The organism is Natrialba taiwanensis DSM 12281 (assembly GCF_000337595.1).
In the GTDB taxonomy this organism is placed as follows: domain Archaea; phylum Halobacteriota; class Halobacteria; order Halobacteriales; family Natrialbaceae; genus Natrialba; species Natrialba taiwanensis.
This window is the reverse complement of the sequence record NZ_AOIL01000009.1, coordinates 1-57671: the sequence shown is the minus strand read 5'-3', so window position 1 is coordinate 57671 and position 57671 is coordinate 1. Positions and strand designations below refer to the sequence as shown.

Below are 57671 nucleotides of genomic sequence, written 5' to 3'. Positions count from 1 at the left end.
CCGTCCTCGATGAACTCGGTGAACAGGTCGATGTTCGTCCGGGCGCGCTCTTCAGCGGCGTCGAGCATGCCGACCGAGTACGCCGCCCGGCCGCTGGGGGCGACGTCGTCGGGGATTTCGACGTGGACGCCGGCCGACTCGAGCACGCGCACGGCGGCTTTCCCGGGCCGGGGGTAGCTGTAGTTCGTGTACGTATCGGGAAACAGTACGACCTTTCGATCAGCTTCCTCCGGGCCCACTCGCGGTCCGCGTTTCGCGAACCAGTCCTGCAGGGACTCCCGCCGGAACGTCGGAAGCTCCCGTTCGGGCGCGATGCCGGCGACGTGCTCCATGATGAGGCCGCTCCCGGGGAGCTTCTGCCCGACGTTCGAGAGCGGCGCGAGCGCGCTTCCGAGTCGCGAGAGCGTGTCGATGTTTCCGAACAACCGCTCTCGCAGTCCGACGCCCTCGCGCTCGTAGTAGTGGTACTTGGTTTCGGCCTTGAGCTTCGCCATGTCGACACCGGTCGGGCAGTCGCTCTTGCAGCCCTTACAGCCGACACAGAGGTCGAGCACTTCCTTCTGGAAGCGCTCGGTGTACATCTCTTCCTCGGGGAGCTCGCCGGAGATGGCCGCCCGGAGCATGTTCGCCCGGCCGCGGGTCGTCGCGAGTTCATCTTTCATCCCGCGGTAGGTGGGACACATCACGTCGTCGGTCTGCCGGCAAGTCCCGCAGCCGTTACACAGCTCCACCAGGTGAGCAAACCCGCCTTCATCGGAGAAGTCCAGCTTCGTCCGGGGCTCGATCGAGGTGTAGGTATCCCCGTACCGCAGGGTCTCGCGCATGTCCGTCGGTGCCTCATCGGTGTAGACAACCTTCCCCGGATTCATCCGCCAGTCGGGGTCGAAGACCGATTTGACCTCCTGGAAGGCCGCCCAGAGGTCGTCGCCGTACATTTTTGGGTTGAACGCCGTCCGCGCGAGCCCGTCGCCGTGCTCCCCGGAGAACGCCCCGTCGTGGTCGAGGACCAGATCGGTCACGTCCTCGGTGATCGACTGCATCGTCTCGATCCCCGCCTCGTCTTTCAGAGTAAGGATCGGCCGGATGTGCAGCGTTCCGCTCCCCGCGTGCGCGAAATAGGCCGCGGAGGTGTCGTGGTCCTCGAGGACGGCCATGAACGTCTCGACGTACTCGGCGAGTTCAGCGGGCGGCACCGTCGCGTCCTCGATGAACGGGTACGGCTTCGGGTCGCCCTCGAGGCTCATCAACAGCGGAATGGCCGCCTTGCGGAGCTTCCAGAGGTCCGCCTGGTCGTCCTCGGTGTACGCTTCCATCGCCTCGAAGGCGTCGCCCTCGTCGACGAAGTGGGCGTTCGTCCGCCCGATCGCCGCCTCGAAGTCGTCGTGGAGTTCGAAGTCGTACTCCAGCATCAGCGCCGCCACCGTCTCGTCGGGGATCGGTTCCTCGTAGCGGGAGAACTGTTCGGACTCGCGGGCGAGCCGGAACAGTTCGTCGTCCATCAGCTCCACCGCGCTGGGAGCGAACTCGAGGGCTTCGGGGACCGCTTCGAGCGCGTCGACCAGGTCCTCGAAGCAGTAGAGGACGAGCGCCGTCTCCGCGGGCAGGGTCACGAGGCTGAGTTCGGCTTCGACGACCACTCCGAGGGTCGATTCGGCGCCGACGAGCAGCTTCGTGAGGTTGATGACGTCTTCGCCGGCCTCGTTTTCGTAGAGCACCTTGTTGAGGTTGTAGCCGGAGACGTTGCGCTTGAGCTCCGGATACCGCCGTTCGATCTCGTCGGCGTTCTCTTCGACGAGGGCGCGGACGGTTCGGTAGATTGCGGCCTCGCGGTCGTCTTTCGACGTGATCTCGTCCCACTCCTCGGAATCGAGGACGACCTCGCGGGTTCGAATGAGCGAGCCGTCGGCAAGGACGACCGTCAGCGCCTCGGTGTAGGCGTCGGTGATGCCGTACCGGACCGAGTGCGCACCGGTCGAGTTGTTCCCGATGCCGCCGCCGATCGTCGCCCGGTTCGACGAGGCGGGGTCGGGTGCGAACTTGAGTCCGTACTGCTCGAGGTGCTCGTCGAGGTGATCCTGAACGACGCCCGGTTGGACGCGCGCCCGCTGCCGGTCGATGTCGACCTCGAGGATGTCGTCCATGTAGGTCGTCATGTCGAGCACGACGCACCCCGGTCCCACCGTCTGCCCGCCCAGCGACGACCCCGCCCCGCGTGCAATAACCGGAACGTCGTGGTCGGCTGCAACGCGCATGGCGTTGCGCACGTCTTCGATGTCGCGGGGGAGAACGGCACCCGCGGGTCGGGCCTGATAGATGCTGCCGTCGGTCGCATACAATACCTGTGCGTATTCGTCGAAGCGGACCTCACCCTCGACAACCGAGCGGAGGTCGGCCGCGAGAGCCGCGTACTCGCGGACGTCGTCGTAATCGTTATCGAGTTCATCGCGGAACTCCTTGTAGTTGCGGAGGCCACTGTCGGGCTTTTCAACAGCCATTACGAGTAACTGCGGCATCAATAATGATAAACTCTGTGTCTGTCAAACTCACCCACGAGATGGGACAAGCGGGACAGCGGCGGCTGCGATCACGCGCTCGAGTCGTCACCGACGACGAGAACGCGGAGATCGTTGACGTTCGTGCCGGTCGGTCCGGTGCGGACGATCGAATCGGCGTCCGCCAGGAGTGGCTGCGCGTCGTTGCGCGCCAGCGCGGCACGGCCCTCGTCGCGTGGAATCTCCGGCGGGGCCGCAATCGCGCCGGCGACCTCGGTCGCCCCGTCGATCCCGTCGGTGTCTACGCTCGCGACCACAATATCGTCCACGTCGAGTTCCACCGCCCCGCTCAGAACGAACTCTTGGTTCGGGCCACCGCTTCCGTGGTCGTCCGCGAGTGTAACCGTCGTTTCGCCGCCGGAGATGAGTACTGCGGGCGGGGAAACCGGTTCGCCAGTGACGTGACACTCCTCGGCGATCGCGACGTGCGTGATCGCCGCGTCGCTGGCCTCTCCGCGCACGCGAGCGGAGAGCACGAGGGGCGTGTACCCACGCTCCGAGGCGACCGACCGAGCCGCGTCAATTGCGGTCCGGCCGCTCCCGAGGATGTGCGAGTTGACCGTTTCCAACAGCGGATCCGTCGGTTTGACGGTTTCCGGATGCACTCCGCGCTCGCCCTCCGCCAGGTACGACGTTACCGCCTCGGAGACGGACAGGTCGTACCGAGCCAGCACGTCGAGTGCGTCCGCGTACGTCGTCGGATCGGGCGCGGTCGGGCCGCTCGCGATCACGCCGAGGTCGTCGCCGATGACGTCGCTCATGACCAGAGTCACAACTGTCGCCGGTGACGCGGTACGGGCGAGTTTGCCGCCCTTGATCGCCGAGCAGTGTTTCCGAACGGCGTTGATTTCGTCGATCGAGGCACCACAGCGGAGCAGCGACTCCGTCACCGTCTGCAGGTCCGCGAGCGAGAGCGACTCGACCGGAGCCGGAAGCAGCGCGCTCCCGCCGCCGGTAACGCAGGCGAGGACGAGATCATCGTCACCGGCGCGTTCGGCGGTGTCGAGGACGTGCTCGGCACCGTGGACGCCGCGCTCGCTCGGAATCGGGTGATCGCCGTCCAACTCCGAAACGACCGATGCGCCGGCCGGATCGTCGGTGACGACCACCCCCTCGGTTATCCACGGTCCGATGATCTCCTCTAATGTCCGCGCGAAGTGACCGGCCGCGTTACCACCGCCGACGACGAAAACCCGCTCGTACTGCGCCAGATCGTACTCGGCCGACTCGTCGTCGAACTCGCCATCGATGCGGAGCAGCCCGTCGCCGACCGACACCGTCTCCTCGACGATCGCCTCCGGATGTGCGGCCTCCATTCCGGCGACGAGGCAGTCGAGGGCAAGTGCGTGCGCCGGCGTCCGTTCGAACGCGGTCCGATTCACAATCGTGACCATACGTTGGTATGAATCGGCTCCCTTATAGGTTATCGGGACGAGTTCGATTGAGAGCGCACGTCGGGTCCGCCGCCGGTCCCTGTCGATACACGGTCCGTACCGGCACCCTCGGTAGTATCTTTAGTAGTGAAGTTAGTAAAGAGGAACGCATGTCACCAGAGGGTGACTGCTACATTATTATCTCACCATGATGGGGGAAAATATCGACCACTCGACGATGAAATCGACGAACACACAACGGGACTCCCGCTGGCGAACTCCTCCCGGCGTCCCGCGTGCGTGTCGAGCCATAGACGAACGGGGCGACGTTTACTCCTGCACGAGGTGGAAAACCTCGCCGGTATCATCTCGAACGGGTCGGTCGTACTCGGTCTCGTCACCGTCAGGCGACGCGGTTCTTCAGGATATCGCCCGATTGGTACCGCCGTACGTTCTCCGCTACGAGATCGGCGATATCGAGGTGGTACCGATTCGTCGCGGATCCCTTGTGGGGCGAGATGATAACTTCATCGAGGCCCCAGAGGGGCGAGTCGTCCGGGAGTGGTTCCGTCTCGAACACGTCGAGTCCCGCACCCGCGATCCGGTCGTTCTTGATCGCCGCGATGAGCGACTCCTCGTCGACGACGGGACCGCGAGCGACGTTGATAACGAAGGCGTCGTCTCGCATCGCCGCGAACTCCTCGTCGCTCAGCAATCCCTCGGTCTCCGGCGTGTGCGGGACCGTGAGAACGACGAAGCGAGCGTTCTCGATCGCATCGCGGAGGCGATCCGGGTCGAAGAGTTCGGAGACGCCCGGGACCGGTTCGTCGGAGCGTCGAACCCCGACGATGTCCATCCCGAGGGCGTCACAGCGAGTCGCGATCGCTTCGCCGATGGTCCCGAGGCCGACGACGCAGACGCGTTCGTTCTCGATCGTGAACGGGCGATCGTACGGCGGCTCCCACCAGCTTCGCTCGTTCTGGTGATCGCGGTAGCGGTGGCCTAAGCGAGCGAGCGAGAGCATGAAGGTAAGCGCGAGTTCGCCGACCGTCGAGCCGTGAATGCCGGAGCTGTTCGTGAGCGCCACGCCGGCTGCGTCGTACGCGTCGGTATCGAACTCGTCGTAGCCGGCGCGAATGCAGTGGACCCACCCCGCGTCCAGGAACTCCGGCCGCGGTGCGTACGTCGCTATCGCGTCGGAGGCGTCGTACTCGCGACCGTCGCCGACGAGTTCGGCGGGGATCGATACCTCGTCGAACGCGTCGACGAACGCGTCTTGGGGAATGACGTTTTCGACCGATTCGTGGACGTATAGTTGGTCGAGCTCCGTGCGCTCGGTCATACCTATTGCTCTCCGGGGATCGAATTGAATGTTACGGACGTATGAGGTGAGTCGGCCGTCGTCTCGGAACCAGCGTTAGAGTCGGGTGCGAAGATCCGCGACCACCTGCGCCGTCGTTGCGGACCCGCCCAGATCCGGCGTCCGGGGCGCGTCCGAATCCGCTAGCTGATCGGTGACGGCGCTCCAGACCGCATCTCCGGCCTCGGTTTCGCCGAGGTGGTCGAACAGCATCGCTGCGGAGAGGATCGTCGCAACCGGGTTCGCGACGCCGTCGCCGACGATATCGGGTGCGCTTCCGTGGACCGGCTCGAACATCGACGGGTATTCTCCCGAGACGTTGATGTTGGCTGACGGGGCGAGCCCCATGCTCCCGGTGATAATGGCCCCGATATCGGTCAGGATGTCGCCGAAGAGATTCGACGCGACGACGACGTCGAACGCTTCCGGTCGACGGATGAAGTCCATGCTCGCGGCGTCGACGAGCAGTCGCTCGACCGTCACGTCCGGGTACTCGGCCGAGACGTCCTCGACGATCTGATCCCAGAATACCATGCTGTGGGCCTGCGCGTTCGATTTCGTGATGCTGGTCACTCGTCCCTCGCGCTCGGTCGCGGCCTCGAACGCGGCTCGTACGATCCGCTCGGTCCCGGTTCGCGTGAACACTGCGCTCTGGACGGCGACCTCGTGGCCGTGGCCGGGGTGCTCCTGCCCGCCCATGTCGGCGTATTCCCCTTCGGTGTTCTCGCGGTACACGACGAAATCGATGTCGCCGCCGTCGTATCCCTCGAGCGGGCTCTCGACGCCGTCGAAGAGGATCGCCGGCCGCTTACAGATAGCCTGGTCGAACCCCTTCCGGATCGGAAGGAGCAGATTGTTCAGCGTCACGTGGTCGGGCACGTCGGGGTGGCCGATCGCGCCGAGCATAATTGCGTCGTACCCCGCGAGGTCGTCGAGTCCGCCGTCGGGCATCATCGAACCGCTCTCGAGGTATCGTTCGGAGCCCCAATCGTACCGCACCAGTTCGAGGTCGAACTCGAACCGTTCCGAAACGTCGTCGAAGACCGGTTGTACCGCATCGATGACTTCCGGTCCGATACCGTCCCCCGGGATAGTCGCCACTTCGTGTACCATGAACCGTGGTATCGTCCGGAAAATAATAAGTCTATGGGATGGAATATCGCACCAGGCAGCGGCGTCGATTCGCAGACGAGTCGCGAGTTCGTCGAACGGACCGGCGTCCGGGCGATCATGGTCGTGGATTCGTCGTCCGGAGACACACGGTCGAATCGTTCGATCAGGGAAGCGGGTGACCGTCCCACCATCGGCGTCATCGACGCCGAGCGGCGTTCGCCGTGTTTATTCTCACGAACAAATTCGGCTGATCGAAACGATGGGATAGAGACGACTGAAACGACATGAGATGGCGCTGGTAACCCGCGGTGATAGAACGCTGTCGTACATCTGTTCTCTATATCAGAATGGATTGGGACCACACCGCACGAGACTGCTGAATCACGAGGATGCTCGTGTGCCGCCTATTTACGGGCATACAGATGTAAAACCCGTTCGACGGGTCGGACGAATGATCGTTCTGCTCCGCGAACCATATAAACTGTCCAAGAATCGGACGTTCTCTGCATCAGAATGTTCAGAGACCGAGCTCCCGTTCACGCAGCGAGGGACCGGCTGTGATTCTCGGGGAGTTCGCGAGACGTTCGGGCGTCGTCCGAACTCGGTTCGCAGCAGGCAGTGGGCCGCCGGAAACCGGTCGATCGAGCGGTTGTGCGACGGTGCAGTTGCAACTCGATACGATCCCGGATATTCGGACGTTCTCGTATGCAGAACTCGAGTCGAAGTGGTCGAAACGCAGAAGAGTTGGGTCGTTCCGTCGCTGCCTCGCGTATCATCCGCTCCACCCTGACCGCAGTGACGCCACCGACGATCGTTCCGGAACGAGTTCGTCGCGAGTTCGGCAGCGTTTCAGTTCGGGATCCCGATCGGTTGTGAACCGGGACCAGAACCAGAACCGGATCAGGCGATCGCGTCGGCGAGTTTCGTTACCGGGTGGGCGGGTTTGTCGTCGTACTCGTCGCCGATCTGCGTTCGACAGGAAGCACCCGGCGCGACAACGCTGTCGCCGTCGCCTGCCTCGATCTGGTCGAAGAGCAGTCGACCGATGGCGCGGCTCATCGAGTAGTGTTCGGCCTCGTAGCCGAACGAGCCGGCCATCCCGCAGCAGCTACTGTCGAGCGGATCGACGCCGTATCCCGCCCGCCGTAACACGCCGACGGCGTGGTGGTCCTTGCCGGTCGCCTTCTGGTGGCAGTGGCCGTGATAGGTGAGTTGCTCGCCGATAGCCCGGAACTCGAGAGACTCGTCGAGTCGATGGACGTCGACGTACTCGCAGACGCCGTAGGTGCTCTCGGCGACCACGTCGACGTCGTTCCCGGTCAAGAGGTCCCGATACTCCGACTGGAACATGACGGCGTCGCTCGGCTCGCACACGACGATGTCCCAGCCGTCCCGAACCCTGGGAACGAGCGCGTTCACGTTCCGATCGGCCCGCTTGCGCGCGTCGTCCAGAAATCCCTTCGAGAAGGCCGGACGGCCGCTCGAAGTCACGCCGTCCGGAAGCTCGACGCGAACGCCGGCGGCCTCGAGCACGCGAACGGCTGCCTTCCCGATTTCGGGGTCGTTGTAGGTCGTGTACACGTCCGGGAACAGCAGGACGTTGCGCTCGGCGGCGTCGGGATCGACCCGCGACTCGCGGGATTCGAACCAGTCGACGAACGTCTCGCGGTGGAACGTCGGCAGCGACCGCTCGCGGGCGATCCCGATCGTTTTCTCTAGCACCGTCCGCGCGCCGGGCACCTTGCTCGCGTAGTTCGACAGCGGCGCGGCGGCGCTGCCGAGCGTCGAGAGGGTGGCGATGTTCGCGAACAGCCTGTCCCGCACCGACGCGCCGTGGCGCTCGTGGTACTCGTGTTCGACCTCCGCTTTCAGCTTCGCCATATCGACCTCGCTCGGACAGTCCTTCGAACAGCCCTTACAGCCGACACAAAGATCCATCACCTCGGTGACGAACTCGTCGCTGAACGCCTCTTCCGGCGGGAGGTCCCCGGTCATCGCCTGCCGGAGCATGTTCGCTCGACCCCGCGTGCTCGTAATCTCTTCCCGGGTCGCCCGGTAGGTCGGACACATGACGCCGCCGGTTCCCGCCTGGCTACCCCGACAGCCGCCGCAGCCGTGACAGAGTTCGACCATGCCCTGGAACCCGTTCTCGGTGTCCCAGTTAAGCACCGGATCGAACCCGGCCTCGAACCGGCTGTCCGGGCCGAACCGGAGGTGCTCGGTCATGTCGTGGTCGCCGCAGACCGAGCCCGGATTGAGCAGCCAGTCCGGGTCGAACGCGGTCTTTAAGTCGCGGAAGAGCTGCCAGACGTGCTCGCCGTAGAGTTTCCGATTCCACTGGGTGCGCGCGCGGCCGTCGCCGTGCTCGCCGGAGACGCTCCCGCCGTATTTCACCGCGAGATCGGTCGCGTCGTCCGAGATCGACTCCATCGTCTCGACGCCCTCCGCGGTCTTCGTGTTGACCAGGGGACGGATGTGAATACAGCCCGGACCGGCGTGGGCGTAGAAGCTACCGAACGTGTCGTGATCCTCCATAACCGCCTGGAAGTCGGCGATGTACTCGGAGAGGTGCTCGGGCGGAATCGCGATGTCCTCGATGAACGCGATGTGTTTCTCGTCGCCGGTCCGGGAGAGCAAAATCGGCGTCGACGCCTTCCGCATCTTCCAGAGGCGCTGCTGTCGCTGCTCGTCGTAGGCCGTCAGCGCGTCGAACGCGAGTTCACCCGCTCGGTCGTCGAGCAGCCGCTCGACCGTCTCCCTACGGTCGGCGTCGTCCGCGGCGTAGAACTCGACGAGCAGGAACGAGTTCGTCCCCTCCGGGAGGATATCGACGATGTCGGCGAACTCTTCGGTGTCGCGGGCCAGGTTGAGCAACACGTCGTCCATCACCTCGACGGCCGCCGGATCGTGGTCCAAGATCGCGTCCACGTCGTCCATCGCGTCGAGCAGACTGCGGTAACAGAGCACCGCGACGGACTTCGTGTTGGGGATCGGCTCGAGCGATACCTCGGCCTCGGTGACGATGCCGAGCGTGCCCTCACTCCCGACCAGTAGCCTCGCGAGGTTGACGGTCCCGGTCGCCGCGTCGTCGATCAAACCGTCGAGGTTGTAGCCCGAGACGTTTCGCTTCAGCGTCGGGTAGGCGGCTTCGATCGCCTCGCTTTCGTCGTCGATGAGCCTGATGACCGCGTCGTGGATCCGCTCGAGCAACTCGCCGTCCGGGCCCGCGCTCGCGCGGAGATCGTCGACGGCACTCTCGCCGAAAGTCGTCACCGTTCCGTTGGATAGTACGACTTCCGCCTCCTCGACGTAGGCGTCCGTCTTGCCGTACTTCAGGGAGTGTGCGCCGGTCGTGTTGTTCCCGATCGCCCCGCCGAGCGCGCTGCGGTCGGCAGTCGACGGATCGGGCGCGAACTTCAGCCCGTGGGGCTCGAGCGTCCGGTTGAGCTCCCCGATCGTGACCCCCGGCTGGGCGCGTGCCCGCCCCGAATCGGGGTCCACCCCCGTCACGTCGTTCATGTCGCGCGTGAAATCGAGGACGACCGCCTCGTTGACCGTCTGCCCGGCCAAACTCGTCCCGCCGCCCCGCGGAAGGACCGGAATCCCGCGCTCGGCGCAGTAGCTCATCACCGTCGCCACGTCGTCGGTCCCGGTCGGATAGACGACGCCGATGGGGAGGACCTCGTACGCGCTGGCGTCGGTCGCGTACATCTCCCGCGAGTACTCGTCGAAGCGGACTTCACCGTCGACGCGCGTTTCGAGGGCTGCCGTGAGGTCCGGGCGGTTCGCCGTCTCGGTTCGATAGTTGTACTCCGCACGGCTGTCGATCGCTGGGTCTTCGTCGGCCGGTCGGTCGTTCGTAGCCATGTGTGTTCGGTGTGTGCTGGTGTCGTCTCGGACGCCCGCATCTCGGTAGTGCAAGCGAGAACGGCGTTCGTCTCCCGCACGGGGCTGGCACAAGACGTGAATCCACGCCGTCGGTCGACGACTGATAGCCGCCGGTCGCTCTCCCACCGGACGTCGAACCGAATACGGGGGATGCGACCTCGCGACCGTTTGCAGATCCTACCGCAGCTACCGGTCGGTTGCTACTTGCTTGCACGTTCTGTGCGTGGTACACGTTAGTACAGGGAATGCACATAACTGTTGTGCCGCTTCGCGTCGCGATTCGACGGAACATCGGACTGGATCGGACTGAACCGGACCGAACTCGCGACCGACCCAACGAATAAATAACCCGGCACCGTGTCCCGAACTACGCGCTGCTCGGACGCCGACGGCGTTCCGAGGGTCGAAACGTAACTACACGGATGGCACTCCCCGATTTCGGCCGCCTGGCTGACCAAAAGAACATCCTGGCCGTCCTCTTCTCGGCGACCGTCGGACTGCTTGTTCCCGGTCCCGAACGGTACACGAGCGTGCTCCTGACGCCGCTGGTGATCTTCCTCGTGTACAGTTCCGTTCGCGGGCTCTCCCTCGGCGAGGTGAACCCGTACGCGGTCGGGGTGCCGGCCGCCCTCTCGCTCGGCCTCGGATACGTCTTGCTTCCGTTCGTCGGCGTTGCGCTCGCGAGCTTCGCGCTCTCGAACGCGGCGCTCACGGGGATCGCGATCACGCTCGCGGTCCCCACGACGGCGGGGAGCGCGATCGTCTGGACGCGGTTCTCCCGTGGTGACACACAGCTCGCCGCGATCGTTTCGATCGCGTCGATTCTCCTCGCACCGATCGCGACACCGCTGTTACTTCTGGTCCTCGCCGATCGGAACGGTGCCGTCCCGGTCCGATCGATTCTCACCGACGTCCTGCTCATCGTTGGCGCCGCCGTGGTGCTTACGAGGCTGGTTCCGGACACTGCGCTCTCGGACCGGACGGCGGAGTACGGGTCCGGCGCTGCAATCGCGCTCATCATCTACACAGGCGTCGCCGGTGCCGATCCTGCGACCGTTCCCGTTCGCACTCTCCTCAACCTGGTCGCCGTCTCGATCGCGATTCTCGGGCTCGGATCGGCGATGGCATACGCCGCGGGGCGCTACTGCGACCTTGGCCGGCGGCGAACTCTCCCGATATTCTTCGCTGGCAGTTTCAAGAACCTCGGCATCGCCTTGCTCATCGCCGCGGAGTACGCATCGGGAATCGCCGTCCTCGCGATCATCACCTACTACGTCATCGAACAGTTGACCGGGGCGGTGATCGCGGATTTCGCCGGGAGCCGTCGCCCGGTGGCGCGGCTGCGATCATCCTGACTTCCCGACGGCGGTCCGTTACATGGCGGCGAGAGAGACCGGTCACGATAGACAGCTCGTCGCGTACAGCACGATCTAGCGTAGATGGCGTACACCAGCGCCGAGCTGTTGTGGCAGATCCCGACGAGCACGAGCCACCCCCGGATCGTTCGCACGGGTGGGGACGCGGCCACGCGAAGCGGGACAATACCGATCGGACGGCGACACCGTCGCGCTCGCGCCATCTCGTCGTCCGATTCAGTCGCGCTCCGCTTCGGTCGCGTCGATTACGTCCGCCGCCGTTTCGAGCTGGCGGACCGGATACCGACCGTCCTGCGGCCAACCGATCGCGACGAGTTTGCACGGCTCGTCGAACGGATTGTGCACGGGTGTGCGCCCCCCGGCCCGTCCCGGAAGACGATGAACTCGTCTTCGGTCGTGGTGAAACCCTCCTCTCGCGTTTCGACGCGACACGCACCGGAGACGACGTAAAACAGCTCCTTCTGATTTTCGTGATAGTGGAAGTGATTCTGTGAGAGACGCTCCTCCCGCTCGAGCACGGCCACGTTGAAATTGAACTCGTCGATACCCAGCGCCGGTGACACCTCCCATCGCCGCCCCGGTTTCTCCGGATTCGTCCCGAGGTCGTTCAATGACGTGTGTTCCCAATCGTCTACCATACTACAATGGTAGGTGCCGTTCAGTTAGACCTTGTGATTGATCCGGTCCGGAACCGGGCCATACGCCACGAACGCTTACGAGACGACGGTCGACGTGCGCGGGACGACGGGAAGGCGATGGAAAGAGTTCAGGTCCGGCTGACGACTCGTTCGACGCGTCCCTTCACGAACGGACCGAACAGCACGACGAGAATCGCGATGGTGAGCAGGAACGAGAGCGGCTGGTTCACCGGATCGACGAAGATCGTGTACTCGCCGCCGGAGATCTGTAGCGACCGGAAGAAGTTTTGCTCGGCGATGGGACCGAGAACGATACCGAGGACGAACGCGATGACCGAGTAGTTGTACCGGACCATGTAGAACCCGAGAAGGCCGAGTACGACGACGGCGCCGACGTCCCACCAGTTCTGATTGAGCGTGTAGGCCCCCGCGAACGAGAGGACGATGACCATCGGGATGATGAGGTTCGTATCGATTTCCGTGATCTTGCTCGCGTACGGAATCACCGTCAGGCCGACGACGACGATAAGGATGTTGCTGAGGAACAGCGAGATGAACAGCGCGTACGTGATGTGGAGCTGTTCGCCGAAGAGGACGGGCCCCGGTTGGAGTCCGTGCATCAGGATACCGCCGAGTAGGACGGCCGTCGAGCCGCTGCCCGGAATGCCGAACGACAGGGTCGGAATGAGCGAGCCGCTGACGGTCGGGTTGTTCGCTCCCTCGGGTGCGATGACGCCGCGGGGGTCCCCGTCGCCGAACGATCCGTCTGTGGCCGACGAACGGGCCTCCTCCGCGTACGCGACGAACGTCGACGTCGTCGCGCCCGAGCCGGGGATCATCCCGATTCCCATTCCGATCAGTCCGGACTTGATCGTCGTCACCGGGTACTTGAACACCGTCTTCGCCCCCTCCCGAACGCTGCCCGCGATATCGAGATCGTCTTGAGAAATCTGCTTCTGTGCTGCGAGCTTCATCATCTCGGCGAACGCGAACATCCCGATCAGCGCCGCGACGAAGTCGATCCCGTTGTAGAGTCCGAACTGCCCGAACGTGTATCGCGGACGCGGACTGAGGATCGCGGTGCCGATCGTCGAGATCATGAAACCGAGCGCACCGGCGACGAGCCCCTTGACGATCGATCCCTGCGTGACGATCGTGATGAGGGAGATGCCGAGGACGGCGAGGAGGAAGTACTCCGGCGATCCGAACGCGAGGACGATCTCGATGAGCAGCGGCGACAGGACGACCAGCGCTATCGCCGCGAGGAAGCCGTTCAGCGCCGACGCCGCCGTCGCGATCGCCAGTGCGTTCTTCGCCAGGCCGTTCTGTGCCATCGGATACCCGTCGAGCGTCGTCGCCGCGGCCGACTCCGTGCCCGGAGCGTTGAGCAGGATGGCGGCAATCGAGCCGCCGAACATCGCGCCGCTGTAGATCGCCACTAGAAGGATGATCGCGGCCGTCGTCTCGAGCGGCAGCGTGAGCGGGAGCACGATCGCCATCCCGACCGGCGAACCGATACCCGGTAGCGCTCCCAGGACGATTCCGAGCATCATTCCGACCGCGAGCCATCCAATCGTCGGCCAGCTCAGCGCGATCGACAACCCTTCGAAGAAGGCGCTGACCGCCGCCATTTACACCCCACCCCCGGTGATCGGCTCGACCAGCAGCGGCAGGAACGGACTGAAGTCGAAGATGTGTCCCTGGTCGAACGGGAGGACGAGGTACGTCATGAAGAGGTAGATGACGAACGTTCCCAGGACGGCGAGCAAGACGCTGGTAACGGGGTTGGTACGGAACCAGAGCGTATAGCCGAGGACGTAAATCGGCGTCGCGAAGAGGAAGCCGGCGGCCCACCCGCCCGCGAAGTACAGGATCGTCGTGACCACCATAAACGTCGTCTCGTCCACCTTGTAGCCGTACTCGGCTCCGAGCGTCTCCGCTTCGTACTCCTCGTCGGTCGTCTCCGACTCCTCGAGGTTCGCTTCACTTCCCGGGATATCAGACTCGTCGGTACTCGTAATCGAAATGCTCTCGGCGACGAACGTCCGGAGCGGCCCCGGGAGGTAGTCCCGGAAGAGTAACAACAGCGAGCCGACGAAAACGATCGACGCGGTCAACTGAGGGAACACTCGAGCATCGTCGGGGTAGTTACTCAAAATCGGCTCGACGATGAATAGCGCGCTCACCCCGACCAGAACAACGAGCATTATCTGCTCTGCCGTTACGTTATGTTCGGTGTATTTTGAACTCATAACTATAATATGGCGGTTGAAGTATCACTCCGGACTAGGAGTGTTCATCAACGAGACTGACGATGTCCAGGTCTTCGAACTCCTCGAAGGCGTCGTCGATGGCCGCGGTAGCGGCGTCGGGTCCCTCGAAGAAGATCGGGTTTCCAGTCTCCTCGGACCACTCCTCGTATCGCTCGTCCTGAGTGGCTTCTTCGATTCGATTTGCGAGTTCGTCGATGATGTTCTCGGACGTGTCCGGCGGCGCGTACAGGCCGCGATTGACGCCCGCGACGAAGTCCATGTTCGGGTACCCCTCGTCGGTGACCGACGGGATGTCGGGATACACGTCGGTCCCCTCGCTGAAGAACGTACAGACCGGGTACACTCCGCCGGAATCGACGTTGGGTCGCGTCCCGGCGTCGGTCCCGATCCCACAGGGCACCTCGCCGGAAGTCACCGCCTCCGCGATCGGCCCGGTGCCGGTGTACTGAACGCGATTCTCCCACTGCCAGTCGTACTCGTCGGCGTACTCCGGCTCGTGTTTTGCCAGCAGCGTCATGATGTCCTGCGGGCTTCCCGGCTCCTGAATGCCGATGGAGTCCCACTCACCGGAGTTGTGCTTTTCTTTGACGTCGTCGAACGTCTCGACTTCCCCTTCGTACTCCTCGTTGACGATGAGACACCACGTCGAGCGACCGATGATGCCGAGCCCGTTCAAGTCGCGCTGGTCGAACCCGGGATCCTCGAGCAGTTGCGGTGTTACCTCGAGCGGGACGGCGCTCCCCGAGATGGTGTGCCCGTCGGGCTGGGATCCGTAGAGGTCGCCGAAGCCGTTGAGACCGCCGCCGCCGGGCACGTTGTCGATCTGAATGTCTTGCCCCATGGCGTCGGTGAGCGGTTCGACGATGCCGCGTGCGTACACATCGGTCCCACCGCCCTCGTCGTACGGAACGATGTATCGGACCGTCTCGGACGGCTCCCAATTTTCGTCGGCATCGACACCCGGCCCGTCTTCTGTGAGACATCCTGCTAGCGATACGGCCGTCCCAGCGCCGGCCACTCGAAGGAACCGTCGCCTGGTCGATATGCTTGCTGCTACCACCTGCTGTCGTTGCTTTCTCTCGGACATGCTTATCGAGCCACGAATCCTGGTATATGTTATGTAACGTCGTGTGCCAGGTTCACAATACCATGATCAAAGAGTATAGACATAAAGATTCCCCTTGGTTAGTCACTATCCAGTATTGAATTTTTGTTCGGCGAGCCGTCCGGGCGGGATCGTCCATCGGCCGCTGAAGCCGACCGCTGAACGCCAGTATTCGAACGACGGTCGCGCTCCGGCGTCATCGTCGAACCGGAGATACCCAGCGATTCGACGGCTGCTCGGTCCCAACGTCGCGGTTTCCGCGGGTACTGCGATCGAATCCGGGTAAATTCTTTATGGACGGAGATGGAGAGTGTAGCTATGACTGTCATTGGAGCAGTCGATCGGTCCGATAGAGCGCCGGATATCGTCAGGCAAGCACACGAACTGGGCAAGGCGTTCGACGAGCCGGTCGAAATCGTTCACGTTCTCACCCGCGACGAGTTCGTCTCGCTGGAGCGGACGACCGTGAACGAAACAGGCGAGCCGATTCCGACCGAAGACGTGGTGCAAATCGCGGCGGACATCGCAGCGGAAGCCATCGACCGGGCGAACGTCGACGCGACGCCCGTCGGCCTCATGGGCGATCCCGCGGACGAGATCGGCAGCTACGCCGACGAAGGGGCGAACTATATCGTCGTCGCGGGGCGGAAGCGCTCGCCGGTCGGAAAGGCGCTGTTCGGAAGCGTCGCCCAGTCGGTGCTGCTCAATGCGTCCGTCCCCGTCGTTTCGATCCGTGCCGAGTGACCCGACGAGTCGACTTCCCGACCTCGGGCGCTGACCCTATCGGATCGTCCGTTCGGTAGCGCAGCGTCGATTGTCGCGCTCGTGCTGTGACCGAACGAGCGCCCAGCGGCTCGGTTCGACTGTGTGATTGGTATTGTAACACAAACTTTTTTGTCGTATTTCGCGGTATACAACGTGAGGTATGGTCAGCTATAGCGCCTACGAGAGTATCACTCTCGATATCGAAGACGGTATCGCGACGATCGAGTTTCACCGACCCGAGGTCCACAACGCTCTCAACAACGAGGTCATGCTCGATCTCAAACGCGCGTTCGACGAGATCCAGCTCACCCGCACCATTGACGCCGTCGTAATCACGGGCGAGGGCGACGACGCGTTTTCCGCCGGCGCGGACATCTCGCAGTACGCCGGCCCGGCGGCGGAGCACGATCCGCTGCAGCGGGACCGGCAGGAACTGTTCTACCAGATGTATCAAAAGCCCTACGAGTGTCACGCCCCGGTCATCGCGAAGATAAACGGATACTGCGTCGGCGGCGGGCTGATCCTCGCGATGTACTGCGACATCCGCATCGCGGTCGAGGACGCACAGTTCGGCGTCCCGACCGCCAACATCGGACAGATCCCGACCGGCGGCTCGACGTGGCGAGCCGTCGAACTCGTCGGCGAGGCGAAGGCGAAAGAACTCGTGTACACGGCGGGGATGATCGACGCGGCCGAAGCGGAACGGATCGGGCTGCTCAACCGCGCCGTTCCGAGAGCGGAACTCGACGACACCGTCGCCGAAATCGCCGCCGGAATCCAGAACACCGGCCGAAAGGCAGTGAAGAACTCGAAGCGGGCGCTCAACGACGCCTCCCGCGCCGAAACCCTCGAGGAAGCGCGCGAGCGAGAGGCTGAGCTCTGGTGGGAACAGTTCGCCACCGACGAGCGTCGTGAGCTGGTCGACGAGTTCAACGAGGCGGAGTGACGATGGACGACGGACCACTCGCCGACGTTTCGGTCGTGGAGATGACCGGTCACCGCGCGGGCCCCTTCTGCGGCGCGCTCCTCGCCGACATGGGTGCGGACGTCGTGAAAATCGAACGTCCCGGCGTCGGCGATCCCGCACGATCACAGGGTATCGGCCCCGAGGGTAAGTCGGGTTACTTCATGGCGAACAACCGCAACAAGCGCTCGGTGACGCTCGATCTCAAATCGAGCGCCGGGCGGGAGGCGGCGCTCGAACTCCTCGCCGATGCGGACGTGTTCGTCGAAAACTTCGGGTACGGCGTCACCGACAAGCTCGGCATCGGGTACGACGACGTTCGCGAGCGGAATCCGGACATCGTCTACGCGAGCATCAAGGGGTACGGCGAAACCGGCCCGATGAAGGAGAAACCGGGGCTCGATCTCATCCTCCAGGCCGAAGGCGGACTCATGAGCGTGACCGGTCCCGAGGACGGGGCTCCCGTCAAGGTCGGCCAGGCGATCGGCGATCTCACGACCGGGATGTTCGCGGCGCTCGGCGTCCTCGCGCGACTGTACGAGCGCGATCGGACCGACGAGTTCACCGGGAAGTTCGACATCGGGTTGTTCGATTCCATCGTGGCGCTGCTAAACGAGTACCTCACCGAGTACTCGATGGACGGCTCCGTGCCGGGACCCCAGGGCGTGACCCACCAGACGCTCGTGCCCTACCAGCGGTTCGAGACGGTCGACGGTGCGATCGTCACCGGGGTTCCGAGCGACGACCGGTGGGACGACTTCGTCGACCTGCTCGGACGCAAAGAACTCCGCGAGTACCCGACGAACGCGGTTCGTCACGAGAACGCCGACCAGGTGGTCGGGATCATCCAGGCCGAACTCGAGTTGGAGACGACCGAATTCTGGCTCGAACGGCTGACGAAAGCCGGCTTTCCCTGCGGACCGATCAACGACGTGGCCGACGTGGTCGAACACGACCAGACGGCGGCCCGCGAACTCGTCGTTCCCCACGAGGATCCCGATTGGGGCGAGTGCGTGCTGCCGGGCCACCCGATCAACTTCCCCGATTACGATACCGCCGTCCGGTCGCCGGCACCGCGGCTCGGCGAACACACCGAAGCGGTGTTCGCGGACGTCGTCGACGATCAGACGACGCTGGAAGAGTGGACCGAGGACGGCGCGTTCGGCGAGAACTAACGCGGCTCTGCTTTTCGTTCGATTGACCGGTCTCCGTCGCGTTTCGATTCGCGGTTCGCAATCCGCGGTTCGCAGGTTTCGATTCGATTCCGAGGTCGGGAATCGACCGAGTAGTTCGCGACGCGAGTTCACCGCCGAACCGATAGAAACCACTCCCGACTCCGCTCGCTGTCTCCGCTACTCCTCGAGATCCGGCCGCGAGAGCTCGGTCTCCTTGGCCGTGATGAACTCGAGGAGCGCCGGCGTTCCGGCTTCGGTCTTCTCGATCGCTCGCTCGAGGGCCGGCGCGACCTCCTCCGGGTCCTCGATCCGCTCTGCGTAGCCGCCGAGGGCCGTCCCGATGTCGGCGAAGTCGCCGGAGAAGGGCGTCTCGTACGACGCCATCTCGTAGTTGTTCAGGTGAATCGTCAGGATGGGGATATCCTCCCGAACGGCCGTTTCGAAGTCCAGGCCGGTCATCCCGATCGCGCCGTCTCCCATGATATTGATGCAGAGCTTCTCCGGGCGGTAGATCTTCGCGCCGATCGCCAGGCCGAGCCCGTAGCCGAGCTGGGTGGTCTTCCCCCAGCCGACGTACGAGAGCGGCTCGGTCGACTCCCAGAACGGGGCGAGGAAGTCCCGCGGGTTCCCCGCGTCGTGCGTGATGATCGCGTCCTCGGCGTCGACGACGGTCGTCAGCTCGTTGATGACCCGGTACGGGTTGATCGGCACCTCGTCCGCGGTCAGTTTCGGCCGCCACTCGTCGAGCCACTCCTCTCGGACCGACTCGATTGCCGCGGCGACGTCGTCGAACCGACCGCGGGACTCCCCGTCGAGGCGCCGAGCGATCGCGTCGACCAGCGCTTCGAGGGTGAGTCCGGCGTCGCCGACGAGCGAGTACTCCGACTCGACATCCTTGTCGATGTCCGTCGGATCGAGCGTCGAGTGGACGACCGTCGTCCCGTCCGGGACGGTGATCCCGTACGCGGTGTCCGTGAAGCTACATCCGATCCCGAAGATGATGTCCGCTTCCCGGAGGAAGTGTGCGAGTTGGCCCGGTTCGCTCTTGCTCCCGGCACCGAGAGACAGCGGGTGGGTCTCCGGAAACGAACTCTTCCCGTTGAGGCTGGTCGCAACCGGCGCCTCGAGGGTCTCCGCCAGCTCCCGAAGGGCGTCCCACCCTTTCGCGTAGTGGACGCCCTGTCCGGCGTAGATAACCGGCCGCTCCGCCTCGAGGAGCACCTCGGCGATCTCCTCGACGCTATCCGGATCGGGACCGCTTCGATTCGACGACGAGGGGTGATACTCGAGGTCACCGGGGATCTCCTCGTGGAAGACATCCTTCGGGACCTCGACGACGGCCGGCCGCGGACGGCCGTTTCGCGCCGCGCTGAACGCGCGCCGCATGGTCTCGCCGACGGCCGCCGGACTGGTCAGCTGTTCGCAGGACTTGCTCACGTGCTGGTAGTTGACGCGAGAGTTGAACTTGGGATCCACGTCTGTCTTCGCTTCGTCGTATCCGGCCGGGATTGCGACGAGCGGTGCCGACTCGCCGTATGCCTGCGCGACGCCGCCGAACGAGTTCTCCGTTCCCGGGCCGTGCTGACACGCGAAGGCGACGATTTCGTCACCGGCGGACAGTCGACCGATCGCGTCCGCCATGTGGACCGCGGTCCGTTCCTGCCTGGTGACGATGGTTCGGATACCGGCGTCCTCAGCCGCTCCGGTGTCCAAGAGCGGGTTACTCGGGAAACCGAACAGGTACTCTACTCCTTCCGCTTTCAGGATCGTTGCGATTGCGTGAGTGACGTCCATGATCTTCTCTCCGGGTCGCGAATTACCTACTCCGTCTTCCGACCAGGGTTATAAAGGTGCCGGTGAAAGAGAATGTTTCGTGTCAGAACGTGTGTGAACGAAAACGACATCGGCCGTATCCGAATCGACGGACCGGACGAGGCTGAACTCGACGCTATCCGCCCGAGACCGCGGTACTATCGGCGGGCGCTGGTCGACCGGAGTCGGCTCATCCGGAGAAGATCCCTTTGTCGCGGAACTCCCTAATTTCGGATTGGGTGTATCCCAACTCTTCGATGACCGCTTCGGTATCTTCGCCGAGCATCGGCGGTGCGTCGTCGAATCCGCTCTCGGCCGCGGTGAAGTTCAGCGGATGTTCGAGGATCGGAATGTCGCCGGCCGCGGGGTGGGAAACCGAGTCGACGGCGGCCCGCGCGTCCACTTGTTCGTTTTCTAATGCCTCGGTGACGTCGTAGACGGGGCCGACCGGAAGTCCGGCGTCCTCGGCCAGTCGTTCGACCCATTCCTCGGTGGGGCGCTCGGTGAACGCCTCGGACAGTTCTTCCTCGAGGGCCGCCATGTTCTCGACGCGGTCGGCGTTCGTTTCGAATCGCGAGTCCGCGGCGAGTTCCGGACGCCCGATTTCTTCGCAGAGCTGTTTCCAGAGCTTCTGGTTCGCACAGGCGACGTTCAGGTACCCGTCCGCAGTCGGAAAGCTCTGGTAGGGTGCGAGCACGGGGTCTTTCGTGCCCATCCGATTTGGCTCCTCATCGACGAAGGCCTTCGCGGCCTGTTTCGTGAGCCACGGCAACGTCGCATCCAACATCCCGAGCTCGACGCGTTCGCCATCGCCGGTTCGGTTGCGTCGGTAGAGCGCGTTGACGATGCCGAACGCCGCCCACATCGCTGTGATCAGGTCCGTCTGTGGCAACCCGACTTTTACTGGATCACCGCCGTCGGGACCGGTTACGCTCATGGTGCCGCTTATCCCCTGGATCAGCAGGTCGTACCCGGGCCGGTCGCTCCACGGGCCCGACTCGCCGAACGCGGAGATCGAGCAGTAGACGAGTTCGGGGTGGTCGTCGCGGAGGTCGTCGTATCCGAGCCCGAGCCGGTCGGCCGTCCCCGGCCGGAAGTTCTCGACCACGACGTCGGCTTCAGCGATCAATTCCCGACAGATCTCCAATCCCTCGTCGGACTTCAAGTCGAGTTCGACGCTCCGCTTGTCGTAGTTCACCGTCCAGAAGTACGGGGACTCACCGTGTCGGGACGCCGACGTGCCCGGACCGTCGTAGTCGTCGACTGCGACGAACGGCGGCCCGGAGTGGCGGCTGTCGTCGCCCACCTCGGGGCGTTCGATCTTGATCACGTCCGCGCCCTGGTTCGCCAACATCAACGTCGCGAAGCCGCCGGTGACGAACGTTGTCAGGTCGACGACAGTAATGTCTTCGAGGATCGCGCTGCTATCACGAGCTGCCATACGAGGACCATACGAGAATCCGATATTAAAGCTTGGTGTTAGTTACCTACTGTCAGAGGAGACGGTCAGGAGCGACAGGACGATCCCCGCGCCGACGAACGCGAGCGCACCGAGCGTCGCGAGCAGCGCGGTCTCGCTCGCGTACGTGAGAAGGGAGCCGGCCAGCACGGCACCGCCCGCGCCGAATCCGAACATTCCGAGGTAGGCATAGCCGTACGAGAGCCCGTGGACGTCGGCCGCCGCGTACTCTGCAATCACGACCTGGTAGACCGGTGCGGTCGCATACAGGAAAAATCCGAGCCCGACGCACACGAACAAGAACGGTGCGAGTCCCCAGCCGCTTGACGGAATGAAGACGAACGCCAGGATACCGAGTGCGAACAGGGTCCCGAAGAACGCGTACTCCGTTCGAACGTGGTCGGTGACTCGCCCGCCCGCGTACTGGCCGAAGATCCCGATCGTCAGTATCCCGGTGTAGATGTACTGTGCGGGCTCGACCGCCCGGCCGAGGACGACGTACGTGCCGAACTGCGGGAGATTGCCGATCATGTCCGGAAGGAAGGTCAGCAGTCCGCGGTAGTACACCCCGTAGATCATGATGGTGAGAAACGTGAGCAGAAAGCCGGTACTGAACAGCAATTTGGAGTCCGAGACGACCGATTCGAGAGTCGTCGGCGCGGTGCCGCCGTCTGTCGTCGATACGGCCGCGTCCTCGTCGAACTCGATCAGCGACCCCAGCGCGACGACGCCGATTGCAGGGACGGTAAGAAGGGCGACGACCGCCCGCCAGTCGAGAACGAGCAAGAGAAGCGCCGTGAGGAGCGGACCGAACGCCGTTCCGACGTTTCCGCCGACGCCGTGGTACGCGAACACCGTTCCGCGTTGGTTTGCACCGCGACTGATGAGCGAGAGGCCGGCGGGGTGATAGACGCTCGCCGCGGCGCCCCAGACGATAACCGCCGCAGCGAGGACGACCACGTTCGGCGCGAGCGCGAGGAGAAAGAACCCGCCGGCCATTCCGATCACGGACGCGACGATCAGTCGGCGCGAACCGTACGCGTCGGAGAGTACGCCGCTCGGGATCGCTCCGACGCCGATCAGTCCGTATCCGATACTGACAACGATCCCCAACACGAAGGCGGAGGCGTCGAACGCGTCCAACCAGACCACGATGAAGATGGGAATACTCAATTCGTACGTGTGGAAAATCCCGTGAGCGAGCATCGTAAAGCCCGTGATCGATCGATCGTTCTCATTCATGCCCGTCCACCTCGGGAGGCGTGCGACGGCGCGCAAGTAGCATTACGACTACGGAACCGGACGAACTACTTAATCGATTCCCCGCCGCCGACATCGGCGAGCATCGCGCCGAGGCCGTTCTATCCCGCATATTCGTACTCCTGGTATGAACGGCTACAGCGCCATTATTCTCAGACGTTCCCGCAGAAATGATGATTCGGTCCGGTATCCCTCAGTTCTCTCGGAGGCGGTACGTGGATGAAGAGCGTTCAACGGGTCCGATCCGAGTAATCGAAACCGAAAATACGGCGATAACGCGCGAGTTCACGTTCGAAGCAGGGACAGCGCATCCTGCGAAGGAACATCGGCGGGCCGAACACGAGCCGTCCCGCCGAAATCCCACGTTCCAACCAGTGTGGTGCATAGCGGCCGCTGTCTCCGGTACGCTCGCGGCTCGCTGCCAGTCTCCGCCGTCGGCCAACTCGTTACAATCGTATCACTGTAAACTCGATCGATCGCGATCGAATGTATTCTTTCGACGCCGAATTCGCAGCGTTGAGAGTATATGCGACTTGTCCCCACAGCCCAGTACCGACGGCTCGCCCTGCTCGGACTGAATCCCGTTTGCTCGGATTCGGACGCTAACGCGTTCTGCGGCTCGGAACGTTCCCGGCTGTCGTATGATTTATTACCCATCGTGAGAGAATACCACGCGTGCCAAACAAACCCAAGTCCAGTGCGCGCACGACCGAAACGTCACTGGCGATCGTCGACGCCATTCGCGACTTAGACGGCGCCACGATGAACGAATTATCCGAGTATATCGGACTCGCCCCGAGTACCATTCACCGTCATCTGGTCACCCTTCGGGAACACAAGTACGTAACGCAGGAAGACGGAATCTACCGGATCGGGTTCCAATTTCTGACAGTCGGCGGGTACGCCCAACGAAAGACAACCGCGTATCCCATGATCAAGGAAAAAGTGGATTCGCTGGCCGCCGAAACCGGTGAACGCGCCCAGTTCATCGTTGAGGAGCACGGCGAGCGCGTGTACCTGTACACGGAAGTCGGCCAGAGCGCGGTACAGACTGGTGCACACATTGGCAAGCGGGGCGTGCTCCACACGAGCGCCGCGGGGAAAGCCATCCTCGCGAATATGTCGCGAGAGCGCTTCGACGAGACCATCGCGACCCGCGGGCTCGAGCAAGGGAGCGAGAACACGATCACGACCCGAGAGGAGTTAGCGGACGAGTGCGAACGCATCCGCGAGCGAGGGTACGCCTTCAATCGGCAGGAGACGACCGACGGCGTCCACGCCGTCGGCGCGGCCGTCACGGACTCGGACGGTGAGGTGATCGGTGCGCTGAGCGTCTCCGGACCCGCCCACCGCGTGAAGGGGACCCGGTTAACGGAGGAACTACCGGAGCGCGTCCTCAGTGCCGTCAACGAACTGGAACTCTACATCGAGCACTCGGTCCACACGTAATCTCTCCTGGGTGTGCATCGGGTGACGGGTCGTCATCGGCGGTCGTTCACCGCGGCCGGGACGAGCGTCATCGTCGAATCCTCACCGTCTCGAGACGCCCCCTCCGCGATCGCGACGACGTCACCCGCTTCGAGCGTACCGTTACACTGCGCGATAACGCTCGCGTCGCCGTCGAACGATGCAAGGCCGAGTCGATTCGGCTCGCTGACGTCGTCGGGCGTAACGTGGACGGCGGTGACCGCCTGCAGCGTCCCGACGCCCGGGTCGCGGTCGCGGAACGTCTCGGCTCCGCAGTCGGCACACCGGCGCTTTTCGTAGAACGTCCGCCCGCCGCAATCGGCACACTCCAGTACTCGACTCACGCGTTCGCCCCCACGACCGTACAGACGCTGTTGTTCCCGAAGCCGGCAACGTTGATCGCGAGCCCGTACTCGGGTGATCCGGTCGATCGCCCGTCCGGAACGTCGCCCCTGAGCTGCCAGACGAGTTCGACGAGCTGGGCGATGCCGGTCGCTCCGAGCGGGTGCCCGCGAGCCTTCAGCCCGCCGCCGGGATTGACCGCCAGGTCGCCGTCGATCGCCGTTCGTCCGTCGCGGGTGAGCGTCCACGCTGTGCCGCGCTCGGCGAACCCGAGTTCCTCGAGTTCCAGCCACTCGAGAATCGTGAACGCGTCGTGGATACACGCGACGTCGACGTCTTCCGGGTCGATTCGCGCCATCTCGTAGGCCGCTCGGCCGGCCGCGTGCGCGCTTTCGATGTGAAGCGGATCGCGGCGATCCGCGATCGCGTGGACGCCGACCGCGCTTTCGCAGGCCTCGACGGTGACGGGTGCCGCGTCCGCGGTAACCACGATCGCCGCAGCACCGTCCGAGGTCGGACAGCAATCGTACAGGCGAAGCGGCGTCGCGACCGCGGACGACTCGAGCACGTCGTCGACCGTGATCGGCGTTCGGAACTGCGCGTACGAATTGTTCGCCGCGTTCGCGTGATTCTTGACGGCGACGCGCGCGAGATCTCGTCGGTCGGCGTCGTACTCGGCGAGGTATCGATCGGCCGCGAGACCGGCGAACGACGGGAGCGTAACCCCCTGCTGGTACTCCCGCTCGTGAGTAATGCGACTGATGATCTCGGTTGCGGTCGCTGTATCGGCCGCGGACATCTTCTCGCTGCCGACCGCGAGCGCGACCGCCGATCCGCCGGAGCGAACGGCGTCGACCGCGTCGTGGAACGCGCTCGCACCGCTGGCGCTCGTGTTTTCGATGCGCCGCGCCGACGCCCGGCCCGCGCCGAGGCTGGCGGTCAGCGCGTTCGCGAGCCCGGACCGATCGTTGAACGCTTCCGCGGCCATGTTCCCGACGTGGACCGAATCGATCTCGGTCGCATCGACGGCCGCGTCCCGGAGGGCGCGCTCCGCGGCCGTTTCCAACAGTGCGAGGAGCGATCGGTCGTCCGCGGCTTCGAACGCGGTCATTCCAACGCCGGGGAGGCCGAAGCCGACCGGTGATGCGTCTGTGTCGCCGGCTGCGAACTCTTGCGGTATCATCACACAGTTATTGATGACAAACCACATGAGTATATAGGTATCGTCCAGGCGGCCGACGAAACGACCGGATCGCGAGTAGACCGTCGATCATCGTCGTCCGACGAGATCGATACGCAAGTGAAAACGACCCGATAGCGCGACACGTGAAACCGGAACGTATCGCCGGGATTCGAACCGCTGCCAGCGATCTCGGACGTAACGGGCACGGATTGATCCGCGTCGGCGTCACCAGCGGAGACTGGATGCGAGTAGCGATCGATGGAAAAATACAGCCCCAGTCGTTCTCCATATCGGAATCAATTCCGTCTTCGCCACCGCAATTGAGACTGTCTCGTCCGAGGAACCGCGTCAAACGGGGTGTTGGTTCCGTCCCGCCACGCCGCCCATCCAGAGAACCGTTCCGAGAGCGGATTTGTTTTCTATGATAGAACAACATTTATGGATTCAGATATAGTGGTAGACTGTATGGGAGACAGGGCCAAACATCCGGTTCGAACGACCGAGAAATCACTGGAAATCGTCGCGACACTCAACCGACTCGAGAAAGCGCGGGTGACGACGCTGGCAGACGAACTCGCGATGGGGAAAAGCGCCGTCCACAACCACCTCAGTACGCTCGAAGAGCACGGATACGTGATCAAAGACGAGAACACCAAAACCTACCGTCTCAGTCTCAAATTCCTCGATATCGGCGGCCAGATCCGAAGCGAGATCGACGTCTACAAAGTCGCCGAACCGAAGGTCGAGGAGTTGGCAACGGAGTCCGGAGAACTGGTCCATCTCGTCGTCGAGGAAGACGGAATGGGCGTCTATCTCTCCCGATCGAAAGGCGAGCGAGCGGTCGATCTGGACACGTACGTCGGCTGCAAACACCACATGCACAGCACCGCGTTCGGGAAAGCGATCCTCGCGCACCTCCCGCGGGAGCGCGTCGATGAAATCGTCGATCAGCACGGCCTTCCGGAAGTGACACCCCGGACGATTACGTCCCGCGACGAACTCGTCGAGGAATTAGAACGAACCCGGGACCGCGGCTTCGCGGTCGACGACGAGGAGCGCCTCGAAGGCCTGCGCTGTATCGCCGCGCCGATCCGGTTCGACTCGGACATCATCGGAGCGATCAGCATCTCGGGACCGACCGCACGAATCGACGACACGTGGGAGAACAACGAGTTCGTCGATCAACTCTGTCGAGCGGCGAACGTGATCGAACTCAACAAGTACAAGGTCTGAAGGCGTGGCCGCGGTGCTCGTTCCCGGCCTGCTGTCGCGTTTTCGTATTCAGAATTTCGGTGCTCGGTACCGTCCGTTCACGGCGACGTGTCAGAGCCGACTAGCCGAACCGCACCAGTTCGGTCCGTTTCGCTCGACCGTCGTCGGATCCACCAAACAACTTTAATATTAGAACACACTATTGGGAACCGTACCCATGAGTCTCGAACGACGGCACGACCGGGAGTTCGTGAGGACTTTCTTTACCTCCCCGACGGCAGTGGAAGGAGAGGACGATTCTGCGAAGATGATTCGGCGAGCAGCCCAGCTCCGCGGCATGCAGGCACCCGATGTCTGGGTGCCGGACAACGAGGACGCGACCGCACCCTCGATGCGCGACGAAGGGGCCGAGAACATCATCAGCGTGATTTCCGAGCACGGCGCCGAGTTTCCCGGCGAGATCCACCCGCGTATCGTCTGGCACCGGGACAGTCCCGCAACCCGGTATCAGTGCTTCGAGCACCTCCTAGAGATCGCCGACCCCGAGAAGGATGCAATCCAGCACATCGACGGCTTCGTCATCCCCGAAGTCGGCGACATCGACGACTGGAAGAAGGCCGACGAGTTCATCACCATCGTCGAAACCAAGCACGGCCTCGCGGAAGGCAGCCTGGCCATGTCGGTCATCATCGAGAGCGCCGAGGCTGAACTCGCGCTGGCCGACCTCCGCGAGGAGATGGGCAAGCCGTCGAACAACCTCGAACGGCTGTTCCTCCTCGTCGACGGTGAAGTCGACTACACCAAGGACATGCGCGCGATCACCCCCACCGGCGGGCTGCCGCCGTGGGAGGAACTCCGCCACAACACGTCCCGCGGCGCGAGCGCCGCCGGCCTCATCGCGATTGACGGCCCCTACGACGACATCCGCAACATCGAGGGCTACCACGAACGCATGACCGACAACCAGGCGAAGGGGATGCTCGGCATCTGGTCGCTGACGCCCGGCCAGGTCAAAGAGGCGAACGAATCGCCGCTACCGCCGAAGACCGGCAGCTGGCTCCTCGACGTGAACGGCCGCGAGGTCGAACTCGACGCGGAAGACGGTCGGTACGTCTACGACGGCGACGACGTAACCCTCGAAACGACCGGCGACGATCGGTACCGGCTCCTGGTCGGCGGCGACGAGCGCGAACTCGACGGCGACGAACTGACCGAGGAACTACTCGATCTCACGTCCTACATCCCGAGTCTGAACGATATCGTCGACTCGATGGAGGAGTTCGAAGCGGCCAAGGAAGCCGGGAAGGGTGCCATCGCCATGGAGCGATCGGCGACCCTACTCGTCGACGGCGTCGAGGTCGAAATCAGCAATGATCGGATGTGGGACGAGGCGACGTATCAGGCAGCCCAGACGCCTATCACCCTGTTCCAAGACGTCTACGAGAACCGTCCCGACCAGCACGAAGAACTCGAGGAACTCTACGGCGAGGACGTCGTCGATCGGGCGATGGTCGTCGGATAAGAGAGGGGCACAAAGACGCTCGTCACTAACGAGTAGCCAGTGTTCCTGACCGGACAAACAGCGAACAAGTACAAGGCTGTCGAGGATACCAGAGACGGCACTATCTATAGTGAGATTTAGAAATAGCCACTCATTTTGGGAATAGAGTGTTGATCAAGAGCGGTATCGATCGCTGTTGTTAGCTCAGAAAGTGAGTCGAAGAATCGGTTGCTAAGAGTTGATTGCAACTGTCTCCAGCACTCTTCGACTGGATTAAGTTCCGGTGAATACGCTGGTAACGTGACGAAGGCGAGGTCGTCACGGGCCGCCAGGTCCGTGACGGCCGACGCCTGGAAATACGGCGCTCCATCCAACACGACGATCAAGTTATCTTCGAACTCGTTGCATAACGCGAGAATGAAATGTTTCGCATGTTTGGCGGTCACGTACTCTTCGAACCGAGAGAAAAAGCGATCACCGTCCTCGGTGATCGCGCCCAAGAGACACGTCCAATCGCGTTGGCCGGATAATTCGACGGTCGGCCGCGTGCCGCGTGAAAACCACGCGGCACGCGGCTCAACTTGCACGGATTTCTTGGGTTGATCGATACAGACTACTGTGGCGTCCATCTCCCGCCGCTTTTTTTGAGTTCTTCGTGGAACGTCTCTTGTTCGTTAGCCTCAGCTTCAGCGGCTGTGCGGCGTGGTTTTTGATAACTCAATCCCGCCTCTTTGAGCAACCGCCGGCAACTCGGGATTGAGTACTCTACACCGTAGGTTTCGTCGAGATACTGCTGGACGAGCGCCGGCGTCCACGCCGGCGCGTCAACCCCAACTTCTTCGGGCGAGTCGTGAACCGCTTCTTCGAACTCTTGTTGCTCTTTTTCTGAGAGCTTTCGTTTTCTCCCAGATCGGTGATCGTCAGTTACAGCCTGCTCAAGCAACTCGTCGGTGTCGAGTCGCTTGAGCTAGCTATAGATCGTGCGTCGCTGAACGTCGTACCATTCGGCTAGTTCAGTCTGTGTAACGCCGTTTTTGTACGCTATTGCCGCTAAGAGCCGTTTTGTCGGCTTCTTTCCCTCCACGTTGCTGAGAGCATCTTGCAATTCCTTGATAGAGATTTCGTCGAGATGATCCACTACCTTCAGAATGGGTATCTGAGTAAAAAGTTTTAACTGTTACTATAGCTCCGTCTTCATTTGGTCGTTTTCGATGTTTCCAGTATTGCGTGTCTCGGTCGGTTTGGATGGCCTCCAGTAGTTAATACCTATTCGATAGAAAGGGGATCATACCAATAGTGATCTGATGTCTGTTACAAGAAAATGTCACTTGAAACGTCGCACGAGACCGCGGGTGACTACAATGTAAGACGGTACGAACGTGGTGATCGAGATGGCATTCTGTCATTGTTTGAAAAGCAGTGGGGGGATCGGCTGAGTGCTGCCTGGTTCGACTGGAAATTCGTCGACGACCCGTACCTCTCGCACGTTCCGATTACATTGGCGGAGCGAAACGGCAAGATTGTTGCCGTTCAGGGATACATTCCGTCTCCAGTACGCTGGAAGGACCAGATTATTTCCGCACTCAAACCTGTCGATGCAGTAGTCCACCCTGACCACCGTCGACAGGGCCTGTATTCCCTAATTACGGAGGCCGCGATTGACGAGTATCTCGACCGGGAGCCAGCGTTCTTCTTTAATTTCCCTAATGTTGCATCATTGGGAGCACAAAAGAAACTCGGTTGGTCCGAGATCGACGTCATTCCGATGTACTACCGGCTGCAACGCCCCCATGAGATGCTGACAACCGAACGGGTTCCCGCTCCACTCGAGCAATCACTTACCGTAGCCGCGCGCGCCTATCTGTCTGTTCGAGGTCGGTTCTCGAGCGAGTCCAGTAACTTCGACGTGACGCGCTACTCATCCGTTCCCGGCGACCTCCTCGAATCGCTGTACGAGTCTCACGTCCCGCAGCGGTTCCACGCCTACCGTGAAGCGCAGTACTATCACTGGGTATTCGACGCCCCAAACTACGACCACACAATATACGTAGCTCACCGTGATGACTGCCCAGTCGCTGCGCTGATCACACGAACGGAGAACGGTCGAGCCGTGAAGATCATGGAAACCCTTCCGATGACGGCGGACCACGAGGCGTTCGCCGATCTGCTCGCGGCGGCCGTCGCTGATAACAAAGCGGCCGGCGTGATAACCGTCTCAAATCGTATCCTTCCTCCAGAGTTGCTCGAACGATTTGGATTCGTCAGCAACCAGAATCCAGTTCTCTCACGCGTCGGTACTCCAACGTACCTAGCAGCACGGCCACTGTGGCGCGACGACGAATCGGCGCCGATTTCACCACGGACACTCACAGCGAGTGAAAACTGGCGTGTCTCGTTCTTGGAAGTGACTGACTGAACGACTCATTGTTCTTCCATTCTATTCAGTCTGACAACTGACCAGTTTACTAAAGTTTCCAATCATGAAGGAAGTTAAGTGGATCACACAGTCTCTGAAAGCGTGAGAAAGCCGAAAATAGAGACACCGAGCGCGAGGGCAGCGATACCGGCAATGAAGAGCGTATTGGTGTAGCCGACAGTTGAGGCGACAGCAACGAACACTGGTGGGCCGAGGGTCGTTCCAAACTGAAGAACGCTCGTTCGGATACTCATAATTCCACCACGAAACGCATCGGGCGCGAGAGTGTTCAGTGCTGTATCAGTAATTGGTTCCGCAAATCCCTGTCCGATACCGAACAGAAACAGTGCGCTGGCAAGGACGACAATTGAGGGAGCGAGTGCGGCAAGCGTCATACCAATACCGTAGGTCACAAACCCGAGTGTGATGAGTCGCGGGGGTGAGAGATGACGAATGAGACGGGACGACTGTGAAGACATCATCCCCATCGTCACCGCCGGGAGTCCGAGCAACAGCCCGATCGTTCCGGAGGAAAGGCCGTAGGATTCATCGAGAATGAACGGGATGACCGTGAGCTGTGCGCCATAGAGAATAAAGAAAATGCCGAAAATAGCGATATACAACCCGAGAGCAGCCCGTGTTGGAACCGATTGCGCTGCATTAGCGACGTACGAGAGTCCGGACGAGTTCACGTTACTCTCGGGTTCAGGGAGGACCGCAGAGCCGGCGACGGCAACGACAATACCGAGTGCGAAACAGACGAACGGCGCGGCCCACGAGAGCAGTGCAAGGCCGCCACCCAGGAGGGGATAGCCAGCTGCGCCGATGGCGAGGATCGCCGCGTTCAGTCCGATGAGACGACTCCGTTGTTCCCCCGAAAACAGGTCACCGAGCAACGTCACGGTGAGACTCATGATGGCACTGCCGGCAGTTCCCTGCACGACGCGGAGACCGAGAAGCGTCGTGAATCCGTCGACAAACACGACTGCAATGCCACTCACGCCAAACAAGAATAGCGAAGGGACGAGCACGCGCTTGCGACCAACGCGATCGGCGATGAGTCCGACGAACGGCGTGAGAACGATGCCCGGCAAGGTAAATGCCGAGATGAGGAGACTCGCTTGACTCTCCGAGATGTCCCATGCCGCCTGAATCGTCGGCAGTGCTGGGCTGATGAGGGAGACGCCCATCACACTCACGAGCGTACTCGCAAAGATGATGAGGACTGTTTGTGATCGCTGGATGTCTGCAAGTGGATTAGAGAGATGTATGTTCATGGATGTTATCGATTGAAATTCGCTTGCCGAACTGCATCGAATAGCGCTGCGTACAACAGTGGGACGCTGAACGAAATCCCACTGAGACACCGGTCAACGTTGTCAGGTCCATAATCAGCGTATGGACGGACTGACAGAAACCGTGTGTTAACCTAATTGCATACTCGCGCTACCGTCTGTTGCTCTAAAATTAGTCATGCTAGGCTTCAAGCTTACGCACTCGTCTCCGTAGTGGAGGAGACCGTTCTCATTGGCTTCGTATACCTCAAAGCTATCGAAGCTCCAGATGGTGAGTTCGTCGTTTTCGGTCATCTCTTCGGTGAGGGTCCTGAAACAATGTGCACCGCAGAGCTGGCGGAACTATTGTGCGTGCGCAAGTCGTGGTTTGGTGATCAAACGTCGCTCGGCTGTACCTGAACAGTTGCGATTTGGAGACGCTCGGGACGTCAGGCTGGAACACAACAAAGAATTGACGGCACTTTGGTGGCTATATTGAGGCTGTTTTCAACGTACGTATCGTTCTCGAACAACGAGCAAACTGGGTAACACTGTCACACAGCTAACGAACGCGAAGATGATACTCAACCCAGTAACAAGGCCGAATCGGTGGAGCGGTGGGGAGAGCGCGAGTGCCAGGACGCCAAAGCCCGCTGCCGTCGTCGCCGCACTACCCAACAATGCACCGCCAGTCCCAGTGACTGCCGCCACCAGTGACTCGTCAAGCGACTCTCGGCGCTCGCGCTCGTCGACGAATCGTTCACAGAGGTGGATGCTGTAGTCGACGCCAAGCCCGATCGCCAAACTAGTAATGACAACGGTCTCACTGTTGAACGGGATGTCGAGTAGTGCCATCGTACCGAGTAACCACGCGAGTGCGAGAAGGACGGGGATGAGCACTACGACCGCGAGCCCCGGCGCACGATACCGCCACCAGTACAGTCCAAGGAGGAACGTCAGGATGACACCCAGCGTCACGGCAAATCCTTCGACGAGCGTCTCGAACAGGGCGCTCTGGGCAACAGCGGTGATGACCGGCCCACCTGTCGCAACAGCTGTTACCGGTGCATTCGCTTCGATACCGGTAGCGACCTGTCGCACGTCGCTGGCAATCGATTGGGCAGCTGCGTCGGTCTCAACACCGACGGTCAATCTGGCTGTCGCATACGACCCATTCTCGGTTTGATAGAGCACGGTTGATGCCCGGTCAGGAGCGACATCGTACACGAGGTCGTAGACTTGCGCGATGTCTTCGTCTGGGAGGCCATCACCATCCACATCTCGTGCATCGATCGCGGCGGCGACTGTCTCATTTTCGGCCGCTACTGAACGGAGAACAGTGGCTGGTGTTTCGATGGTGGCCGTGCCGTCCGACTGCATAGCGATCGTTCCATTTCGACTTGTATACTGAGACGTATCGTCGGTCGCGGTGAGCAGTGCTGGCGTGGTCACATTCTCGCGTATCAGTATCTGAGCCTCCGACCCTTGCCCGCGTTGTCGGAAGTTATCGCTTAAGTATTCGAGATTCTCTCGGACGTCGTATTCGGCTGGGGCGAACGGTTCCGGAAGCGATTCCATCCATCCTGGGGCATCCTCCGGGAGGAAGTCTGCCTGGTTGAACTCCGTATCCAGGCCAGTCGCACCGTAGGCACCTACCGAAGCTATCAACAATGAGACGACGAGAACGGCGATCGGTATCCGTTGTGAGAGGGTCGCAGTGCCCGAGAGCACACGACGAATCGGCCCTGAGCTGACTCCGAAAGCTGACTTCTGGCGGTCACGGCCAAGTCGAGAGAGGAGCCGTTCGACTTCGAGTTTGACGGCTGGGACGAGTGCCGCAAAGACGACGAACATCGCGATGATTCCGGCGGCGCTCAGGAGTGCGAAATCCTGTATTGACCCGAGTGGACTGACATAGTTCGAGAAGAAGCCAATTCCGGTCGTGAACGCAGCAGCAGCCAGCGCAACAACGACACCGGCGATCCCCGCCCGCATCGCAGTGGGTGGACTCCGGCGGCTATCGGACTCGGTATCGGCACCGAGATCCCCCGTTCGCGCCTCGCGATAGCGCATGACGACGTGGAGAGAGTAGTCGATACTCAGTCCAATGAGTAGGAATGGAACGGCGATAAGTATCGAGCTGGACGGGATTCCAAGCCAGCCCTGGATACCCTGGAGCCACACCATCACCACACCGATCCCGAACAGGCTGATGAGCACGTCGACAATGTCGCGGTACGCGATACTGAGAACGATGAGCAGGAGAACGAGTGCGACGGGAGTGATGATGAGGAAACTGTCGCCGATTGCCTGCGAGGACGCCTCGTCGATGATGCCCTGTCCGAAGACGAACGCGTCATCGAAACGCTCGTCGACCAGTGAGGCGATAGCCACTTGCGCATCGTACGCCTCCTGGGGCGTTTCGCTAGCACCGCCACTTTCATCGGATTGGAACACAAGGGTCAGTCTCGCGTCGGCGCTCGTTTCCCCGGGTTCGTAGTCCGACGGCAGGAACGGAGTCGGGTCGCGGTCAGAGGCGGTTGAAGCCGGATCGAGTACTCGTGCGAGTAGTGCATCAACCTCCTCGTCTGAGCGCGTCTTGAGCGCCTCGATCTGTTGGTCGAGTGTCGGCGCTGGTGGCCGTCCGTTCCGACTGGCTGTTGTGTCGTGTGTCCCGTTCTCTGCCGTTCGAGTTTCGACGTATGCCGTCGTCGCCACGATATTCTCGAGACCGAGGAGACCCGACTCCGCTTGGAGCGTCGTATTGATGGATTCGTTCTCACGTATTTCCTGCTGGAGTCGGAGGCTCTGCAGTAATGACTCGCGAGTGAGGACATCTCCATCCGCGTCTTTGATGACGATCTGTGTAACCACCGAATCATCCGTTTCATACGTTGATTCAATTTCTTCGAGCGCTGCCTGTTCTTCGGAATCGATGCCTGCCCGACCGATCTCGCCGTCTGCACTCGTGCCGACTACCGCGCCAGCGCCGATGATTGCCGTGAGGACGAGTAGCAGGACGATTATAAGCTTGCTCCGCGAGATGAGCGCGTCCGCGTATCGAGACGGCAAATTCCGTTTCATTGGTCACCGTCGCCGCTTCGTATTCGCATGGGCTGTGGTACCGAGGTGGGTCGACAGTTTGGTGGATCGGAATCGCTCATTACAACACTCTTTGTATGGGTCTCATAAGGAACGATGGAGAGCTCCCACAATATGGGATAACCGCGGATTTCGGTTGGTCTCCGGTAAGGGATTTCGCAACTAGACGACTGAAAAAGCCACTCTGAATGAGACAGATGGCATGGGTGGACTGTGTGCAGTGATATCTGAACAGCCCTGACTAAACCAGAAGCAGCGGTTACTGCCCGTAGAGTCCGTAGATCATGACGAGGAAGCCGCTACAAGCGATGAGGCTCTCGAAGAGCATTCCCTGGACGCTTGGAACGCCAACGATGTGATGGAGAATTCCAACTAAAAACGTTCCGATGGTGATGACCATGAGGCCCACTGCGAAATACTGGAGTCCCTCGATCTGCGTTCGCTGATAGGCTCGATAGGCTAACAGGGAGACGATACCCCCGAGTACGAGCGCACCGATTTTGGCAATTCCGAGTAGTATTATAATACTATCCGTCATGATTCCTTCTTCATCTCGGACCAGAACGTTGCCATACGATCCTCTGCATCCTCTTTTGGCCGTTCAACGGAGACGGTGAACTCGTCGTCGTCGATGCTGATCGAGATATCCGTGAAATCCCGTTCGTACAACGTGGCGTTCGGTCCATCACGGCGGACTTCAGTGTATTCTTTGACGAGTGCTGCCTCACGGAGTCGATTGAGTTTGCGATACGTCGTCGAACTTGGTAGATCGCAGTCCTTGCAGAGTTTGGTTGCAGATTTTGGCTCGCACAACGCCGTGAGTATCGCTCTGCATTTGCTGTCTTCCAGCGATTGTAGTACTGCTGAAACGGAAGAGCCGTCATCATCCTCCGAAGGTCCCTGAACCATGTCGGTGGCTGTCCGAGTTGCGTTCGACCGTGATGGGATAAGCGAAAGCCGATTTGGGTCGATGAATTCCTCAGTCATTTGAATATCGAATTCTCCAACTCGTCTCGACTCGGAGACGATTACGCTGTCAGTTAGCTCTATCTTGCGACTCTGTGTGCATAGTGGTATTGGGTGTTCCCAGATCGTTGGACTACTAAAGCATCCAATACAGAGGTGGTTAGAGTCCGGACGAATGCGCGTCTGATTTCCATCGCTCAGTCTCCACCCTACATTCTGGGACACTTCGATCGTTGTTTATCTACCTTCTTGTTAGGATAGATTCTCGGAGTACGAGTTCAGAGATCGTTCATCGATAAACCGTGCTTCAACGGCGGTTAGCTGAGGATGCTATGTAAGGTACTGATGTTCATTGATGAACCGAAGTAGTATCTGATACGTCTGGATACGTATCGATCCATGGTTGACTGCGCTCTATCGCCGCACTGGCTGAAAGAATCGTCTCCTCGTCAAACCGGGATGCTACCAATTGTGCACCGATCGGCAGTCCGTTCTCGGAGAGGCCAGCCGGAACCGACGCAGCTGGATGGCCACTAAGGTTTAACGGCCACGTGAGGACCCAATCGAGATACGGATCGATGGGTTCCCCACTTATCGACTCTGGGCCGACGTTTCCTGCCTCGAAAGGTGGACACGCGAGTGTCGGTGTGAGAAGTAGATCGTATTCGTCCAGAACGTCTTGTATGGCGTCATATACCTGTGTGCGCACGACATCGGCTTGTTTGAACGCAACAGCACTATGGTCGTAGCCGTTTTCTATGAGTTCAACCAATTTCGGAGTCACCTTCTCACGGTGTTCTCCGAGGAGATCGATTCCATCGCTCTTGTTGAGACTTTCGGCAATTGACGCCAGCGTGGATTCGAAGAGGAGTGTTTCAGCTTCCCGCATAACCTCGAACGGAATTGGGAATTCAGGATCTACTCGGTCAATTGTTGCCCCACTCTCACGAAGTGTCTCGGCGACATTGTCCACCTGCTCCTTGACCGCGGGCTCGACCTCGAAAATACCAAAATCGGGACTGTATGCGATGGAAAGATCGTCTATCGGCTGGCGGATGGCTGATAGATACTCAGATTCATTGTCGGGAATACTGATCGGATCACGTGAATGAACACCAGTGATGATTTCAAGCAGCAATGCTGAATCCGCTACTGTTCGTGTGATTCCACCGAGAGACATGAACGGAGCAGTCGCTTCAAGCGCGTCTGGTCTCGATGCCTCGGGAACGATTCCTGCCGTCGGTTTGAGACCGTATACACCACAGGCGCTCGCGGGAATGCGTATCGAACCTGCGGCATCAGATCCAAGAGCGATTGGAACGGCTCCAGCCCCTACGGCAGCAGCGCTCCCCCCAGAGGATCCGCCAGCAGTCTTGCTGGGATCGAAGGGATTGCCAGTTGTTCCGTACAGCTGATTCGAGGTATCAGCAGCGTGACCGAACTCGGGACTATTCGTTGACCCAATAACGATCGCTCCCTCATCTATCAGTCGTTGCACGATGACCGATGTCTTCTCGGGAACCGATTCTGCAAATACGGTCGACCCGTTTGTACATGGCATCCCTTCGATAGCGGAGTCAAGATCTTTCAGTGCGATTGGGACGCCGTGAAGACGACCGAGTGGCTCGTCAGATTGGACAGCCTCAGTCGCCTTATCCGCTTCTACACGGGCTTGCTCTTCGCGAAATTGTACGAACGCGTTGATCGACTCATTTATCTGCTCGATTCGTTCGTAGGCTGCGTCGACGACTTCTGCTGGCGTGATGTCTCCGTGTTCGATTTCCGTTGCGAGTCGTCGCGCGGATAGACTGGTTGGATTAGTCATTGGGTATGAATTTATGAATTAACTTGCAGGGTATCTCATGTCAGCGATAGCGATGAGTATGATTCCTGAATGATGCTCTGAGGTAGATTACAAATGGGTCTCAATGATCCCCACCTGTTCTGTCCAAATAGTGTAGTCGTTACCATCATAGTTAGCACAGATACTCATAGGCACACTATAATCGAATAGATGCCCATTTACTGAATCAATGTCTTATAAGTGGCTGACTACCCGCTGCAAATAGTCCGAATGAGATTCTGCTGACCTCGTCTGAGGCGTGTCGATACTGCCTGAGTAGAGATATCTAACTGATCTGCGACCTCTTCCATCTTCGCCTGACGTGGAATATCGAAGTAGCCGAGTTCAAACGCACACACGAGCGTCTCACGTTGGAGTTCGGTTACTCCCGACGCTTGATTCCCATTTATAGTCCCGTCTTCTTCATAGAGTTTGTGTAAAACAAACGGAATATCTCGCTCTTTGCAACCCTCTTGATATCGTATCAGATTATCCCGTGCTGGAAATCGCACCCGCATATCGAACCCTTCTGGCGTTGCCGTCGCATCCAGTACGATTCCATTATTTTCAAACATCAGTGGATAGGGCATACTGGCTTTCATTTCCTTTATATGTGTGATCGTGTAGAGACGTCGATCGTCGGTTTGAGCAAGACACTCGTAATCGCTGATCAGTTCGTGATCGTGGAGAACTCTTTCGAAGGCATCAAAGTCATCACCCCACGCCCAGCCGAGGATTTTTCCTCGGCCTTCAGATTCAGGATAGAGCGCCGTATTCCTGAGTTTCATCTCCGGTACCTGTTCTAATATTTTGGGCAATATTTGGGTCTGTATCGTGTATTCCACTATAATATTCATGGCACTCTTTCTTGAGGGTGATGAGTTAAAGCTTATTCTGACCACGAGGTTGCCATCGAGGTAGACAGAGAACAGAAAGCAGCGTTTGTATCAAGAAGTTGTTCAGGTGGCTGTTTAATCCTCAACCCTGCCGATGATTTCGTCTGCTATCCGGCTAATTCAGATGAGACGGTCGCGAACGACTTCAAAACCTCTAACTCCTCGCACGCGTGACCGATGGAGAGAAGACGAGGGCGGCGTTCAGAGGGGCGCTGACCCCGTTCTTTCCATCCAGCGAGCGCTGGTCGGCTATAGTAGCAACTGAAACGATTTACACACTGATCGTACAGCCGCCGTGCGATCAGATGTGCACTGACTTTCAGTGGCTACTATAGTTGCAGTGGAGGTCCACGGTGAACGTATCATGGAACCAGTGAGTCGGATCTGCCTCATTCAAGCCGACCAGTTCCATTCGCCGGCGAGACGGTGGCGGAGGCCCGTCGCACACCGAGCGCGGTTGGACCATGATCAGTGTCTCGCGAACGGGGCTGTCTACACCGACGAACGTACCAACATTACGGCGACGACGTGTTCGTCTCGGGAAGTGACGAGGCGATTCAGGGGTCAAGCGTTTCAAGCGACCGGTCGCCCACTCGTGGCCGCAGGCTGCCGAGTTCTTTCAATATTGCACACGGAAACGCCTGCGAGAGCTACGGATAGCTGCTGCGACCGTGGTCCTCGCCCCATCAAAGCATCGCAAAAGACAAGCTTACCACAGTATTTCCGAGCATTCCAACTCCGTCGCAAGCTCTTGCAAAAACCTGGAAAAATACCACTCGAAGAAACCATCAACCAACGCTGTGAGATAAACAACGTGCTACACGAGAACGGGTATATAAACTGGATAGCCCAGAGAATCGATCGTATTCGCCTGCATGAACCGATTTGGTGCCCGCCAAATTCGGATGTGGGTTTAACTCCCCACCCAATCATGGTGTGATCACTGACACGATGTCCACCCTCCCGCCTTGGGTCGAGAACCGGATTGAACATAATCTCGACAAAAAACTCACACAGCGCCACGTCGTTGAGACGATGCTCGAAGCCGAGCGGCCGTACTTTTCGGCCGAGCAGATTCGCGTTCGAGTTCAGCCGGACGTGAGCAAAGAGACGGTCCGCCTCCGACTGAACGAACTCCGCGAGCGGGACGTCATCGCTGCCGACACGTATCCAGAGTCGATCACGTTGTACTACCTGAACCATCCGGAGTCGAACTGGCCGCTCTCACCCGAAGGAAAAGAGGCGCTTGCGTTCGAGACTCCACTCGAGACCCTCTCGGCCACTGATTTCGTTCACCTCCGGAATCCAGCCGGTATCCGAACGCTAGTGCTTGCGGGCTTTCAGTTGACGCTCGTCCTCTTTGCGATCGGAATCGTTGCGCCGGTTATCCCGATCGATTCACTTGTGGAGAGTACAAACGGGTATTGGGAAGCAGGCGGCAACCTCTTTGTAGTGTGTTTTGTCTTGCTGCTCGCTGAGCGACTGGCGAGAGAGATCCGGGCCAAAAGAAGGGCAACGAAGAGCGTTCTTCCCGACAGTATCCGCTCCAAGTAATGCCAACGAACCGATCGACAAACCGTCTACTGTCCATCACGGCCACACAACCAGACCGAACACCACGCACCTATGTCCAACGAACACCGATCCACATCGACCGAGACACAATCACAACCGGGACCGACTCTTCTGACCGAACGAACTCTGAGCGGAATCTTCGTTCATCTGTTGGGTCTAGGAACCGGATTTGTTCTTCCGGCGGTCATATACTTGGTTGCAAAACGCGACTTTACACGAGAAAATGCCCGAAATGCGTTCAACTGGCAACTGCTGTTTACCGGATCGTTCTCCGCTCTGCTGGGGATATTCGCTATTGGACTGGCTTTCGAATCGTGGGCCCCTGAGGACACGATCGTACAACAGATTGGACGCGCGTTTATCCTCGTGTTTGCGGTGGGCTTTTTCGCATTTACGTTTGCGGTGCTGATTAACTTCGCCTGTGGACTGATCGCTATGGCCAAAGCGATATTCGGCAGTGCCTGGTCGTACCCACTCGCACCGGATTTCCTCGGCTGGATCGAGGCAAAAACCGATGGCTCCGTCACCTTCCGGACGGGCCTTATCGGATACGTCATCACGGTACCGGTTGTATTCGCGTACCTCCTCTGGAGTGGTTTGGCAGGGGGACCGGAAAGCGGTCTCGGCTTTACCACCGGGTTCGTACTGGTGATATACCTGGTCATTACGTCGATAATCACGCCGGGAGTTCTCATTCGCGATGCACGTGTGAACGACGAATCGGATGCAAATTGGAAGATAAACTGGTTGCTGTATGTTATCTCCCCGCTCGCAATCGCCGCTCTGACGTACATCCTGGCAGCGATACAGTTTGGTTCAGAAAACCCGTCCGGTGATGCATTTTACGCCTTTTCAGGAGCATTCTGGCTCGCGACGATGGTATATCTAGTCCGACAGCAGTACTGACAGGAAGACAGTTATTTTTGAAGGACTGATCATCGCCTCGAGGGTAGGACAACCGTATCGTGGCCGAAAAGTGTACTAGACAGTGCCGGTAGACCGATTTGGTAGAGAAAATTCTATACTCTATAGTAGTTCAGGTGAACCGGACGCCGACATCGTGCCTATTGTCGTTGTAGCCGGCGATGGTGATAACTAGTGGCGTAACACTTTCGACTTCAGCTACATTTGCTAGCGGCCCAGCACTCAAGGCCCGTATCCTGGCCAGTTCGTTTACGAGAGCGATGACCTGCTGACGTACCTCTTCGTCGGTAGCCACTACGAGTGTATCGACGTCAAAGTCAGCATCGAGGTCGGCAAGGCGGTCGGTAGCGAGATTGTGAAACACTCCTGCGGTAGCTGTCGATGCAGGTGCACGCTCGGCGACTAGTTCGGTTACGCTCCCCACGGATGGTGGATCAAAATGGAGACCTAACTCATCTCCCTGCATTCCTACTACAGAGCTAATGAGTAGCTGACCGGTCAATACTTCTTGGTCGACTAACTCTTCGATAGTGTCACCCACGTGGTGAGGAGGGATAGCGAGCACTATGATGTCAGCATCACCTGCAGCAGTGGTATTATCAGCATGGTCGATAGTTTGTTCGATCCCATGGTTAGTTAGTCGAGATTCGTACTCGTTCGCTCGATCGGCGGCTTTGGATGCGTCCCTCGAGCCGACGATAATGGTATGAGACGTCTCGGCAGCGAATCGAACTACAAGACCTTCCCCAATATTGCCGGTTCCTCCAAGGATTGCAATGCGAGTATTTTAGATATATAATATATCGAAAATAAATATACTCAACTCTCGGGAAATGTGGCTCTATAAAAATATCCGCTGTTGTGGCGGCATCGTGTTTAGTTAAGCGAAGTCCACCAGACGGCGAAGGCTTGCAGCCATGTTTCAGCGGTCGCTGGATCAACGTGACTAAAACTATTGCTGAACAAAAAAGTAAGTCGTTTTATCTCCCCAAAGATACGTTCTACCGTGTTCCGATTTCCGTGACGTTCGGGTCGAAGTTGGAGCCCAGCTCGTTGCAATGCAGCCGCTAGATGGTGCGCTCAATCAACGAGAAACACGACCTCATCGACGTCGTGTTTCTCACGAAGCTCTCGCAAAAACCGTTGGATTAATACTGTCGTAGTCGTTGTAAAGAGGCTCAAATGCAGGAATTCGTTCGTTTCGGGATCGACAGCAGCGTACAGCCAGAACTGTTGACCGTTGATTCGGATCACCGTCTCGTCGAGCGCGACGTGATCCGGCTCACGTTGCTGGCGGGCTGTAGATTGGTCTTCTGCACCCAGTCGTGGACGGCTTTCCGCGACTGTTCGACACCGAACCTCTCAATTTCTAAGATGGTATTCGAAAGTGATAATCTTGCAAGATGGAGACGAATACCGAGCTTCATCAGCTGGGGCAGTGTCCGCTCTCGCTCCACAAAGTCTAATTCCATCCAGTCGCTACGACCGCTGAGGCGAGCGATTATTCGCCATAGACCAGCTGAAAATCACCTCGCCTCATCCTTCAGCCTTCACTAAACACGACCGTATATGAGGAGCTAAACTTTGATAACCTTCTCTATAATACAAAGGTCATTGACATTACCGGTCTGACACAGAGAACAACACCACCAACGGTGATTCCTTCTAGAGGTATTTCTGACTTCATTGGTTCTCAATCTGCACCGTGAAATGAGACGTAATCACAATTGAAACATTCTCACGCCCCTTGTTTACAATCCAGAACACCATCACATTCTGGACACTGCTACTCTTAATGTAGTATAGTCTGAAGTTCTGACATCAAAGTAATACCTCTCATAGTTATTATTTAACTCTGGCCATAATTCAATAACAATTCAATATTATTTATATTGACAATAATATGCACGCTCTGTAGTTGTCACGATAAATCTTTTTGACAGTGATCTGAGGAGGTTCGATGTTGAAATCGTTGATACTGTTGTGCTGCAGAGTTGAAGAAAATACGGATGCCGCTGACATGGTACTGGACACAAATAATTTGGCCTGATGAGTTTGTGCATGAGCGAACTGCATACTCAGCTATTACGTATTGCGAATGGTTAGTAAAGTAATCGAGCATAGATTCGAAAACAATAAAACATCAACAATTCTATCCCTTTCTCCTGTCTTAGCGGACCCGATAGCGAACAAATAATTCCTAACTCGACAATACCTATGGTGAAAATGAACGTGTATTAATTGTCTGTGGACATCACTACTGGACAATCAGAATTTAGTAGTATCGACTGGTTCACACTACCGAAGATGGCTTTTCCCGCTGGGGATCGTTTACGACCTGCCACAACAATATACCGTGCATTTTTCTTATCAGCATAATTGATGATTTCATCTGCGGGATTCCCCATTAATCCAATAGCTTCAAACTGCCTGCTGAGGGGTTCTGCGGCCTCCTCTGCAATATTCGATGCAACATTTTTCACAGATTCCAGGTCTATTGAATCCCCCTCTTTTGCTTTTGTCCTTCCTAAATCGACGAATTCTGACGTAGACAAAACATGGATAATATGAATGGTGTCACCAAAAGCCTCTGCAAGTACTTCGGCTTGTTTAATGACGGTGTCTGCTCGATCTGACCGGTCCACGGCTGCGACAATTACCATGGAAGATAAATATCATCATGATACTTTATTCTTACTCTGGACAATGAACGAGAAGACTGATTGTATGTCAGTTTCGTATAGAATTATCGATGTGGCGCTATCTCGCGATTTCTTGTTCGCCAAGTCACAATAGGACCAGTCTGTATTGAATCCACGGAAGGGGCTAGAACCACTTCATGATGGTTTGTTCGAGGTTGTGACGGTGACAATGAGCTCGAGTTCACAAAAATACGTGTTGTCCGGGCTGACGCCATCGTCCGCCATCACGGCCCCTCCAGATACGCAGCGGTGGTTACGAACAGAAGTGTGTCCGTGGCAGGCGATATGGTTAGCAGCCAGAGCGTCCACTGTGGAACGCCTCTCCCCTTGGATGATGTACAAAACCGCCTGTATCTATCGATCTGCTTGCCTGAACCACAAATTTAATCTAAATAAGCACGGTTATTCTATTGTGGTAAACAATCTCTCAAACCACAGTTCCATCTTCGGACTTGTCATCTCTACTATAGTCGTTGCTGGTGGAATAGTGGCTAATCCGCCCATCGGAATGACCGATAATGGTCTTACTGCAACTGCAATATTCTTTGCGACGCTTCTTCTTTGGCTGACTCACACTGTTCCCTATATGATCTCGAGCGTCACCGCGGTTATGCTCCTCTACGCACTCGGTGTTACGAACTCCGTTCAGGCCGCTGCATCCGGGTTTTCTTCTTCACTTGTTTTCTTCCTACTCTTGCTCTTTCTGCTGGGGAACACAATTTCTGAAGTTAATCTAGATGCACAACTCGCAGACCGTCTCCTTGGATCGGAAGACTCGCCTACACGCGCACTTCGCTCATTAACAACGGCACTTCTCCCTCTAGCTGTCTTTATGCCTTCTGCTGCAGCTCGGACCGTAGCTCTGATCCCTGTCGTCCGTCGTCTCCGGACTTCTTTTGATCTATCCTCCAATTCTGACTTTTCGCAAACAGCCTTCTTAATTCTTGGTCAGGTGAACCCGCTTGCATCCGTCGGTCTCATGACCGGCGGTGGAATGGCTGTTGTCACTGCTGGACTTATCCACTCGCTTGTTGGCCCCTTAACCTGGGTTCAATGGGCCCTGTACATGGTACCTCCCGCAGCTGCTCTATACCTGCTCGGTGCTGTTTCCGTTTTCGCGCTCTATCCACTTGATTACGCGGATATTCCAGAACCGAGGAACAAAAAGACCACTGCTGGTTTCGACCGTGAACAACGAATCGTTGCCGCTGTGATGTCCGGAACAGTCCTCGCTTGGATCATCGGATCTTTTTTTGGTATCCCGACAATTCTCCCTGCTGCAGCGGCAGTTCTCATTCTTGCACTACCCAATATTCGTATCATCCGTGCCGATGCCGTCGCAAACGTAAGCTGGAACGTGCTCTTTCTGGTCGGAGCAATGTTCTCTTTGCTTGAGGCACTCACAAACACAGGCGTCGTGAATCTCCTTATCAACCGGACTCTGGAGACGATCCCGCTTAATGCTCTCCCAGTGTTCGCGAGCGTTGGTATTCTTCTTCTGGTCGCAGTCGGCGTTCGTATTGTGTTCTCAACTGGGTCCGCGGCGCTGCTCGTTATTGTTCCTTTTGCGCTTCGGATCGGGAAAGAACTAGGTGTGAACCAACTCTACCTCTCGTTTTCACTCCTCATCGTTATTGGTGGAACAACATTCCTACCGTTCAATACAACGTCTGCCCTGCTCGCGTACGAAGAGGGGCCACTAAAACAGAGAGATATTGCACGATTCGGCGTCGTAACACTCTTTCTCTCGTTGGGTGTTGTCGCCGTCGCGTGGTTGTTCTATTGGCCGTTGGTCTCAAGCGTGTAGAACGCTCGTCCTTCCATTAAGCGCCGCTGTGTTCGTGAAACCGTTACGCTCTCTACTTCGTCGTTGTTGACGTTGGCCTTGACCGACATTTTCCCCTTCGGATGCCCAAGTACAACTCTGTCACCGTCAGGGACATCGGCCACCCGATTCGGAATTGTTCCCTCAAGTAGTGTAGCGGCTGCAGTACACGATGCGCCTGTTACAGCATACACTGGGTGAAGGTACTGCATACTCATAATTCGGGCTGTGATGTCAATCTCCGATTCACTGACGTAGCCCGCGGTCGCTTCGTAGTCGGTTGGTGGTGTGACGAACGCTACCTTCGGGAACCCAGGCGATTCAACGGTTGCGTCCTCGGGTGAATCAACAATGTCGAGTTCCGCACACACGGTTGCACGGATCTGCTCGATCCAGTGTAGAAACTCAGGATCAGTATCAATATCCTCGGGCAACTCCGTGCCAGTTACACTAAGGCTGGATGCCTGGACGAAAACGACGGGAGTTGTGACATCCAAGACTGTCATCTCGACAGGCACTCCATCGACGTCAAGTGTCGTTACCGGTTCATCGAACGGGAATAGGCCCTTTTTGGCCGTTCCCGCCGGGTCGTAGAACGTCGTTTCGACCTTAGCGCCAGTTCCGGGAACGCCGTGGATCTGATGATCACCTACGGTGGTTGCGCGACCGTCAACAATATCGAATGACTGGTCAATCCGTGTCTCTGTGTTCTTATTATAGAGCGTGACCGTTGCTTCGCCGCTGTAAGGAACATCAACCATGTTTTCGTCCGCAGCGAACGGTCCAACGACAGTCGTCATGTTACCACAGTTTCCACCATAGTCGATGGTCGAATCACGAACGCTAACCTGACCGAACTCGTAGTCAATATCGATACCGTCACGGTCACTTTCTTCAACGATCATCAGCTTCGATGTCGTCGACGTCCCGCCGCCGAGTCCATCGATTTGACGCTCATCGGGACTCCCGAACAGCGAGAGGAGAGCTGCGTTCGTATTCTCTTCTGGTAGTTCGTCGCGAGTCACGGCGACTCCCTTGCTGGTTCCTCCGCGAACGAGTGCGCACTGGAGTGAATTTTGATCCATCTAAACTTCTGAGGTTATACCGAATTGTTGTTTCAGCATCGGACCAAGATATGGACCGACGACGATCGCTACAGTTGCAACGACCAGCAACAGTCGGAGAGGCGTTGCGAAGAAGATATCTAAACTCCCGTTGCTGAGCTCGAGCGAGCGAGCGAGATTCTCCTCTGCGATGGGGCCGAGAATGAGCCCCAAGAGGAACGCGACGAGGGAATAGTCGTATGACTGCATGAAATACCCAATAATCCCCAATGTGAGAACGACGAATACGTCGAAGTAATTCGAGTTGAGCGAGAACGCACCCAGAACGGACAGTACGATGATGATGGGGATAATTACAGAGGTATTTACCGTCGTGAGATAGCCTGCCCACCGAACCACGAGGAGTCCAAGGACGAGGATTATGAAGCTGCACGCAACGAGTGAGACAAAGATCGAGTACGTGAGATTGATTTGCGAGCTGAAGAGAGCCGGACCAGGACGGATACCGTGGAGCATGAGCGCACCGATGAGGACGGCAGTCGTAGTGCTCCCCGGGATACCGAACGTAAGTGTCGGAATCAGAGATCCGCTTACTGTAGCATTGTTCGAAGATTCGGTGGCGATAATCCCCTCTTCGGCGCCGTTTCCAAACTTTTCAGGGTTTTTGGAGGCGCGTTTTGCCTCTCCGTACGCGACGAATGTCGAGACAGACCCCCCGGAACCAGGAATTGCACCGATAAGTAGGCCCACGACTGAAGACTTGATGAGCGTAATAGGTTTCGAGAGGACCGTCCGGAAACCAGATAGGACGCTCCCTCCTATGTCGATGTCCCCACCGCGCGAAATCGTCCCTCCCTGCTTGCTCAGGCGGAGCATCTCCGAGACTGCGAAAATCCCGATGAGGGCGGCAACGAAGTTGATTCCGTTGTACAGACCGAGCTGGCCGAACGTGTAGCGGGATGTTGGGAGCATTGGCGCGACTCCGACAGTTGCGAGCATTACGCCGAATCCACCTGCCATTGCATCTCGTAGGAAATCCCCTTCAGAGACGACGATGATGAGCGCGAGTCCGAGGACTGCGACCAAGAAGTATTCGGGAGTCCCGAACATGAGAACGATTGTGACGAGTGCGGGAAGAATCGCAAGAATGGCCACTCCACCGAGGAAGTCACCGATACTTGAGGAGACAGCAGAAATTGTGAGTGCATCAACGGCACGTCCTCCTCTCGCCATCGGATAGCCCTCGATTGTTGTCGCTGCTGCGGACGCAGAACCGGGGACGTTGAATAGAATTGCGGAGATGCTTGCCCCGTACATAACACCGTTGTATGCCCCAATGAGGAAGATAATCGCGTTAACACTCTCTAGCTGGATTGTGAATGGTATTGCAATCGCCAAAGTGAGTGCTCCGCCGACGCCGGGGAGGCTACCACCGATGACGCCGATGATGACGCCGAGAATGATGAGCGCAATGCCCGGCCATGAGAACACCATTTCGATCGCGTTGAGGAGTATACTAATATCTGTCATTCAGATCCCCCCCGTGACGAGGTCGAGTTTCATGAGCACGATGAAGACATAGGCGACCCCCGTTAGTGCGGCGGTGATCATCGCGGTCACCCACCACTTCTGGCCCGTGTATACGAGGTATGCGAGCGCGAAGGGTGGAGTTACCCAGAACAGTCCAACAGCGAAGCCTCCGAGGATATACCCCGTAATGAGCGCACCTAGGACAAGCATGCGGGTCCGGTTTTCTGTTTCCCCACTTTCCTCTGTTTCCGACATCGACGACTCGTCGTCACCTGAACCGCTGAGGACGACGGAGTCATCTTTGGTAAACTCGTAAGGGATAAAGTGGTTCACGACGCGGAGCGTGGCTGCAACTATGACGATCCCAGACGCAGCCTGTGGAAAGAGGCGTGCTGCCGGTGGGAAATCATAGGCTCCAATGAACATGTAGACGGCAAGTGTTACCAGTAGCGCGGCAAACACGTGTTCGCCGTGTGCCATGTTGGTAAGGCGGTCCATAGCTGATGATTTGGAAGTACTCATTTTTAAATGAATTTGTTAGCTGACTCGGCCGCAGTTTTTCCGTACACGGCCGCATTCATCTGACCGGTTCCACCAGGGTAGTTGTCGAAGAACAACCCACCAGTACTGTTCCCAGCAGCGTAGAGTCCAGGGATAGTTTCGCCACGACTGTCGATGGCTTCTGCATGCGTGTTTGTACGAACGCCACCGAAGCTGAACGTGATGCCACCAGTGACTGCGTATGCGTAGTAGGGAGGCTCGTCAATGGGAAGTGCCCAGTTCGTCTTCGGGGGTGCAACGTCGATCGTTTTGTTCCCGTCAAGAACCTCTGGCTCGAACGTACCGGGATCGCAGCCAGCGTTGTACTTGTCTATAGTTTCGACTGCCGTCTCGGAATCGGCACAGCCGACTTCCGCCAAAACCTCTGGAAGAGTATCCGCGACGATAGGATCCGATGGCCCAGTCGCACGAAGGAGGTCGTGAACTTTCGAGTCGACCACAATGTATGCGACGTGATTTGGTTCCTCGAAGATCAGACGACCGAACTTCGCGTATGTATGTGCACGAGCGTCTTGCCCCTCGTCCACAAACCGTTCTCCTTCGTCGTTCACTATAACACCGTACTGATAGCCATCGACGCGGTTTGCACCACCAGCGACATCCGGACTAGCAGCGTCGATAAGTGCCATGTGGGCACCGCCCCACTGACCAACCAGATCGGCACCGACGTCGCTGGCTGCCTCGAGCGCTTCGCCGGTGTTGTACCTACTACCGCGTACCTTCATCGCATCATAGTCGCGTCCATAGTACCGGACGCGCTTTTCGTCACTGGAACTGTATGCACCGGCAGCAAGAATGACAGCATCAGTCTCGAAGTGGACAAGGCCGTCATCGGTAATCGCGTCCACTCCGACCACGTGACCATCTCTGTCTCGGTGGAAACCGCGCGCTTCAGTCTTGAAGAAGAAGTCTGCGCCTTCGTCTTCAGCAGCTTCGGTGACAGTATTGACGTATTCTTCGCCATCGAACCACGTACGCGCCACCGTATAGCCGACGGCGAGCGGTTCCATCTGCCAGTCAACGCCAGCTGAGCCAGTGAGCCACTCGAGGGTATCACCAGCATTTTCAGCGAGATAGCGAGCGAGGTCAGGATCTGCCCGATCACTAGTCTGGTCGAGAATATCCTCGTAAAACTCGTCGACAGTGTAGTCTTTGATATCGAACTCGAATCCGTACTGATCAAGATCAGTCCCGACGGAGGGGACACGGAACGATTCGCTGAATCGAGTGTGCCCTCCTTGACGTTCACGAGGGGCTTTCTCGAGGACGGCAACAGAGCGATTGAGTTCCGCTGCACGAAGCGCAGCTGTGAGGCCAGCGGTACCGCTGCCAATAACAACGATTTCATACTCGTGCGTGTCAGTGTATCCAGATGCGTTCATTGTGATAAGTGGTTTGATATTGGTGGGTTTGGGATTGTTAGCTACGAATTTTAGACATATCAATTCTGTCCGGTATCGTGTTGATAGAGTCCTCTAGAGCCTTCTTAGCACGTTCGTGTGAACCATATTCGACAGCGTTCCCTGTCTCCTCCGACCAAGTCTGAACTTCATCGGTCTGGAGTGCAGCCTTGATACTTTCTGCGAGGGTATCACGGATGTCGGTAGGCGTTTCGGCCGGCAAAAACATGCATCGAGTGAGTTGACCGATGTAGTCGATGCTACTGAACCCAGCGTCTGACGGGGATTGGGCCTCAGGGAAAACGGAGCTTCCATCACTCGAGAGAATGGAAACAGCCTCGAGATCACCTGATTCGACGGCACTCTGTGCGGCAGTGTCGGTGGTTGCAACGACAGGAACTTCACCAGAGACGGCCGCTTTAATCGCAGGACCAGCACCGTCGTAAGCGACGTATTGCTCGTAATTCAGATCGTACTCATTCTTCATCGCGATGGCAGCGAGATTGACTATGCCACCACGGCCAAGCCCTGCAAATTTCGTGAATTCTCCGGACTGATACCGCTCAACGAGATCTTTGAGGCCCTCGATGTTGTGTTCGGGATTTGCGAAGATACCATAGGGGGTTCGGGCATACGTACAGACCGGCATTCCGCTCGTGATATCCCACTCCAGCTGGTATACGAGATAAGAAATTGGCGTGGATGGCGGGTTGAATCCACCAAAAGTGTATCCGTCAGGTTTAGCGCGCAATATCTCGGCAGTACCTTTCAGCGAGGCAGCCCCCGGTACGTTTTCGATTGCGATCCCATTGTCCATTTCGTTGGAAACCTGAGGCATAATCTTCCGAGCGTAGGTGTCGGTACCACCACCCTGGCTGAAGGGAACAATGTAAGTTATGTTTTGACTGGGGTATTCACCACTGCTAGGCTGGAGCGAACTGCAGCCCGCTAGTGCTGCGGCGCCAGCTCCAGCTGTGGTAATGAATCCACGACGCGTCGTGGCGACGTTGTTGTCACGTGCCATCGCTCCGAGCGTTGGATTCATCATTATTAAGATTATCGAATTGGGTGTCATTCGTTACCAACGACTGGATTCACGAGGAGTGATACCACAGAGATTTTGATCCTCACTTCGGTTCGTCACGTTTTATGGACATTTGGGGGGATTAGGTCAGAATTTTCCCCCTAAGTACGATGTGCTAATCTTAAAGTGTTCTACATGCCCGTGGCGAGCCATTGAGCCAATTATCCTGGTATATTACACTCTCGTACGAGATCTCTCGAACATTCACATACTGCAAATCATTAGAGCGCCACTTTTGATCCGTAGAGGTACTATTAGCGCTATTATACCGCTAATAATTGCATATAGGTTTACTCAGGTATTGTGAATTATTCTATGGAAGTAGTGAGGATAAACCTATGTAGTAACGATCTCTGAATCGTTAATCTGCGGATTAGAAGTGGTTTGAAGCCATACACGGCGAATATTGACGATTCACGATTCTGCACATAACTATCATATATTATAGTTCAGGAATAAACATATATACGACTCCTGTGGAGTTGTAATATATTGGCACAGAGAATATTCTCTAAGATACACCCTGAATGAATGTCGTGCGCGATCTACTACCGCTAATAATGAACGCTCTTCGGAAGTAGATTGTTGGTCGAACAGAGTTGGCGCTGTGAAAGCGTAGCGGACAAGGGTGATGCGCCAGTATAACCCTATATGTTCCCAGTTGAAGTCTTCTGCCAGAAAGTGAGCGCCGTGAGAGCCTCCAATGCTCGCGCTGCCGATCTGAATCAGTGATCAAGTACGAAGGATCTCGAGTGTATCAGCGACATCGTTGTAAAAATTGTGGACGCTCGTTCAACGACAAAACGAAGATGGTCTTCGCACACGCGAAGATTGGCTTCTATAAGCTGTTGTTCGCGTTCTACTCGTTGCTCCGGTTCAACAGAGTATCCGCCAGTTAGACGCTGAGTGCCACATCTATCGCCTCTCACTCCTTCTGAAAAGAACTCTCAATAAACCACAGCTATCATGTGGTTTTGCGCCTAACTAAAGACGATGCTCGAAAGACAAACTCATCGCGTATCTCAGACTCTTCGAACTTCGCCGGAGAATCCTACGTAAACCCAGATGAGACGCCCTGAGAGAATTCATTTGAACTACTCTCTAACTCACCAACAACCTCCTTCCCTAGTGCGTGAGCGTGTCATAGAATCCAACTCATAGCTTGAGCATCTCACGTCCCGGATCGTGTCCTCGCTCGTAGTTGGTGATTGCAATGACGATCCGAAGACACAGCGCAACGAACACTTCTGTTCGTGCGTGGACGCGGCCTCGGGCGCAAACGTGCCCGAGGCCGCAGTCCTTGACTGCATCGTTGGTTCGTTCGACTCCTGTCCGGTTGTTGTACGTCTNGCTTTCGAGCGTACGAACCACTGGAAGAGGACGACGCATTCGACCGCGAATACGTCGTCCACGGGGACGGCGAATACGTCGATGGTGACATTCACGTCAACACCTGTGAGAGCCACGGATCGCTGGTGCGATCCTGGCTCTCTCCCCACCGAGGCGTCTCCAAGGACAAACTCACACCGTATCTTCGTGCGTTTCAGCTACGTCGTCGTGTCTACCGAAAACCGGGGAAAAAGCGCCGGAAACCCTTCTCGAAACTGCACTCTGACTCACCAACAATCTACGCCACAAGAGCGTAGAAGAATCAGGGGAAAACAAGCAGACGGCGACGTTCAGGAGAACCTCACTCTCCTGCAGCACATCAGAACTCGTTGGGTTCTGAGGCCGCCCGTCAGGGCGTTCGCCATCCCCCTCCACGAAACTGGTTGTTCTCTCATGGNGGTTCTGAGGCCGCCCGTCAGGGCGTTCGCCATCCCCCTCCACGAAACTGGTTGTTCTCTCATGGAGACACCAACGATTTTAGCTGAATGAGGCGTTGGACGCTCTCTCATGGAGCGCTCTGCAATGTGATGCATCGGCTGGCTGACAGCATTTCCGACCTGCCGGCGTCCACGAGAGCAAAGCTCTTGTGTGGCCCATCAGAACGCTCCACGCTCTGCGGACGGCGAAGCCGTCAAGGGTCGCAGTTGACAAGACCGCAGTCAAAATCAACGGTGAGTGGTCTTGGGTGCACGCTGCAATAGACACCGAGACACAATTGATTCTCGATGTCGCGCTGTTTGGCCGGCACGGCACCGATCCAGCGNCATCAACTCAAGGAGAAACATGATCTCTGGGATGCTACGTTTCTCGTCAATCAATTCGTCTATCGGACTGCCCCTCTGTCAGTTAGGATTAAGCAGCCAGATCAAATATCCAAACGAAACCTGATCGAAGTGGTTTCATACCCTCAAAATGCGGATCAACCACTCCCATAATTCGTGGGTGGACAGTCGAGCGAGCGTCCGCGAGTGTCTTGAAAACTCCATGCATTACTATAACCGTCAGAGACCGCACCAAACTCTTGATGGAAAGACCCCCATTGAGGAGGTTCAGAACTAGACAGTGCCGGTCTAACCTAACTTCCCACCATGATCTACCATCACTATTGAATTTAGATCATAATATATAAATTTACAAGTAATATATACTCTCATATATTCACCTATAATAGCCCCAGATGAGAATTACAACTGTATGAATGTAATTAGTAGGAAGGTTTCAACAAAAATTCGTCATCCCGTTCTAATGAGCAGACCAATTAAACGTGAATGGCCGTGGTGAATCGCCATATAGCGTTGGATTTGCCTAGCTCACAGCACGCTTGATGTTGTAGACGGCACGCATCAGGACGATTTCACGGAACTCTCGATACCAGCTTCGCGCACGCACGGCGTCGCCGAGCGTGCGCTTGATCACCGAAAAGACGGTTTCAGACAGTGCTCTCTGGCCGTAGAGAGTCTCATCGATCCGCGCGTTATGCGCGTGATCGATGGGACGGAACTCACGATGATTGATCAGCGGTCTTACGTCCTCTTCCCTGGGTTTTTCGCGATCGTTGCCAGTCGTAGCCTTTGTCGGCAGCGAGGCTGTGCAACTCGCCCGCCGCAACGCGGGCGAGTTGCCAGCCGATCTGCATGTCGTGACGTTTCTTTGTCGTGCAGTGAACGTCAAGGCTGTCTCTTATACACATCTCNATTGATCAGCGGTCTTACGTCCTCTTCCCTGGGTTTTTCGCGATCGTTGCCAGTCGTAGCCTTTGTCGGCAGCGAGGCTGTGCAACTCGCCCGCCGCAACGCGGGCGAGTTGCCAGCCGATCTGCATGTCGTGACGTTTCTTTGTCGTGCAGTGAACGTCAAGGACAGCCTGTGACTCAGTATCGACGAGAGCGGTTGTTTTGAGCGTCTGAACACGATAATTCGTTCGGCGACAGTAGTGTTTGCTGGCGTTCTCTCGGTCGAAAAACGTTGCATCCATCGCAGCGTGACCAGATGGCTCGTGCAACTGCGTCCCAAAATCACTTTGTGATTTTGTGAGCTGCGCAAAAGCCTCGCTTTTGCGAACGCCGACAGGCGCAGCAGCACTCGCCAGACCGTCATCTTGGCACTGTCTAGTTCAGCACCTCGTCAGCTGGCGTTCGCCCATTGAGCGCTTGATTCGGTCGATCGTGGTTATAATGGTGTCTGAAGCGTCTGAGCCAACTGCGTGCGCTGGCTGGACTGCCCCGCCAGAAGGAGTGAAAGCGGTCAATTCGCATTGAGACGGTCTGAAACCACTTTTCGACGTGGTTTCGCTCGCTGTAATTGAGCTGACCGCTCAATTCGTGGTGAGCGAGGGCAGTCAGATAGCCACCAGCATCGACGAGAAACGCTGTCTCGTCGAGATCGTGTTTCTCGGTAAGTCGGTGCAAAAACGCTGCCGCGGGATCAGTCCCGCGGCGGCTGTAGACGTCGATTTCGAGCAGTAGATTTGATTCTGTGTCGATTGCGGCGTACAACCACTTTTTCTCGCCGTCTACCTCGATCTGTTTCTCATCGACCGCGACCCGCGACGGCTGGGCCGTCCTCAGAACGCAAAGCGTTCTGATGGGCCGCACGAGAGCGCTGCTCTTGTGGACGTCGGCGGGTCGCTCTGGGCCTCCGAAAGCTTGTGTGTCCAGTTCCAGATTGCGCCGTGAGAACGGTCAATACCAAGTAATTCGAGCACTGCGACGACCTCCCGAACTGACAATCCCATCGAATGCAGTTGCACCCCGAACACCCTTATGGGTGTCGGGGTGCGCTCGTTCTCCCAAACCTCATCACAGTCCACGTCTAAGCTCTCTCTGAGCAGGTTGGCGAGTTGCATGGACACTTCTCGCCACCACCTGCTCATTCCTCAAACTCTCATCTAGACAGTGCCGTTAGACCTCTCTAATGGCACTTCGAATGAGTCGAATCGCTTCACTATCAGAGATTTGGTGGTCTACACCCATTCGTACCTGTATTATATCTAATTGGTATAATTTATTTGGAATATTGATTACTGGTACTCCAGATCGAGTTCTATTTCGTTTACGACTGCAAGAACAATATCTGGAATCTCTTGTTCAAACCACTCTCCTTTGAGCCGATGGGCCGGGCCCGAGAGACTAATTGCCCCAAGTGGCTGGCCACTACTTTGGGAACGGATTGGTGCCCCAATTGCTCGAAGACCACTAATCGATTCTTGATCGCTAATTGAATATCCCCGCTCCCGGATAGTACTCAGCTCTTCAAGTAATCCTTCATCACTGGTAATAGTATGTTGAGTGTATGCCGGGGTTCCCCACTGGTTGAGTATCTGTTTCACGCGATCCTCAGACAAATGGGCAAGAATGGCCTTTCCTGCAGAGCTCGCATGAAGGTGGACTACTTTCCCAATATGTGCATCTACCTGAACAGCATTTTGTCCGATAGATGTATGAAGATAGTAACCCCTACCATTTTCTTCAACAATAAATTGGACGCGTTCGCCAGTCTGTTCAGCTAATCCCTCCAATTTCGAGATGATCAAATCATACTCTGGTTTTCTCGTCCGAGCATAACCACCTTTATTCAGAAATTCCAATCCAATGTGGTACTTCCCGTCCTCATAGACGAGGTATCCAGTGTTCGTGAGAGTTTTCACATATCCATGAACAGTACTTTGTGCTAAGTCCATCTCTTTTGCAAGGGATTCAATTGACATGCCATTTTGCTGCTGGATAATGTCAACTAGTTCAAAAGCAGTCTTGAGGGTTTTGAGTTGACGGCCGGAAGACGGATTATTGACCATGGTATATAATCGGAATAGAGATATATACATATTGTGAATCTCGATGTATCTACCCGAATACGCAAATAAACCCGCTCTAAAGCGCTCTAGCTCCGTTATTTCCAAATACAGTCGATTCACAATATGTATCAGTATAAATCATCATCTGGGATACTGGATGATATTTTGACTATATCACATGATTCTCTTGCTGTTCTGTACCTCTTTTCTCTATAAACCCTTGTCTTTGTCTTAATCCCGCTTTGCAGCTTCACAATCATCCTATTTATAACCCCATTACTAACTCTTGTCATTGGATCCCTATTTGTCTAGGTTTAACCTGCTGTAATATTATTCGTTATCCAATTATACCAACGCACTAGAGCGTGTCATAGAAAGCGTCACGTACGAAGCAGCAGGGTGCGGAAAGTGTGTCCAGCATCAGCGCAACCCTGCAAGACGTAGCTTCGGTAGACGGCTTCTTGAATGTCGCGGCTACCGAGACAGTACCGCTGTTCAAGCACCTTGAGT

38 protein-coding genes and 12 pseudogenes (1 of these 50 running past the window's edge) are annotated in these 57671 nt (G+C 57.9%); 16 read left to right on the top strand and 34 right to left on the bottom strand.

The window, feature by feature from the left end:
• The 5 genes from C484_RS01175 to C484_RS01150 form a co-directional block, all read right to left on the bottom strand.
• Positions 1-2495 carry the 5' portion of an FAD-binding and (Fe-S)-binding domain-containing protein gene (locus C484_RS01175; RefSeq protein ID WP_006824147.1) on the bottom strand. It extends 502 nt beyond the left edge of the window, so only the first 2495 of its 2997 coding nucleotides appear in the window; its start codon is at positions 2493-2495; its stop codon lies beyond the left edge, outside the window.
• A gap of 89 nt (positions 2496-2584) precedes the next feature.
• A complete protein-coding gene (locus C484_RS01170; RefSeq protein ID WP_006824146.1) occupies positions 2585-3946 on the bottom strand; it encodes a glycerate kinase type-2 family protein in 1362 nt (453 codons plus the stop codon).
• A gap of 382 nt (positions 3947-4328) precedes the next feature.
• Complete coding sequence (ddh, locus tag C484_RS01165; RefSeq protein ID WP_006824145.1) at positions 4329-5267, bottom strand: D-2-hydroxyacid dehydrogenase; 939 nt, start codon at positions 5265-5267, stop codon at positions 4329-4331.
• Positions 5268-5342: 75 nt separating this feature from the next.
• Complete coding sequence (locus tag C484_RS01160; RefSeq protein ID WP_006824144.1) at positions 5343-6398, bottom strand: isocitrate/isopropylmalate dehydrogenase family protein; 1056 nt, start codon at positions 6396-6398, stop codon at positions 5343-5345.
• A 900-nt stretch (positions 6399-7298) separates the two neighbouring features.
• Positions 7299-10265, bottom strand: coding sequence for an FAD-binding and (Fe-S)-binding domain-containing protein (locus tag C484_RS01150; RefSeq protein WP_006824142.1), 2967 nt, complete (start codon positions 10263-10265; stop codon positions 7299-7301).
• Positions 10266-10708: 443 nt separating this feature from the next.
• Between C484_RS01150 and C484_RS01145 the strand changes: the two genes are divergently transcribed.
• A complete protein-coding gene (locus C484_RS01145; RefSeq protein WP_006824141.1) occupies positions 10709-11641 on the top strand; it encodes a bile acid:sodium symporter family protein in 933 nt (310 codons plus the stop codon).
• A 266-nt stretch (positions 11642-11907) separates the two neighbouring features.
• On the opposite strand, the gene C484_RS01140 is transcribed toward C484_RS01145, so the two are convergent.
• The 4 genes from C484_RS01140 to C484_RS01125 form a co-directional block, all read right to left on the bottom strand.
• Positions 11908-12300, bottom strand: coding sequence for a cupin domain-containing protein (locus C484_RS01140; protein ID WP_006824140.1), 393 nt, complete (start codon positions 12298-12300; stop codon positions 11908-11910).
• A 128-nt stretch (positions 12301-12428) separates the two neighbouring features.
• Positions 12429-13931 carry a tripartite tricarboxylate transporter permease gene (locus C484_RS01135; protein WP_006824139.1) on the bottom strand — a complete coding sequence of 501 codons (1503 nt, stop codon included), beginning with the start codon at positions 13929-13931 and terminating at the stop codon, positions 12429-12431.
• Positions 13932-14507 (bottom strand): tripartite tricarboxylate transporter TctB family protein, encoded by a 576-nt coding sequence (locus tag C484_RS01130; RefSeq protein ID WP_006824138.1) that lies wholly within the window; start codon positions 14505-14507, stop codon positions 13932-13934.
• 79 nt (positions 14508-14586) lie between these two features.
• On the bottom strand, positions 14587-15591 hold the full coding sequence (locus C484_RS01125) for a Bug family tripartite tricarboxylate transporter substrate binding protein (RefSeq protein ID WP_006824137.1): 1005 nt from the start codon (positions 15589-15591) through the stop codon (positions 14587-14589).
• A gap of 405 nt (positions 15592-15996) precedes the next feature.
• Between C484_RS01125 and C484_RS01120 the strand changes: the two genes are divergently transcribed.
• From C484_RS01120 to C484_RS01110, 3 genes are all read left to right on the top strand, one after another.
• Complete coding sequence (locus C484_RS01120; protein ID WP_006824136.1) at positions 15997-16422, top strand: universal stress protein; 426 nt, start codon at positions 15997-15999, stop codon at positions 16420-16422.
• Between the two features lie 181 nt (positions 16423-16603).
• Positions 16604-17389, top strand: coding sequence for an enoyl-CoA hydratase/isomerase family protein (locus C484_RS01115; RefSeq protein ID WP_006824135.1), 786 nt, complete (start codon positions 16604-16606; stop codon positions 17387-17389).
• A gap of 2 nt (positions 17390-17391) precedes the next feature.
• Positions 17392-18582 carry a CaiB/BaiF CoA transferase family protein gene (locus C484_RS01110; RefSeq protein WP_006824134.1) on the top strand — a complete coding sequence of 397 codons (1191 nt, stop codon included), beginning with the start codon at positions 17392-17394 and terminating at the stop codon, positions 18580-18582.
• 177 nt (positions 18583-18759) lie between these two features.
• Here C484_RS01110 and C484_RS01105 read toward each other — a convergent pair.
• From C484_RS01105 to C484_RS01095, 3 genes and pseudogenes are all read right to left on the bottom strand, one after another.
• Positions 18760-20385: pseudogene (locus tag C484_RS01105) on the bottom strand (thiamine pyrophosphate-requiring protein); the annotation flags it as partial.
• 199 nt (positions 20386-20584) lie between these two features.
• On the bottom strand, positions 20585-21835 hold the full coding sequence (locus C484_RS01100) for a CaiB/BaiF CoA transferase family protein (protein WP_006824132.1): 1251 nt from the start codon (positions 21833-21835) through the stop codon (positions 20585-20587).
• Between the two features lie 42 nt (positions 21836-21877).
• A complete protein-coding gene (locus tag C484_RS01095; protein WP_006824131.1) occupies positions 21878-23095 on the bottom strand; it encodes an MFS transporter in 1218 nt (405 codons plus the stop codon).
• 693 nt (positions 23096-23788) lie between these two features.
• Between C484_RS01095 and C484_RS01090 the strand changes: the two genes are divergently transcribed.
• Positions 23789-24562: an IclR family transcriptional regulator gene (locus C484_RS01090; RefSeq protein ID WP_006824130.1), complete on the top strand. Its 774-nt coding sequence runs from the start codon at positions 23789-23791 to the stop codon at positions 24560-24562.
• A gap of 32 nt (positions 24563-24594) precedes the next feature.
• Here the strand turns inward: C484_RS01090 and C484_RS01085 are convergent, their stop codons facing one another.
• Complete coding sequence (locus C484_RS01085; protein ID WP_006824129.1) at positions 24595-24924, bottom strand: hypothetical protein; 330 nt, start codon at positions 24922-24924, stop codon at positions 24595-24597.
• The gene (locus tag C484_RS01080; protein WP_049914973.1) at positions 24921-26105 is read right to left on the bottom strand and encodes a thiolase family protein; all 1185 of its coding nucleotides are present in this window, start codon (positions 26103-26105) and stop codon (positions 24921-24923) included. The genes C484_RS01085 and C484_RS01080 overlap by 4 nt, the downstream gene beginning before the upstream one ends.
• Before the next feature lie 465 nt (positions 26106-26570).
• Here C484_RS01080 and C484_RS01075 point away from each other — a divergent pair, with 465 nt between their 5' ends.
• Positions 26571-27338 carry an IclR family transcriptional regulator gene (locus C484_RS01075; RefSeq protein WP_006824127.1) on the top strand — a complete coding sequence of 256 codons (768 nt, stop codon included), beginning with the start codon at positions 26571-26573 and terminating at the stop codon, positions 27336-27338.
• 196 nt (positions 27339-27534) lie between these two features.
• The gene (aceB, locus tag C484_RS01070; RefSeq protein WP_006824126.1) at positions 27535-28839 is read left to right on the top strand and encodes a malate synthase AceB; all 1305 of its coding nucleotides are present in this window, start codon (positions 27535-27537) and stop codon (positions 28837-28839) included.
• A 116-nt stretch (positions 28840-28955) separates the two neighbouring features.
• Here aceB and C484_RS21900 read toward each other — a convergent pair.
• A pseudogene (locus C484_RS21900) lies at positions 28956-29956 on the bottom strand (IS630 family transposase).
• Positions 29957-30139: 183 nt separating this feature from the next.
• On the opposite strand from C484_RS21900, the gene C484_RS24535 reads away from it, so the two are divergent.
• Positions 30140-31234 (top strand): GNAT family N-acetyltransferase, encoded by a 1095-nt coding sequence (locus C484_RS24535; protein WP_006824123.1) that lies wholly within the window; start codon positions 30140-30142, stop codon positions 31232-31234.
• An 83-nt stretch (positions 31235-31317) separates the two neighbouring features.
• On the opposite strand, the gene C484_RS01050 is transcribed toward C484_RS24535, so the two are convergent.
• The 6 genes from C484_RS01050 to C484_RS01025 form a co-directional block, all read right to left on the bottom strand.
• Positions 31318-32511 (bottom strand): MFS transporter, encoded by a 1194-nt coding sequence (locus C484_RS01050; protein ID WP_169332867.1) that lies wholly within the window; start codon positions 32509-32511, stop codon positions 31318-31320.
• 504 nt (positions 32512-33015) lie between these two features.
• On the bottom strand, positions 33016-35592 hold the full coding sequence (locus tag C484_RS01045; RefSeq protein ID WP_006824121.1) for an efflux RND transporter permease subunit: 2577 nt from the start codon (positions 35590-35592) through the stop codon (positions 33016-33018).
• 277 nt (positions 35593-35869) lie between these two features.
• Positions 35870-36148, bottom strand: coding sequence for a DUF7521 family protein (locus C484_RS01040; protein ID WP_006667111.1), 279 nt, complete (start codon positions 36146-36148; stop codon positions 35870-35872).
• A complete protein-coding gene (locus tag C484_RS24090) occupies positions 36145-36519 on the bottom strand; it encodes a helix-turn-helix domain-containing protein (RefSeq protein WP_394295293.1) in 375 nt (124 codons plus the stop codon). The genes C484_RS01040 and C484_RS24090 overlap by 4 nt, the downstream gene beginning before the upstream one ends.
• A 406-nt stretch (positions 36520-36925) precedes the next feature.
• Positions 36926-38401 (bottom strand): amidase, encoded by a 1476-nt coding sequence (locus C484_RS01030; RefSeq protein WP_006824119.1) that lies wholly within the window; start codon positions 38399-38401, stop codon positions 36926-36928.
• Positions 38402-38628: 227 nt separating this feature from the next.
• Complete coding sequence (locus C484_RS01025) at positions 38629-39276, bottom strand: helix-turn-helix domain-containing protein (RefSeq protein ID WP_006824118.1); 648 nt, start codon at positions 39274-39276, stop codon at positions 38629-38631.
• A 669-nt stretch (positions 39277-39945) separates the two neighbouring features.
• Between C484_RS01025 and C484_RS22765 the strand changes: the two are divergent.
• The 3 genes and pseudogenes from C484_RS22765 to C484_RS01015 all read left to right on the top strand — a co-directional run.
• Positions 39946-40105: pseudogene (locus tag C484_RS22765) on the top strand (IS1595 family transposase); the annotation flags it as partial.
• Between the two features lie 161 nt (positions 40106-40266).
• Positions 40267-40869, top strand: a complete 603-nt coding sequence (locus tag C484_RS01020; RefSeq protein WP_006824117.1) for a hypothetical protein — start codon at positions 40267-40269, stop codon at positions 40867-40869.
• 72 nt (positions 40870-40941) lie between these two features.
• Complete coding sequence (locus C484_RS01015) at positions 40942-41796, top strand: DUF4870 domain-containing protein (protein ID WP_006824116.1); 855 nt, start codon at positions 40942-40944, stop codon at positions 41794-41796.
• Between the two features lie 130 nt (positions 41797-41926).
• On the opposite strand, the gene npdG is transcribed toward C484_RS01015, so the two are convergent.
• The 3 genes and pseudogenes from npdG to C484_RS21895 form a co-directional block, all read right to left on the bottom strand.
• Complete coding sequence (npdG, locus tag C484_RS01010) at positions 41927-42592, bottom strand: NADPH-dependent F420 reductase (RefSeq protein ID WP_049914947.1); 666 nt, start codon at positions 42590-42592, stop codon at positions 41927-41929.
• Positions 42593-42690: 98 nt separating this feature from the next.
• Positions 42691-43286 (bottom strand): annotated as a pseudogene (locus C484_RS01005) (IS6 family transposase).
• Between the two features lie 765 nt (positions 43287-44051).
• Positions 44052-44477, bottom strand: a complete 426-nt coding sequence (locus C484_RS21895; protein ID WP_006824114.1) for a universal stress protein — start codon at positions 44475-44477, stop codon at positions 44052-44054.
• Positions 44478-44928: 451 nt separating this feature from the next.
• Between C484_RS21895 and C484_RS21890 the strand changes: the two genes are divergently transcribed.
• Complete coding sequence (locus C484_RS21890) at positions 44929-46323, top strand: SLC13 family permease (RefSeq protein WP_204366363.1); 1395 nt, start codon at positions 44929-44931, stop codon at positions 46321-46323.
• Here the strand turns inward: C484_RS21890 and C484_RS00995 are convergent.
• Genes C484_RS00995 through C484_RS00975 form a run of 5 tightly spaced genes read right to left on the bottom strand, consistent with a single transcriptional unit; the run spans position 46296 to position 51920 of the window.
• Entirely contained in the window at positions 46296-47426 is a 1131-nt protein-coding gene (locus C484_RS00995; protein ID WP_006824112.1) for a PrpF domain-containing protein, read from the bottom strand. The two genes, C484_RS21890 and C484_RS00995, sit on opposite strands and share 28 nt — an antisense overlap.
• Positions 47427-48935: a tripartite tricarboxylate transporter permease gene (locus tag C484_RS00990; RefSeq protein WP_006824111.1), complete on the bottom strand. Its 1509-nt coding sequence runs from the start codon at positions 48933-48935 to the stop codon at positions 47427-47429.
• Positions 48936-49433 carry a tripartite tricarboxylate transporter TctB family protein gene (locus C484_RS00985; RefSeq protein ID WP_006824110.1) on the bottom strand — a complete coding sequence of 166 codons (498 nt, stop codon included), beginning with the start codon at positions 49431-49433 and terminating at the stop codon, positions 48936-48938.
• A gap of 26 nt (positions 49434-49459) precedes the next feature.
• Positions 49460-50878, bottom strand: a complete 1419-nt coding sequence (tcuA, locus tag C484_RS00980) for an FAD-dependent tricarballylate dehydrogenase TcuA (RefSeq protein WP_006824109.1) — start codon at positions 50876-50878, stop codon at positions 49460-49462.
• A 37-nt stretch (positions 50879-50915) separates the two neighbouring features.
• Positions 50916-51920: a Bug family tripartite tricarboxylate transporter substrate binding protein gene (locus C484_RS00975; protein WP_152422642.1), complete on the bottom strand. Its 1005-nt coding sequence runs from the start codon at positions 51918-51920 to the stop codon at positions 50916-50918.
• Between the two features lie 731 nt (positions 51921-52651).
• Between C484_RS00975 and C484_RS21885 the strand changes: the two are divergent.
• A pseudogene (locus C484_RS21885) lies at positions 52652-52944 on the top strand (transposase); the annotation flags it as partial.
• Between the two features lie 191 nt (positions 52945-53135).
• Here C484_RS21885 and C484_RS00970 read toward each other — a convergent pair.
• A pseudogene (locus C484_RS00970) lies at positions 53136-53327 on the bottom strand (IS5/IS1182 family transposase); the annotation flags it as partial.
• Here C484_RS00970 and C484_RS21880 point away from each other — a divergent pair.
• Positions 53324-53595, top strand: a pseudogene (locus tag C484_RS21880) (IS1595 family transposase); the annotation flags it as partial. The pseudogenes C484_RS00970 and C484_RS21880 overlap by 4 nt on opposite strands.
• Positions 53596-53780: 185 nt before the next feature.
• Positions 53781-54428: pseudogene (locus C484_RS21875) on the top strand (integrase core domain-containing protein); the annotation flags it as partial.
• A 246-nt stretch (positions 54429-54674) separates the two neighbouring features.
• Here C484_RS21875 and C484_RS25095 read toward each other — a convergent pair.
• The 4 genes and pseudogenes from C484_RS25095 to C484_RS00955 all read right to left on the bottom strand — a co-directional run.
• Positions 54675-55041, bottom strand: a pseudogene (locus tag C484_RS25095) (transposase); the annotation flags it as partial.
• Positions 55042-55066: 25 nt separating this feature from the next.
• Positions 55067-55477: pseudogene (locus C484_RS25090) on the bottom strand (transposase); the annotation flags it as partial.
• A pseudogene (locus tag C484_RS00960) lies at positions 55477-56213 on the bottom strand (IS6 family transposase). The pseudogenes C484_RS25090 and C484_RS00960, both read right to left, overlap by 1 nt.
• A gap of 174 nt (positions 56214-56387) precedes the next feature.
• The gene (locus C484_RS00955; RefSeq protein WP_006824105.1) at positions 56388-57161 is read right to left on the bottom strand and encodes an IclR family transcriptional regulator; all 774 of its coding nucleotides are present in this window, start codon (positions 57159-57161) and stop codon (positions 56388-56390) included.
• Between the two features lie 410 nt (positions 57162-57571).
• On the opposite strand from C484_RS00955, the pseudogene C484_RS22760 reads away from it, so the two are divergent.
• Positions 57572-57671: pseudogene (locus C484_RS22760) on the top strand (IS5/IS1182 family transposase); the annotation flags it as partial.

Excerpts from the sequence above, each read along its gene's own strand:
- C484_RS00975 (WP_152422642.1), bottom strand. The coding sequence starts at position 51,920 with ATGGCACGTGACAACAACGTCGCCACGACGCGTCGTGGATTCATTACC.
- C484_RS01140 (WP_006824140.1), bottom strand. The coding sequence starts at position 12,300 with ATGGTAGACGATTGGGAACACACGTCATTGAACGACCTCGGGACGAAT.
- C484_RS01150 (WP_006824142.1), bottom strand. The coding sequence starts at position 10,265 with ATGGCTACGAACGACCGACCGGCCGACGAAGACCCAGCGATCGACAGC.
- C484_RS01080 (WP_049914973.1), bottom strand. The coding sequence starts at position 26,105 with ATGATACCGCAAGAGTTCGCAGCCGGCGACACAGACGCATCACCGGTC.
- C484_RS01025 (WP_006824118.1), bottom strand. The coding sequence starts at position 39,276 with ATGAATATTATAGTGGAATACACGATACAGACCCAAATATTGCCCAAA.
- C484_RS01030 (WP_006824119.1), bottom strand. The coding sequence starts at position 38,401 with ATGACTAATCCAACCAGTCTATCCGCGCGACGACTCGCAACGGAAATC.
- C484_RS01115 (WP_006824135.1), top strand. The coding sequence starts at position 16,604 with ATGGTCAGCTATAGCGCCTACGAGAGTATCACTCTCGATATCGAAGAC.
- C484_RS01160 (WP_006824144.1), bottom strand. The coding sequence starts at position 6,398 with ATGGTACACGAAGTGGCGACTATCCCGGGGGACGGTATCGGACCGGAA.
- C484_RS01170 (WP_006824146.1), bottom strand. The coding sequence starts at position 3,946 with ATGGTCACGATTGTGAATCGGACCGCGTTCGAACGGACGCCGGCGCAC.
- C484_RS00955 (WP_006824105.1), bottom strand. The coding sequence starts at position 57,161 with ATGGTCAATAATCCGTCTTCCGGCCGTCAACTCAAAACCCTCAAGACT.
- C484_RS24535 (WP_006824123.1), top strand. The coding sequence starts at position 30,140 with ATGTCACTTGAAACGTCGCACGAGACCGCGGGTGACTACAATGTAAGA.
- C484_RS01145 (WP_006824141.1), top strand. The coding sequence starts at position 10,709 with ATGGCACTCCCCGATTTCGGCCGCCTGGCTGACCAAAAGAACATCCTG.
- C484_RS01015 (WP_006824116.1), top strand. The coding sequence starts at position 40,942 with ATGTCCAACGAACACCGATCCACATCGACCGAGACACAATCACAACCG.
- C484_RS01120 (WP_006824136.1), top strand. The coding sequence starts at position 15,997 with ATGACTGTCATTGGAGCAGTCGATCGGTCCGATAGAGCGCCGGATATC.
- C484_RS01020 (WP_006824117.1), top strand. The coding sequence starts at position 40,267 with ATGTCCACCCTCCCGCCTTGGGTCGAGAACCGGATTGAACATAATCTC.
- C484_RS01045 (WP_006824121.1), bottom strand. The coding sequence starts at position 35,592 with ATGAAACGGAATTTGCCGTCTCGATACGCGGACGCGCTCATCTCGCGG.
- C484_RS01100 (WP_006824132.1), bottom strand. The coding sequence starts at position 21,835 with ATGGCAGCTCGTGATAGCAGCGCGATCCTCGAAGACATTACTGTCGTC.
- C484_RS01095 (WP_006824131.1), bottom strand. The coding sequence starts at position 23,095 with ATGAATGAGAACGATCGATCGATCACGGGCTTTACGATGCTCGCTCAC.
- aceB (WP_006824126.1), top strand. The coding sequence starts at position 27,535 with ATGAGTCTCGAACGACGGCACGACCGGGAGTTCGTGAGGACTTTCTTT.
- C484_RS01075 (WP_006824127.1), top strand. The coding sequence starts at position 26,571 with ATGGGAGACAGGGCCAAACATCCGGTTCGAACGACCGAGAAATCACTG.
- tcuA (WP_006824109.1), bottom strand. The coding sequence starts at position 50,878 with ATGAACGCATCTGGATACACTGACACGCACGAGTATGAAATCGTTGTT.
- C484_RS01110 (WP_006824134.1), top strand. The coding sequence starts at position 17,392 with ATGGACGACGGACCACTCGCCGACGTTTCGGTCGTGGAGATGACCGGT.
- C484_RS24090 (WP_394295293.1), bottom strand. The coding sequence starts at position 36,519 with ATGGTTCAGGGACCTTCGGAGGATGATGACGGCTCTTCCGTTTCAGCA.
- C484_RS00990 (WP_006824111.1), bottom strand. The coding sequence starts at position 48,935 with ATGACAGATATTAGTATACTCCTCAACGCGATCGAAATGGTGTTCTCA.
- C484_RS01040 (WP_006667111.1), bottom strand. The coding sequence starts at position 36,148 with ATGACGGATAGTATTATAATACTACTCGGAATTGCCAAAATCGGTGCG.
- ddh (WP_006824145.1), bottom strand. The coding sequence starts at position 5,267 with ATGACCGAGCGCACGGAGCTCGACCAACTATACGTCCACGAATCGGTC.
- C484_RS00995 (WP_006824112.1), bottom strand. The coding sequence starts at position 47,426 with ATGGATCAAAATTCACTCCAGTGCGCACTCGTTCGCGGAGGAACCAGC.
- C484_RS00985 (WP_006824110.1), bottom strand. The coding sequence starts at position 49,433 with ATGGACCGCCTTACCAACATGGCACACGGCGAACACGTGTTTGCCGCG.
- C484_RS21895 (WP_006824114.1), bottom strand. The coding sequence starts at position 44,477 with ATGGTAATTGTCGCAGCCGTGGACCGGTCAGATCGAGCAGACACCGTC.
- C484_RS01130 (WP_006824138.1), bottom strand. The coding sequence starts at position 14,507 with ATGCTCGTTGTTCTGGTCGGGGTGAGCGCGCTATTCATCGTCGAGCCG.
- C484_RS01050 (WP_169332867.1), bottom strand. The coding sequence starts at position 32,511 with ATGAACATACATCTCTCTAATCCACTTGCAGACATCCAGCGATCACAA.
- C484_RS01135 (WP_006824139.1), bottom strand. The coding sequence starts at position 13,931 with ATGGCGGCGGTCAGCGCCTTCTTCGAAGGGTTGTCGATCGCGCTGAGC.